Consider the following 57,671-nt stretch of genomic DNA (forward strand, 5'->3'; position numbering starts at 1 on the left):
GGCCCGGCCGTCCTTGAAGTACAGGGACAGCGGCACCAGGGTGTGCCCGGTCTCCTGGGACTTGCCGATCAGCTTGTCGATCTCCGCCCGGTGCAGCAGCAGCTTCCGCCGGCGGCGCGCCGCGTGGTTGGTCCACGTCCCCTGGCTGTACTCGGGGATGTGCACGTTGTGCAGCCATGCCTCGCCGCCGTCGAGCTGGGCGAAGCCGTCCACGAGCGAGGCGCGGCCCTGGCGCAGCGACTTCACCTCGGTCCCGGTCAGCACCAGACCGCACTCGTACGTGTCCAGGATGTGATAGTCGTGCCGCGCCTTCTTGTTCTGCGCGATCAGCTTGCGACCCGTCTCTTTAGCCATAGCCAGGCCATTGTCGCACTAGGACCCGCCCCCGAGGCCACTCAATACCGTGCGTGCCCGCGCCTCCGCCGACGGGCCGTCGTCGCCCTTGACCGCGAGGTCCGGGTCGATGCCCTCGCCGTCGACGTTGCGCCCGGCCGGGGTGCGGTAGTGGCCCACGGTGAGCTCGGCGACCGAGCCGTCGGGCAGTTCGCTCGGCATCTGCACCGAGCCCTTGCCGAAGGTCCGGGAGCCGACGACGACGGCGCGGCCGCGGTCCTGGAGGGCGCCGGTGAGCAGCTCGGCGGCGCTCATGGTGCCGCCGTCGACCAGCACCACCAGCGGGTTGTCGGTGTCGCCGCCGGGGCGCGCGTTGAGCACGCGCTGGTCACCCCGGACGTCATAGGTGGCGACCAGGCCGCCGTCGAGGAAGGAGGAGGCGGCGGTGACGGCCTCGGAGACCAGTCCGCCGGAGTTGCCCCGCAGATCGAGGAGGATGCCGTCACCCTGGGGGATGGCGCGCACCGCGCGCCCGATCCGCTCCCCGGTGCCCTTGGTGAACGAGTCGACCTTGATCCGGACGGCGCCGGCTCTGTCGCCGCCCTGATCGCTGAGCCGGTCGACGGTCACCGGGTCGGTGGTCAGCCGGGCCCGGCGGAGCGTCTGCGTCCACTCGTGGCCGCCGCGGGACAGCCCGAGCCGCACCCGGCTGCCCGGGGAGCCGTCGGCGGGGCCGCGCAGCAGGGCCACGACCTCGGTGACGGGCCGGCCGGTCACCCCGTCGCCATCGATCGTGCGCAGCCGGTCACCGGCCCGGACGCCGGCCCTCTGGGCGGGGCTGCCGGGCTCGACGCGCTCCACCGCGATCCGCCCGCGGGCGTCCCGGCGGGCGGAGATCCCGACGCCGACGTACACCCCGTCCAGGTTCTGGCGGAAGCCCTCGTACTCACGGGCGCTGTAGACCGCGCCCCACCGGTCTCCGCTGCGGCTCACCACCTCACGGGCGGCCTTCGAAGCGGACTTCCCGTCCTCCTGGGCCGCGGCCGCGGCCGCCTTGACCTGGTCGCTCTCGACCGCGCCGGCATAGGCACGGGCCGGTATCCGGCCGGCCCCGGAGGTCCGGCGCGGTCCGGGCTCGGCGCCCCAGGAACCGACGGCCGCCCCGGTGGCGAGCACGCTGACGAAGACCAATGTCAGGGCGGCCCCACGGCGAATGCGGCGGGGCTGGACGAACAAACACGGGCCCGACATGCCGGTGAGTGTAGGGCACCAACGGGCGCCGTACGGCGAGTTGTCCGGTACGGCGCCCTAGGTGAATGTCACACCTTGAGGTACTTGCGCAACGCGAAGAACGCCGCGAGCGCGGGCATCAGCAGCCCAATCGCCAGCACCAGGGGCAACTTGGCCAGCACCGCGTCCCAGCCGATGAAGTTGATCACATCGATCTTGTCCACCAGCCAGTTGTTGACCAGGAAGTACTGCACGCTCACCAGCAGCACACAGGCGAAACCCGCGCCCAGCAGCCCCGCGATGGCGGCCTCCATGATGAACGGCATCTGGATGTAGAAGCTGGACGCGCCGACCAACCGCATGATCCCGGTCTCCCGGCGGCGGCTGAACGCCGACACCCGCACCGTGTTGACGATCAGCATCAGCGCGACGACCAACATCAGCGTCATCACGCCGAGCGCCGCGAAGTTCATGCCGTTGAGCAGGTTGAACAGGTCGCCGACCAGTCTCTTCTGGTCCTGGACCTCCTGCACCCCGGGGCGGGCGGCGAAGGCGGTGGAGATGACGTCGAAGCGCTCGGGGTCCTTCAGCTTGATGCGGAAGGACTCCTGCATCTGGTCCGGGGTCAGCGAGGAGGCCAGCGGCGAGTCGCCGAACTGCTCCTTGTAGTGCTTGTACGCCTCCTCACTGGTCTCGAACTGCACCGACTCGACGATGTTCATCCGCTTGAGCTCGGAGCGGATATCCGCCTTCTGAGCCTCGGTGACCGCGCCCTTGGCGCAATTGGCCGCGGTCTCCTTGTCGTTCTTGTTGCACAGGAAGATCGAGACGTTGACCTTGTCGTACCAGTAGCCCTTCATCGTGCTCACCTGCTCGCGCATGAGCAGGGACCCGCCGAACAGGGCGAGCGAAAGGGCGACGGAGACGATCACCGCGAAGGTCATCGTGAGGTTGCGGCGGAGACCGACGCCGATCTCCGACAGGACGAACTGGGCGCGCATGGCGTCCTTTCAGTGCTGGTAGCCGTAGACGCCGCGGGACTGGTCGCGGACGAGTCGGCCCTTCTCAAGTTCGATCACGCGCTTGCGCATCTGGTCCACGATCTGCTGGTCGTGCGTGGCCATGACGACCGTGGTGCCGGTCCGGTTGATCCGGTCCAGCAGCTTCATGATGCCGACGGAGGTCTGCGGGTCCAGGTTTCCCGTCGGCTCGTCCGCGATCAGCAGCATCGGACGGTTGACGAACGCGCGGGCGATGGCCACCCGCTGCTGTTCACCACCGGAGAGCTCGCCGGGCATACGGTCGTCTTTACCGCCCAGTCCTACGAGATCGAGCACCTCGGGGACGGTTTTCCGAATGGCGGCGCGCGGTTTGCCGATCACCTCGAGCGCGAAGGCGACATTCTCCCCGACCGTCTTGTTGGGGAGCAGCCGGAAGTCCTGGAAGACGGTCCCCAATTGGCGGCGCATCTGCGGCACCTTCCAGTTGGACAGCCGCGCGAGATCCTTGCCGAGCACATGGACGGCGCCATGGCTGGCGCGCTCCTCGCGGAGGAGCAGCCGGAGGAAAGTGGACTTTCCCGACCCCGAGGAGCCCACCAGGAAGACGAACTCGCCCTTTTCGATCTCGAGCGAGACATCCCGGAGTGCGGGACGGTTCTGCTTGGGGTAGGTCTTGGATACGTTGTCGAATCGGATCACTGAAGCACCAAGGTCGACCTGGGTAGCGGTACGGGCTGCAGCCGAAGCGGCTCCCGTCGGTGAGCGTGACCATACGCGAACCGCACAGGGGCGCGCAGTCCGCCGTCCGGCGTTGGTGCGTTTCTTCACGCCACTATTGGGGTCAAACGGTTGACAATCCGCCCGTCGGGACGGCCGAAACGGCCACGGAACCGGTACGGATACGGCACGGAATCGTGCGGGGCGCGCCGAACCGGACGGAAGCTGGCACAGTGGAAGGGGAACCAACCCATTTCCCTGAGCGTTGGCCCCGTGTCTACTGCGGCACCGCCGCGCGGGAGGAGAAAGCGCATGACGTACGACAGGCTCGTCTGCGCCAACTGCGCGAGCCCCGTCAGCGAGGGCCGCTGCCCGGTCTGCCGGGCCAGCAGGGAGCGCCTGCAGCAGGACGGCCTCTTCGGCGGACTGACCCCGGCCGCGCTGATAGCGCTGCTGGTGGCGCTGATCGCGGTGGCCGTGCTCGCACATGAGATGGCGACGGCGTAACGCCGCGTTAAGGCGCGGTATACGCCACGTGTCCGCCCCGGACACACCCTGCACGCACTCTGAACACACAAGGGGCCCGGAGCTCTGCAGCGCTCCGGGCCCCTTACCGTGCGTAAGGCGCGTGATCAGGCCACGTTGTTGCGGTTCACCAGACGCGGCATGAGGCGGAAGCCGATACCACCGGCGATCATGGTCGCGGCGCCGACCAGCAGGAACGTGGTCTCGGAGGCACCGGTCTCGGCCAGCTGCTCCTTGGCCTTGCCCTGCTCCACCGGCTGGGAGCCGACGTTGTCGGTGCCGGTGTTGTCGTCGCAGTTGGTGCTGTCGAGGTCCACGGTGCAGGTGCTGTCACCGCCACCGCCGCCGCCACCCTGACCGGGCGTGCTCGGCTCACCGGAGGGCTCGCCGGTCGGCCCGTCCGTCGGCCCACCCGTGGGCGGGTCGGTCGGCTCGTCCGTCGGCGGATCGGTCGGGTCGTCGGTCGGCGGGTCGGTCGGGTCGTCCGTCGGCGGCTGGGTCGGGTCGTCCGTCGGCGGGTCGGTCGGGTCGTCCGTCGGCGGGTCGGTCGGCTCGTCGGTCGGAGTCGGGATCGAGGTCGGGTCGTCGGTCGGCGTCGGGAGCTCGGTCGGCTTGCCCTTGCCCTTGCCGATGCCGAGGCCGACGTCGAGACCGTTCTCGTCCGCGTTGACCGACGCCTCGACTCCACCGATACCGACATCAACGCCAACGGCCGATGCGGCGCCGGCGGCGGTGAGCGACGCGCCGGCGGCGATCACCGCGCCGGCCGCTATTCGCGCAACGCGCAGCCGCGTCTTCTTCGTCATCTGCCTGCTACCCCCAGTAGCTGTACTCGTCAATGGAGCAGCTATGCACGGGGCAACGGCTCGGGGTGTCTGATCTCGGCGGTCCCCATCCGTCTGAGGCGGTCCGCCGGCCCCCGTTCACACGCGCCCCAGTCATACGCATGCCGGGCGTCAGCCTTCCCAGTTTTCAGATCACCGTCAAGGCCATTGCATGCGAGATGTCCGCTATGGAAGTGCTTGACGGGTACATGGGTACAGGACTGTGACCAAAACCCCGGTGTGCGCGGCTTTTTGGGGCGGCGGGCGGGGTTACTTCCCCTGCTCCTGCTGCTTGCGCCAGCGGATCCCGGCCTCGAGGAAGCCGTCGAGCTCACCGTCGAGCACGGCCTGCGGGTTACCCACCTCGAACTCGGTGCGCAGGTCCTTGACCATCTGGTACGGGTGCAGGACGTACGAACGCATCTGGTTGCCCCAGGAGTTGCCGCCGTCGCCCTTGAGCGCGTCCATCTTGGCCTGCTCCTCCTGGCGGCGCCGCTCGAGCAGCTTGGCCTGGAGGACGTTCATCGCGGTCGCCTTGTTCTGGATCTGCGAGCGCTCGTTCTGACAGGAGACGACGATGCCGGTGGGGATGTGGGTGATCCGCACGGCGGAGTCGGTGGTGTTGACGCCCTGGCCGCCGGGGCCGGAGGAGCGGTAGACGTCGACACGCAGATCGGACTCGTCGATCTCCACATGGTCGGACTGCTCGACGACGGGGAGGACCTCCACACCCGCGAAGGAGGTCTGGCGGCGGCCCTGGTTGTCGAACGGCGAGATGCGGACGAGCCGGTGGGTGCCCTGCTCGACGGAGAGCGTCCCGTAGGCGTACGGCACCTGTACGGCGAAGGTGGTCGACTTGATGCCGGCCTCCTCCGCGTACGACGTCTCGTAGACCTCGGTCTTGTAGCCGTGGCGCTCGGCCCAGCGCAGATACATCCGCTGGAGCTGCTCGGCGAAGTCGGCGGCGTCCACCCCGCCCGCCTCGGCGCGGATGTTCACGACCGCCTCACGGGCGTCGTACTCGCCGGACAGGAGGGTGCGCACCTCCATCTCGTCGACCGCCTTGCGCACCGCCTCCAGCTCGGCCTCGGCCTCGGCGCGGGCGTCCTCGTCGCCCTCGGCGGCGGCGAGCTCGAACAGCACGTCGAGATCGTCGATCCGGCCGCGCAGCTCCTCGGCCCGGCGCAGCTGCCCCTGGAGGTAGGAGAGCCGGCTGGTGACCTTCTGCGCGTTCTCCGGGTCGTCCCACAGGGACGGGACCGCCGCCTGCTCCTCGAGCACGGCGATGTCGGCCCTCATCTTGTCGAGGTCCAGGACGGCCTCGATCGACCCCATGGTCGAGGAGAGGGACTTCAGCTCTTCGGATACATCGACGACTGCCACGGCACCAGCGTAACCGCTGCGGAAGACTGACCGTCCCCGGTCATGGCGTACCGGGGTCGTGGGAGGCCGAGTGCTCGCCGCCCTTGGGCGGATCGCCGCCGTCGTCGCCGCCCGTCGCGAGCCATCCGCCCAGCACCACCGCGACCAGGGCGGCCAGTGTGACGGCCGCCACCTTGAGCCGGCGGCGGCGCAGCGCGCCCGCGACGGCGGGGTGGCGGGCCGAGCCCGCCCGGCGCTGGCCGTGCACCCGGGGGGCGCGGGCGGTGCCGTGGGCGCCGCCCGCGAGCTCGTCCGGGCTGGGCACCCGCATGCTGGTGTGGGTCTCGCGGCTGGAGTCCGGCACCGCGCCGGGGACCAGCGGCACCGCGCCGCGCCGCCGCGGGGGCGTCTGGGCGGGCCCGGGGGCGGGGACGGCGACGCCGCGGTGCGGGGTCTCCGCGGCCCGGCTCTCCCGCTCGGCCTCCCGCTGCTCATCGGACTCGTCCGGCTCGTCGATGTCCAGCGGCGGATACCCGGCCAGACTGGGCAGCACCTCCCGCAGCCGGGCGGCCAGCTCGGAGGCGCGCAGCCGGGAGGCGGGCGCCTTGGCCAGGCACTGGAGGAGCGGCTGCCACAGCTCGTCGGGGATTCCGGGCAGCGGCGCCACGGTCTCGGTGACATGCCGGCGCAGGATCGCGCCCGGGTGGCCGCCGCCGAACGGCGTGAACCCGGCCAGCAGCTCGTAGAGGACCGTCGCGAGGGCGTACACATCCACGCTGGCCCGGGGCGGCAGCCCCTCGACGATCTCGGGGGCGAGATAGTCCGGGGTGCCGATCACACTGCGCGGGTTCGGCGAGCGGCCCGGGGACGAGGCCCGGTCGCGGGCCGGCTGGGCGCGGATCGGGGTCGGCTCGTCGACCAGGCGGGCGATGCCGAAGTCGGTGAGCAGGGCGGGGTGCGCACCGCCGGGGCCGAGCGGGCCCGCCATGTCCAGCAGCACGTTCTCCGGTTTGACGTCGTGGTGCACGACCCCGGCGGCGTGCGCGGCGGCCAGCGCGTCGGCGATGTCCGCCGCGATCGCGACGGCGGCCTCGGGGGCCAGCCGGCGCTCATGGTCCAGACGGGTGCGCAGATCCGTACCGCGGATCAGGTCCATGACCAGCGCGAGATCATTGCCGTCGACCACCAGGTCGCGCACCCCGACCACCCGCGGGTGGTCGAGGCCGAGCAGTGCCGTGCGCTCCTGGACGAAGCGCTCCACGAGCTCCTGGTCGGAGGAGAGGTCCTCACGCAGAAGCTTGATGGCGACGGGCCCCTCGGGGCCCTCGCCCAGCCACACCGTGCCGGCGCTGCCGCGCCCGAGGAGCTGGTGCGCGGCGTACCGACTGCCGATCTTCCGTGACAAGACTGCTCCGAATCCTCCGACAAGGGGGGCACGTTGGCGACAAAGCTACGCGGCTACTGGCGCGTTGGGTGCACCGGACGACGCCAACTGTCACTTCTGCGGCGGAAAAACCCTTCGGATGTCGACAAATCGCCCTGGTCGTGAGGGAGAAGCGGTCCGGCCCCGGCGCACTTTCGGTGCGCCGGGGCCGGTCAGCCGCCGGTTTTCCCGGAGCCGGTCGGGTCGGTCAGCCGCCAGTTGCCCGGGGGGTGGCCGGGTCGGTCAGCCGCCGGTTGCCCGGAACCGGTCCGGTCGGTCAGCTCGGGCCGCCGAGGTCGGAGATCCAGCCCTTGACGTCGTTGATCCAGCCGGTGACGGCGTCCCAGTAGCTCTGGCCCTCGGCGATCCAGTCCTTGAGCGGGGTCAGCTCCCAGACCAGCCAGGAGGCGACGACCAGGACCACGATCACGAACAGGCAGCCCTTGAGGCACCCCAGACCCGGGATCTTCATCCGGTTGGGGTTGGAGTCGCGCTGCCGGGGCTCCCGGCGCGGCTCCGGCTGCTGCGGCGGCGGGGCGTAGCGCTGGGGCTGGGGCTGCTGGGGGTGCTGCGGCGCCGGGGCGTACTGCTGCGGCTGCTGCTGGGCGTACGGCTGCGGCTGCTGGCGGCCCCGCGGGCGCTGGGGCGGCTGCTGGGGCTGCTGGTACTGCTGCGGTTGCTGCTGCTGGTACTGCTGCGGCGCGGGGCGGTGGGGGCGGCGGCGCAGCGGGTCCTGGCTCGGGTCGAGGTACTGGACCTGGGTCTGCTCATTGCGGTCGCGGGCCGCGCGGAGCTGGCTCTGCCAGGGGTGCGGATCGTCCTGGCCGGGCGGTACGGGCGGCATGGCGCGCGTCGGATCGGCGCCGCCGGCCGGTCCGGAACCGGCGGGCAGCACCTGGGTGGGATCGGCGTTCGCCCCGGTGGTGGGCATCACATTGGTGGGCGCCGCCGGGTCGTACGCGGGGGCGCCGCCCGACGCGTTCGTGGGCAGCACCTGGGTCGGGTCGGCCGAGCCCGCGGGCGCGGTGTCCGGGACCGGGGCGGGCGCCGGGTCCGGGGCGAGCAGCGCGGCGACACCGAGCGCCGCCTCGGCCTGCGCGGCTGAGGCGTGCACCCCGACACCGGCCGCGACCACGCGCAGCGCCTGGGCCAGGTTCTCGGCGCTGGGCCGCTCCTCGGGCCGCTTGCGCAGACAGCGCTCTATGACCGTCCACAGCGGCTCGGGCACGGTCGAGGGGCGGCGCGGCTCCTCGCTGAGGTGGCGGTGGAGCACCTCCAGGGAGGTGTTCCCGGCGAACGGCGGACGGCCGGTGACCAGCTCGTAGAGCATGATGCCCGCGCCGTAGATGTCCACCGCGGAGGTCTGCGGACGGCCCTCGGCGGACTCCGGCGCCACATAGGCGGGGGTGCCGACGAACTCCTGGGTGCGGGTGAGGCCGGGCGAGTCGGCGAGGCGCGCGATGCCGAAGTCCGTCAGCATCGGGTGCATCTCCTCGCCCTCGCCGGTGCCCGCGAGCAGCACGTTGGCGGGCTTGAGGTCGCGGTGCACGACGCCGTCGGCGTGGCTGGCGGCGAGCGCGTCGGCGATCTGGGCGGTGAGGAGTGAGGCGGCGACGGGGGTGAACGGGCCGTTGCTGCGCAGGTAGTTGTGCAGATCCGGGCCGTCGACCAAGTCCATGACCAGGGCCAGCAGATCGCCCTCGACCACCAGGTCACGGGTGCGGACGATATTGGGGTGGGTCAGCCGGAGCAGCACCGAGCGCTCGCGGAGAAAGCGCATCACGATCTCCGCGTCGTTCGCGAGCTCCTCCTTGAGGACCTTGATCGCGACGGTCTCGCCGGGCTGCCCGGCCACGGCGGCCTCGGCCCCCGCCGCCTCCCGCTGGCGGGCTCGCCAGACGGTGCCCGTGGCTCCGCGCCCGAGCGGCTCCTCGAGCAGGTACTTGCTGCCTACCGGCCGCACGTCATGCGCTCCCTGATCGTGGTCTTACATCGGTGGTCTGCGATGGTCTGCTGGGTGGATCAGCTGCGTGAGTCAGCTTGATGGTCTGTGTGTGGTGCTCGTTCCGCCCCACTGTAATGGGGACACCCGGCGAGCCCTATCCGATCACCATCCGATCACGACAGGCCGTCCGCGCGGGGGAAGACGTGGGAATCGGACGGATGGTTGCCGGTGGAACCCGGGGAGCGGGCGGGACAGCCAGCCGGGCAGGGGGCGGGACAGCCGGCCGGGCAGGGGTCCGAGCCGCTCGATCGAGCGCCGCCGGGCGCCTCACGGAGATCGCGCGGGCGTGCCTCACGGACATCTCGCAGGCGTGCCTCACGGGCATCTCGCAGGCGTCTCTCGAGACTCTCTCAGGGGTCTCTCGGGCGTCTCTCAGGCGCCTGACGAACATCTCGCGGGCGCTCTGACGAACATCTCGCGGGCGCATCGTGGCCGCGTTCCCTCGGGCGTCTCAAGAGCGGCCGTTCCGGTCGTAATCAGCCAGTTTCGGCCGACCAGCCGACCAATCAAGATCATGTAAGGCCGGGCGGCGGGCGAAGTGTCGGCGGCAGGTGCGAAGATGCAGGCGGCACGGAAGCGCCGAGCGCCGGGGGACTCACGCTCCGTGACCCGTACGACCCCGTACGGACCTGTACGTGCCGAAGGGCCTGGGGGCGGCGGTGGGGGTCGGCACCCTGCCCGGCCCCCCGGACAGAAGGGACCGTTGACGGCGATGCAGATTCGGCTGACCGTCCTCGGGCCGCGCAGCGCCCACCCGGGCCGTTCCGGCCACCATCCTGCGCCCGCGTCCGCCCCGCGCGCCGCCCCCTTGGGCGCGGTGGACGTCCTGGTCACCGCCCCCGTCGGCACGGCCCTCGCCTCGGTGGCCGGCGGGCTCGCCGACGCGGTCGCCGCGGCCGGGTACGAGGCGGGGGGCGGCAGCGGTGGGGGCGGCGGCGCGGTGGTGCTGTACGCGGGGGGCGAGCGGCTGGACCCGCAGCGCTGTGCGCTCGGCGAGCCGCCGCTGGTGGACGGCGCGGTGCTCTCCCTGCACGGCCCGGCCGACCCCGACACCGGCCACTACCCCGGCTACCCCGGCCTCCCTGAGGCCGCCGTCGCCGACGCCACGGTCCATCTGGACGTGGTCGCGGGGCCCGACGCGGGCGGCGTCCACCTGCTGCACGGCGGCCAGGTCCGCATCGGCCGCTCCGCCGACGCGGACGTCCCCCTGGACGACCCCGACGTCTCCCGGCTGCACTGCGCGGTGACGGTCGCCGAGGACGGCCGCGTGACCATCGCCGACCTCGGCTCGACCAACGGCACCGCCGCCGACGGCGTCTCCGTGGGCGCCCAGCCGGTGCCGCTGGAGCCGGGGGCGCTGCTGCGGATCGGCGAATCCGCCCTGCGGCTGCGCGTCCCCTCGGCGGCATCCGCGTTCCCGTCGGCCCCCACCCGCCTCCCCGTCCACGCGGATGGGGAGGGCCACCTCCGGGTCGCCCCCACGGAGGGCCCGGCCACGGCCCGCCCCGGTCACGGTCCGGCCGGGACTCGCCCCACCCACCGTCCGGCCGGGACTCGCCCCACCCACCCGGAAGACCCGGCCACGGGCCGCTCCACCCACGCGGAAGGCCCCTGGACGGGCGCCCCGCCGTCCTCCGCGCCCACCCACACCGCCCAGGGCACCTGGACGCCCCCCAACCGCAACCCCGACACCGGGTGGACCCGGGTCCCCCAGGCGGGGGACCCGCCCGGCCCCGGAACCGGCCCCGCCTCGGGGGCGTCCGGCCCCGAAGGCGCGTACGGCCGGCGGGACGACGGCGGCCGGGGACCCAGCGGCGGCTCGTCCGCCGGGCCCACCCACCCGACCGGCCACGGCGACCGGCCCACGGGCGACGGCCCGCGCCCCGCGCCGGGCACCCCGGGCGGTCACGGACCGGGCCGCGCCCAGGACGTACGGGACGACTGGAGGGCCAGCGCCCCGGCGGGCCCCGGCGGCGCGGGGGCCGACGGGCGGCGGAGCCACGGCACGCCCGAGGACCCGCGCCACGGCGGCCCCGCAGCGGACACCGGCCGCCGTGGTGCCCCGCCACGCGGCGGGGACGGTCCGCGGTACTCGGCCACCGACGACCCGCGGTACGACGACCCGTCCACCGCCCGCACCCGACGCAACACCGCCCCACAGGCCGGAGCGGCTGGGCGCGCCCCCGCGGGGCAGCCCGCGCGAGGCGGGGAGGAACCGTGGGCGCGCGGCGGACAGGGCGGCCGAGCGGCCGACGCCACCCCGGACCACCGGCACACTCCCCGTGAAGCCACCGGAGCCCCGGCCGGCCCCGGCGGCTCGCCTTACGGCGGCCCGGCCGCAGGCCACGGCGGACAGGGCGAGGGCGACGCGGACTCCGGTCGGCAGCCCCGCCCCGGGACGGGCTACGGCAACGCCGCGCGTGGCGGGCAGCCGCGTGGCCAAGGGCACGGCGAACCGGCCGAGCGCGCCCATCCCGGCGGTCAGCCGGGCGCCACGCCGCACGGCGGCCCGCAGACCGGAGGCGCGGGCTACGGCAACGCCTCGCGCGGCGGGGCTCCCGCCGGCCCCTCGTACGACAGCACGGCCGCAGGCCACGGCCGACCGGGCGAGGGCGGCGCGGGCCACGGCGGGAGCGCCGGGCAGGGCGGATCCGGACCGCGGCATGGGGGTGATCGCACGCATGTGGGGACCTATGCGCTGGACGCGCCGGGGGCGCAGGCGCGGCGGCGGGGGATAGGGGCCTGGGTGCGGCAGCTGGCCGGGGGGAAGGCGGCCGAGCGGGGCGAGCCGAGGGAGGACGGCGGCGCGCGGGACGCGGCGGTGCGGGCGGCCGCTGAGGCGGAGGCGTTGCAGCGGCGGTGGCCGGACCCGGCCACCGTGCTGATGACGGCGCTGGGGCCGGGTCCCCGGTTGTGGGAGCGCGCCCACGAGCACCCGGACGCGCTCGCCGTGCGGCTCGGCTCGGCCGACCGGCTGGCGGCCGGCGGCGGGCTGCTGCCCGCCGCGCCCGTCACCGTCGACCTGCGGCAGAGCGGATCGCTGGGGCTGGCCGGACCACGGGCGCGGGTGGCCGGACTCGTCCGGTCCGTCGTGGCGCAGCTGGCGGCCCTGCACTCACCGGCCGCCCTGGAGATCGTGCTGATCAGCCGCGAGGAGCGGCTGGCGGAGTGGTCGTGGCTCGGCTGGCTGCCGCACCTCAAGCCGTTGCGCGGGCAGGACTGCCGGCTGCTGCTCGCGTACGACGTCGAGCAGGCCACGGCCCGTACGGCCGAGCTGACCCGGCGGCTGGAGGACGGGCCGCTGGGCCCCGGCTGGGCGAGCGCCTCCCCGGCCGCCGCGGCGGCCGCGGCCGCGCGCCACTCCGGGCCGTACACCGTGGTGGTCGTGGACGGCGCCCCCGGTCCGGCCGCGCTGGACGACACGCTCGCCCGGCTGGCGGTGAGCGGCCCGGCGGCCGGAATCCATCTGCTCTGTCTGGCCGAGGCGCCCGCCGCGTCGCCCACCTCCCCGCTGCCCAGGAGCTATGTGGCCGCGTGCGCCGCCTCCGCGCCCTTCGCGGCGTGCGGAGTGGCGGCCGTGCTGAGCGGCGATGTGGCCACGGGGCTACAGATCGTCCACGGGGACGGGCCCGCGCCCGGCGGCATCGGGGTCACGGGAGTCACCGACGCGCCCGGCGCCACCGGGGTCATCGGCGCGACCGGCGCGACCGGCGCCACCACGACCGTGACCGTGGACGCGGTGTCGGCGGCGTGGGCCGAGCGGTTCGCGCGGGCGCTCGCGCCCCTGCGCCCGGCCACCGCCGGGCACGGCGGCGCGTCCGGCGGCTCCGGCGGCCCGCCGACCGTCCCGCTGCCGGACTCGGCGCGACTGCTGGACGAGTTGGGGCTCGCGCGGGCCACGCCCGCGTCGCTGATGGCCCGTTGGGCGGCCGCGGCGGACGAGGTTCCGGCGGGGGGCCGGGCGCTGGCGGTGCTCGGCGCCGGGCCGCGCGGCCCGCTCTCGGTGGATCTGGCCGCCGACGGGCCGCACGCACTGATCGACGGCGCGGCGGGCACCGGTAAGACGGAGCTGCTGCGCTCGTTCGCCGCGTCGCTCGCCGCCGCCGAACGGCCGGACCGGCTCGAACTCATCCTCGTAGACGGAGCCGGTGCCGGCGCCGGGACCGGCTCCGGGGCCGTAACCGGAACCGGCGCGGGCACCGGCACGGCCACCGGCACCGGCACCGGCGAGGGGCTGCGGGTGTGCACGGATCTGCCGCATGTCTCGACGCATCTGACGGCCACCGACCCGGTACGGATGCGGGAGTTCGCGCAGGCGCTCAGCTCGGAGCTCAAGCGCCGCGCCGAGCTGCTCGGCCCGCTGGACTTCACCGCGTGGCACGCCCGGCACCTCACCGGCGAGGGCCAGGGCGGTCACGGCGACCGCACCGCCGACGCGGGCGGGGTCGCGGGGGCGCCCGGCACCGGCGCGGCCCGCGTGGTCGCGCCCCGGCCGCCCGCCGACATCGACCCTCCGCCGGGCGACACCCTCCGCACGCTCAATCTGCGCGCCCAGCGCACCGCGAGCGCGGCACCCGCCGCCCGTCCCCGTCCCCTCCCCCGTCTCGTCGTCCTCGTCGACGACTTCGACGCGCTGGTGGCCCCGGCCCTCGGCAGTCCCGGCCGCCCGGCGGCCGGTTCGGTCGTCCGTGCCCTGGAGGCGATCGCCCGCGACGGCGCCCGCCTCGGGGTGCACCTGGTCGTGGCGTCCGGCCGTCCGGACCGTACGGCGGACACGGCGGCCGTCGAGCGAGCCGGTCTACGGATCGCCCTGGACCCACGCCCCCTGAACCCAGCACACCCCGCGCACACCCCAGGCACCGCACACCCCGCCCACCCCCGTGACCCCGAAAGGCCCCATACCGCCCCCGCCTCATCGACACGCTCGGTCACAACCGCCCCCGCCGCCGCAGCCGCCTCCGGTGGCGACCCGGCTCCGGGCCGTGGGCGGCTGTTCCGCCCGGGTGACGCCGCGGCGACCCCGTTTCAGGCGGGCCGGGTGACCGGACGGATACCGCGCACCGCGACACAGCGGCCCACCGTCGTACCGCTGGAATGGCGGCGGATGGGCGATCCGCCGACCCGCCGGCCGCTGCGTGAGCTGGGCAACGGTCCGACCGACCTGGCGCTTCTGGCCAGTGCGCTCCAGCGCGCCGCGCAGTCGGCGGACGCGCCCACCGCGCCCGCGCTGATCTGACCGCTCCTGACCGGTTCTCGACCGGCGTTCATCACGTTCATCACGGCACGGTCACGATCCGTGAGTGAACGCAGGAGACAGTATTGCCACGTTCGGTGACCGGGCGTAGGACTACTCGCACGGGACACGACCGCACGGGGGCGGTCGGCATCGGAGGGAACACGGGGATGCACGTATCGCTTCGTACGAAGCGTTCGACACGAGCCGCGGTGGCCCTGCTGGCGGCGGGAGCGCTCATGCTCACCGCCGCGGGCTGTGGGGGCGACGACGGGGACACGGTGAGCGGGGGCCCGCCGCCGAACACGGTGGAACTGCCGAACCTGAAGGGGCAGAAACTCCAGGTCACCGCGGTATGGACGGGCACCGAGCAGAAGAACTTCACCAAGGTGCTGGCGGAGTTCGAAAAGCGCACCGGGGCGAAGGTCTCCTTCGTGCCGAGCGGTGACGACATGGCGGGCTTCGTCGGCTCGAAGATCGCGGGCGGCGCGCCGCCGGATGTCGCGATGGTCGGACAGGTCGGTGTCATGCGCGAGTTCGCCGAGAAGGGCTGGGCCAAGCCGCTCGGCGCCGCCGCGCGGACCCAGTTGGCCAAGAACTACGCCAAGGGCTGGCAGGACCTCGGCTCGTACGAGGGCAAGCCGTACGGGGTGTACTTCAAGGCCAGCAACAAATCCCTGCTCTGGTACAACACCTCCGCGTTCGACTACGCGGGCGCCAAGGTGCCCAAGACCTGGCGGGAGTTCCTGGCACAGGCCCAGCTGATCTCCGATTCCGGCACCGACGCGGTGGCGATCGGCGGCCAGGACGGCTGGACGCTCACCGACTGGTTCGAGAACGTCTACCTCTCCCAGGCGGGCCCGGAGAAGTACGACCAGCTCGCCCAGCACAAGATCAAGTGGACCGATCCGTCCGTGAAGAAGGCGCTGGAGACGCTCGCCGAGCTGTGGGGCGCCAAGGGCCTGGTCGCCGGCGGCCGCGGCGGTGCGCTGCAGACCGCGTTCCCGGACTCGGTCACCAAGGCGTTCGGCAACAAGGCGGAGCCGGACGCGGGCATGGTCTTCGAGGCCGACTTCGTCGCCGCCAACGTCGCGGACGCGGGCGCGGAGCTGGACCAGGACGCGAAGGTGTTCCCGTTCCCGGCGGTGGGTGACAAGGCGCCGGTGGTGACCGGTGGCGATGTCGGTGTGGCGCTGAAGGACAGCAAGGCGGCGCAGGCTCTGCTCACCTTCCTCGCCTCGCCCGACGCCGCGACCGTCTGGGCCCAGTCCGGCGGGTTCATCTCGGCGAACAAAAACGTCAAGTTCAGTGCCTATCCCAATGCTTCGATGCGCAAGATCGCACAGGCGCTGATCGCGGCGGGCAATGACTTCCGGTTCGACATGTCCGACCAGGCTCCCGCGTCCTTCGGCGGCAAGCCGGCCCAGGGCGAATGGAAAGCGCTCCAGGACTTCCTCAAGAACCCGAGGAACGTCGAAGGCATCCAGCGCCAGCTGGAAGCGGATGCCGCCAAGGCGTACCAGAACTGACGACTCGACCGGGAGAACCACATCATGTCGACCGCGACAGCGGACGGCGCGGCCACACCTGGCCGGGCGTCGTCCGCCCCACCGGCAAAGCGACCGAGCGCGAAGAGCAAGAAGGGCGTCCTGGGCACCCGGCCCTGGCTGGCGGCGGTGTTCCTGCTGCCCGCCCTGGTGCTGCTGGGGGCGCTCGTCGTCTATCCGATCGGCTACTCCGTCTACCGGAGCTTCTTCGACGCCTCCGGCAACGGCTTCGTCGGCCTGGACAACTACCAGGAGATGTTCTCCGACGACGCCACCAAGACGGCGATCAAGAACAACATCATCTGGCTGATCCTGGCCCCGACGGTCTCCACCGCCCTGGGCCTGATCTTCGCCGTGCTCACCGAACGGGTGCGCTGGGCCACCGCCTTCAAGCTGGTCGTCTTCATGCCGATGGCGATCTCGATGCTGGCGGCGGGCATCATCTTCCGGCTGGTCTACGAACAGGACCCGGACAAGGGCGTGGCCAACGCCATGTGGGTGAGCGTGCACGACTCCTTCAGCGAGTCGCCGCCGTTCCCCGGCGCCCATCCGCGTCCCACCGCCGGACTGACCGAGTCGTCCAACGGCTCGTTCACCACCCGGGACACCGTCCGGGCCGGCAGCCCGGCCGCGCTGCCGCTGGTCGCGGCCAAGCGCGATGACATCAGCGGGGCGCAGGACGCCAAGGCCGCCAAGGCCGAGCCGGGGAAGGTGACCGGCACCGTCTGGTTCGACTTCACCCGGGGCGGCGGTGGCGAACAGGGCGTCATCGACAAGGGCGAGAAGGCGATGGCCGACCTCAAGATCGAGGCGGTCAAGGACGGCAAGGTCGTCGCGAAGACGACGACGTCGGCGGACGGTACGTACACCCTTCCCGCCGAGGCCGAGGGCGCCCGGCTGCGGCTGCCCGCCTGGAACTTCTCCGAGCCGTACAACGGGGTGGACTGGCTCGGCCCGTCCATCGTCACCCCGGCCATCATCGGGGCGTACGTCTGGATCTGGGCCGGTTTCGCGATGGTGCTGATCGCGGCGGGGCTCGCCGGGGTGCCGCGTGAGCTGATGGAGGCCGCGCGGATGGACGGCGCCAATGAGTGGCAGGTCTTCCGGCGGATCACCGTGCCGCTGCTGGCGCCGGTGCTCTCGGTCGTCGTCGTCACGCTGATGATCAACGTGATGAAGATCTTCGACCTGGTCTACATCATCGCGCCGGGCCCGTCGCAGGACGACGCCAACGTACTGGCCCTCCAGCTCTTCCAGTCGTCCTTCGGCACCGACGTCAACCAGGGCCTCGGCAGCGCGATCGCCGTGCTGCTGCTGTTGCTCGTCCTGCCCATCATGTTCATCAACATCCGCCGCATCCGAAGGGAGAGCCGCCGATGACCAGCGCGGACACGGTCGTACAGGCGAAGCAGCCCCTGATCGCGCGGATCGCCGCCCGCGCCGGCGGCGGGGCGCTGCGGGTCGTCCTCATCCTGATCGGCCTGCTGTGGCTGATGCCGACCGCCGGACTGCTGCTGTCCTCCCTGCGCGACCCGGCGCAGGTGGACCTCTCGGGGTGGTGGAAGGTCTTCACCGACCCCGGACAGCTCACCTTCAGCGGCTACGACAACCTGCTGGGCAACCAGCAGATCACCGATTCGCTGTGGACCACGCTCGCGATCACCGTCCCGGCCACACTGCTGGTCGTGGTGATCGGCGCCCTGGCCGGCTACGCCTTCGCCTGGATGGACTTCCCCGGCCGCGACTGGTGGTTCCTCATCGTGGTCGGCCTGCTGGTGGTCCCCGTCCAGGTCGCGCTGATCCCGGTCGCCAAGCTCTTCGGCGAGATCGGCATCTTCCAGACCACCACCGGCGTGGTGCTCTTCCACACCGCCTTCGGCCTGCCCTTCGCCATCTTCCTGCTGCGGAACTTCTTCGCGGAGATCCCCCGGGAGCTGCTGGAGGCGGCCCGCCTGGACGGCGCGGGCGAACTGCGGCTCTTCGTCCGCGTGGTCCTGCCGCTGGGCGGCCCGGCCATCGCCTCACTCGGCATCTTCCAGTTCCTGTGGGTCTGGAACGACATGCTGGTCGCCCTGATCTTCGCGGACAGCGGCAACCCGCCGATCACGGTCGCGCTGCAACAGCAGGTCCGGCAGTTCGGCAACAACATCGACATCCTGGGCCCCGGCGCCTTCGTCTCGATGCTCATCCCGCTGGCCGTCTTCTTCGCCTTCCAGCGGCAGTTCGTGGCGGGTGTGATGGCGGGCGCGGTGAAGTAACCGCCCGCACTCTTTCCGGCTACCGGCCCGGCGCCCCTTCGCAAGGAGCGCCGGGCCGTCCCCTTCCCCCGGGTCATGGCGCACCGCACTCCGCCCACACCGTCTTGCCCACGGGGACACGAGGGGCCGTGCCCCAGCGGGTGGCCAACAGGTCCACCAGGAGCAGACCACGGCCCGATTCGTCATCGGTCGTCAGGGGCGTCGGCGGAATGGCCGGGAGCCGGTCCTCACGGGCGTCCGAGACCTCGATACGGATCGTCCGCGTCGCGGTCGCGCAGGCGAGGCGGAGACGGAAATCCCTTCCGGGTACGCGGCCATGCCGTACCGCGTTGGAGGCCAGCTCCGCCACCAGCAGAGCCACCGTGCAGGAGGCGTCCGACGCGGGCGGATAGCCCCACTCCTCCATGCGCCGCACGGCGAGCCGCCGGGCGAGGCGCGCGCCGCGCGGCGTGGCGGGCAACTGCTGGGTGAGTTCCCGGAGTTCGGGTTCCGGGTCCGGCGCCGTGGTCGTCTTCAGCACGGTGTTGTCCATTTCCGTCCGATCGATTGTCCGTACGATTCGCAGCGTGTGCGCATCGTGACGTTCCGTGCCCAAGGATCGTGTCGCGGGTCTACGCTCGAAAGGCCACGACGCCTTACCTTTCAGGCCGTAAGGAACGGAAGTGATGTTTTGGCCAAAGAACTTGATCCTCGCTCATCGATGGCTGCCCTTTTCGGGTCGCGGGTCCGCAGACTCCGCACGGCGGCCGGTCTGACCCAGGCCGAGCTGGGCGAGAGGACGCATGTGGTCAGCACCCGGATCACCCAGATCGAGCGGGCGTCCGGAGCGAAACCGACGTTCGAGCTGGCACGGACGCTCGACACGGTGCTCGGGGCGGACAGCCTGCTCATCGACATGTGGCCGTACGTCTACCGGGAGGCGTTCCCGGACTGGTCGCGGGCGTTCATGGCGTACTCGGAGCGGGCGGTGTCCATTCGTGAGTACGCCGCGCAAGTAGTACCCGGCCTGTTGCAGACGGAGGACTACGCACGGGCCGTGCTGAGCCTCGACCCTCTACTCAGCGGCGAGCGGCAGTTGGAGGAGCGCGTCACCGCTCGTCTCGGACGGCAGGAGCGGCTCCGTTCCCCGGACCGTCCGGAATTATGGGTGGTCCTGGACGAGGCCGTGTTACGTCGCCCGATCGGTAGCCACGCAGTAATGCGATCCCAGTTTGGTCGGTTGCTGGAGGCGGCAGCCGAACCAGACATCACCGTGCAGGTGCTGCCGTTCGACCAGGGCGGTCATGAGGCAATGGGCGGATCCCTAACAGTGCTGACCCTGCCGGACGACGTCGAGGTCTCCTACAAGGAGGGGGCTGACTTCGGTCAACTCGTCGAGGAACCAGCGGATGTGAAGCGCTACGCGGTGACCTACGATCGGCTGCGGGCAGCATCCCTGCCCCCACTCATGTCGCTCGACATGATCCGATCCGTGATGGAGGGCAACGACCGTGGAGCGAGTGTCCCGTCCCGATCTGAACGGCGCCGTGTGGCGCAGGAGCAGCTACAGCAATCAGGCGGGTGGCAACTGCGTGGAGGTGGCCGACGGCATACCCGGCGTCGTCCCCGTCCGTGACAGCAAGCGGCCCGACGGTCCCGCGCTGGTCTTCCCGGCGGCCTCCTGGACCGCCTTCGTTGATGCACTGACGACCGGCCGCAGCCTCTGACCCGCCGTGGCTGGCCTCGACTCGAACGTCGTTTACTGGCGCAAGAGCAGCTATAGCAACCAGGAAGGCGGTAACTGTGTCGAGGTAGCGGGCCTCGACCTGAACAGCGTCGCCTGGCGCACGAGCAGCTACAGCAATCAGGAGGGCGGCGACTGCGTCGAGGTAGGCGACATGACCAGGGTCGTTCCCGTCCGTGACAGCAAGCACCCCGACGGACCGGTGCTGGTCTTCCCGGCGGCCTCCTGGGCCGCCTTCGTTGATGCACTGACGACCGGCCGCAGCCTCTGATCCCCGCTTTGCCTGGCGCCGTTGCGGTGTCCGCCCCACGACGCCGCAACGGCCCGCACCACACACGTTTTCGCGCACAGAGGACAGTTGGGGCATGTTTGGCGGAAATAGGCTCTCCGGCATACGGAACGTCCCCCGGGCACCGCACATCTTCCGGTGCGCAGGCGCGCACGACATCGCGCGCCGATTCACAAGCGAGGGGACTCGAATCATCATGAAGAGCAAACTGACCGCTGTGGCCATTGCGGCCGTCGTCGTCGCGGGCACCGCCGCTACCGCCATCCCGGCCTCGGCCGCCACCGCCAAGGCCGCGCCGACCCGCTGCCACACCGCCGACCTGGAGGCCGGCTTCGCCACGGGGGATGACGCGAAGCCGGAGATGGATCAGACCGAGCAGACCCAGGCGTACATCTGGTTCACCAACCAGAGCAACCGCACCTGCACCCTGTCCGGCTTCGCGGGTGTCGACATGGTTGGCGCTCAGACGACCGACGGCACCTGGTCGCTGGCGCGCTCCTCCAAGACGTCCGAGAAGATCGCCCTGGAGCCGGGAGATACGACGGGCTTCACCATCAACCTGCTCCCGGTGGCCGATTCCACTCCGCAGGAGGAGAAGTTCGTTCCGGCGAAGTTCCTGGTCACCCCGCCGGACGAGACGGAGCACTTCACCCTGGAGTGGCCGTTCGGCGGCCAGATCCTCAAGCAGGACGGCGCCACCCACCCGGGCACGTACCTCAACCCGGTCGGGCTGTAACCACTGAACGGTTCCGAGCCCGCCGGGTCCTCGTACACGGGGGTCCGGCGGGCCGCGAACTCCCCCCAAAGAACCGGGTGAAGAACTACCACGTTCGCCGCAACACAACCGCAAACAGACGACGGCCCCCGCCGGGAGGACACGAACTCGTCCCGGGAGGCCGACCGGCGGTGACAAAATGGCGCCATGGTGCTTCACGTAGGCGTAAAAGCTCTTCGACGGAGACGAGATGAGCTTCGAGGCTCGGCGGAATCGATAGAAGCGCATGGGGAGCTCGGCGATTTAGCCACGGTGGGTCTCCTGCTGTTCTACTCAGCCGAGTGCGGGCTGAAGGAACGGCTCCTTTTCCGCCAGAAGCTGCGCGGCACCGAAGCTTTGGAACCCACCCACGACCTTCGCAAGCTGGCCAAGGACCTCAACCTGCCCCGAACGTTAGGCGCACGTCTCGACAGGCTCCAGAGCTGTCGACTGCATGCGTCGGGAAGCAAGGCCATTCCTTTGGCCGATTTACATCAGGCATGGCGCTACGGTGCGAAGCTTGACGCGGCCGATGAGAAGGAAGCTCAGGAAGCCCTCCGCGCTCTGATCAAATGGTGCGAGCGGGACTAAGGCTAGGAGACGACGAAACCGTGGCCGGTTTGAATGGACTGGAAGGGCTGACGCCCCCAGAACACCTGTTCACCTGGGTAGACGTCGATGAACACCTGACGGCTTTGGCCTCTGCGGGACAGTGGCCCTCATGGCTGCGCGCGGCGGATGGCTGGTGGGATGGCTTAGAGCTCGTGGTGTCCAGCGGCACAGAAGCCGAAGAGGCGAAACGGTGGCTGGACGAGGCATTCGGAGCAGGTTCGACCGAATGGCGTGACAGCATCCTGATGCTGCGGCTCGACGACCCGCGAACGGCCGATTTCACGGGCATGCCCGTCATTCTCAGCCCGGAGCCGGAGAACGCGAACCCACCGCGTCGTATCCCACTGTTGCGCGAGAAGCACATCACCTCGCAGCTGGCCCATCCGCTGGAGCGCCCCGCCGACGATCGGCTTCCCGCCGATGTACAACTGGTGGCGTTCCACTCGTTCAAAGGGGGAGTCGGGCGCACAGTGCACGCCGTCGCAATGGCCGACGCCATTGCCCGTCGAGGCGGAAGCGTCCTGCTGATCGACGCGGACCTTGAAGCGCCGGGAATCACGTGGATGCACAAGGCTCAGGGAGGCCAGCTCGACTTCTGTTACGAGGATCTGCTCGCCCTGCTTCAGGGGTCCGAGGATGGAAGCTGGTCCGCTGCCGTGGACATCGCCGCCGAGTACCTGCCGAACCAACAAGTCGGACGGTTCGCAAGCGGTGGCCGTGTGACCGTGCTCCCCACGAGCAGAAGGCCACAGTTGGGGCCGCCGCGCATCGAACCGGCGGATTTACTGGCGCCTGGACGCCCAGCGTATTTCCTGACGGAGGCGCTGGCGGCGCTCGCCGCACGTGCGGGTGCGGACACCGTGGTGGTGGATCTGCGAGCTGGAGCATCCGAACTGTCGGCACCCATCCTGCTCGACCCACGCGTCCAACGTGTCTTCGTCACCACTCTGAGCCACCAGTCCCTCGCGGGTACCGAGACGTTACTGAAGCAACTAGGACGACGAGCGCCGGCGCTCCAGGGTACCGACCCAGCAAGCTCGGTGATCATTACCCAGTTCCGGCAGGATGTGCACGAAAGCCAAGCGCAAGAGGCACGGAACCAGTTGAGAACTGCGGTGCTCTCCTCGCTGAGGCAGCCCGATGGCACAGCGGACATGGATGCCGGCTCCGGTGAAACCGGTGAAGTTGACTCGGGTGTTCTGTCACAACCCCTGCTCAGTCCATTCCGGGAAGAGCTGCTCGCCCTCCCGTCCAGCTGGGACGCCGTACTGCGCGTGCTGGAAAGCTGCAATGTGACAGACGCTTTGGAATCGATCGTGCCCACTCCGGTCACCCGGACGGAGCCTAAGGCGGACGGGCCACAGGCTGATGTCGATTACACGATGCTTCGCCAGCGCCTCGCGGACACCGCGCAGCCACTCATCTATGCCGAGCGAGCGGGCATGTCCTCGGCCAGCGGCTTCCTTGTGACCGATCCACTCCGCAGACTGCTGGGGGACCATCGCACAGAGCCCCCACTGGCCCTTGTCGTAGGTGCTAAAGGGGCCGGCAAGACCTTTATGTACGCGAAGGCGTGCGCAGCTCGGACGTGGAGCGAGTTCGCCGAGCAGTCGGACATCAAGGGTGTCCGACTGTCCCTGCCGGTCGTCCCCGTGCTGGAGTCCGACAACCTCGACTATGACGACCTGACGACTCAGGATCTCAGAGAATCCTTCGCCGCCATCCACAGCGAAGCAGCGGACACAGCCGGAACGTCTCAAGAGATCAAGGACCGTCTGAGGAAGGGTTTTGCCACACTTGATGCCCGCGACGAGTTGAGTTGGCGGAAATTGTGGCTCGAGTGTCTGGCCATCGCGGCAGGCGTTCCGATGTCGGCCCGGGACGACGCGGAAGCGGCACTCACAGACCTGGGTAAGCGGGCGCGAGCGGTGTTCGTCATCGACGGGCTCGAGGACCTGTTGCAGACCCTGGACAGCGAGGTCAAGCACACAGCACTGCGCGTCCTTCTGATCGACGTGCTTGCCTGGTTGCGTTCGCTGCGCGGGCGCCCTCTCGGCTTGGTCGTCTTCGTACGCCGAGATCTGGTGAAGCGGGCGGTCCGGCAGAACAGCGAGCAACTCCTCGCCCGATACGAACCGTATGCGCTGCGCTGGGACAAAGAGGAAGCGCTGCGCCTCGCGCTGTGGGTCACCGCGCATGCCGACGCCCTGCCCGAGCCCATGCCAGAGTCTGAGATCGCGGAGCTGCCCTACGACGCTCTGGTGGAAGCCCTCATCCCGGTGTGGGGGTGGAAAATGGGTACGGAGAAATCCAAGGAAGCACGCTCCCACCTATGGGTGCCCGCCGCTCTCGGGGACTTCAGGGACCAGGTGCAGGCCAGGGACGTCGTGGTATTCCTGGCCGAAGCAGCTCGTCAGTCGATTCCCCAGGCACAGTGGGAAGACCGCGTGCTCGTACCAAGCGCCATGCGCAAAGCACTGCTCGCATGCAGCAGAATCAAAATCAGCGCGATCCAAGACGAAAGCCAGGAGATCGGTAATCTGTTGAGCCGACTCCAGCAGGTCCGCGAGCCCGTCACGGTGCCTTTCTGGCTGGAGGAGGTAGGGCTGGAGGTACAGGAAGCGGACTTTCTCGTGGACTCCGGCGTCTTCGCACGAGGCAACGATGGCCGCTACTGGGTAGCCGAGATCTACCGGCACGGGCTGGGATACGGCAGTGAGCGAAGGGCCAAGGTGCTGTGGCGGAAGTAAGCGCCCGAGCATCACGCTGACCTTCGCGACGGTCTCCTGGGACGCATTCATACGCGAGCTGAAGACCGGCCGCCGTCCCTGAGTCGGCCAGGGGCCGGTCCCCATCGTCATTCCGGGCCCGCCGGACCCTCGTACGCGGGGGTCCGGCGGGCCGCGGACTCCCTCAAAGAACCGGGATAGAGAACTCCCGCCCACCCACCCTTCTCGCTGGTCACCCGTACGAGTGACCAGCTTGCGGGCGAAGCACGCCGGTCGTTACGTTCACCGCAACACAACCGCAAACAGACGACGGCCCCCGCCGGGACGGCAATCCCGATCGAGGGCCTGACCGATTCAGGAAGAGATGAGCTTCCCGATGGCTGAGCCGCAGTCTAACGCGCCCAAGCGCGCCGACGCCGGAGCTCCGACCTCCGGCGTGATCCACGTCCGTACCCGCCTCACCGCCGACTTCACCGTCATCGCCAACGCCCTCGCGCAGCGGCGCGGAAGCGCGGTCACGATCGGCGTGGCGGCCTACATCTCCTCGCTCCCCGACGGCACCCCCGTGAGCATCGCCGCGCTGTGCGAGCACTTCACCGAGGGCGAGATCCTGATCTCGCGGGCGTTACGGGAGCTGGAGGCCGCCGGCTACCTGGAGCGGCGGCGGGAGCGCGGGCCCGGGGGCGTCATCCGTACCCGGACCTACTTCTACGACGTCCCAGACGGTTGCCCTCCGCCCACCCCACCGCGTCCCCGAAGGTCCCGGCCAAGCCCGGCGCAGGACGTCCCCGCCCCGCGTACGGCACCGCAGGCGCCCGAGCCGTCGGCCCCCTCACTCTCCGAGGCCGAACTCTCCGAGGCCGACGAGCAGGCCGTCACCATCCTGGCCTCGCTGCGCGTCCTCGACCCCCGGCTGATCCTCTCCCGTCGGGACGTCGCCGAACTCGCGCCCGCCGTCGCCCGATGGCTCTCCGCCGGTGTCGGGCCCGCGCAGATCACCCGGGCGCTCACCGCACGGCTTCCCGATCGCCTCCTGACCCGTCCCGCCCGCATCCTCGCCTTCCGGCTCAACGAGGCTCCGCTCCCCGTACCCACCCCGGCCGCCTCACCCAGCCCGCCGCCCGTCCTCCCCTGGCGGACCTGCCACGGCTGCGACCGCGCCTTCCGTTCCGCGACCGGCGGCCGCTGCCGCGACTGCCGAGCCGCCGCCTCCGGCGAGGACCTGCGGGCGGCCTGCTGAGCGACCCCGGTGGGGAGCTGGGCCGAAAGGGGGCTTTTATGGGGCGTTCCGGCACGCTGCCGCGCCATCCGGTGGGCATTCGGATGATCGTGTGAGAAACCATCCGTGCCGCGTCGACCGATGGGATGCGCCGTGCCCCGGTTCACGATGCCCCTCACCGCACCGCCCGCCGCTCCCCGTCCCTGGCTCGCCGAGCCGCCGCCGTTGGTGCGCGGGTACCGGCGTACGGTGCCGCTGCCGTTGCGTCGCGCGGTTGTCGCCGTGACCGGTCCCGGGCTGCGCCGGGCGGCCCTGCGGGGCCTCGGTGGGCTGTCGGCCGTCTCCGGTGCGCTGTGGCTGCGCCGGGTGCGGTGGCGGATGCGCCGGGCGGGGCTGCTGGCGGGGGCCGGACGGATGGTGGTCGCCGACCGGTCGGTGACGGCCGGCCGGCGAGGTGTCGCCCATGTGGCGACCCTGGTCCCCTGCCCCACCCCGCTGTTCGGGCGCGCCGAGAATCTGCGGCTGGTGTGCGCGGCCCTGGACCGGGCGTGCCTGGACCACTTCGTGGTCCGCTGCTACGACGATGCCGGCTCGGCCGTGGGCGTCCGGGCCGATCAGCGGGCGGAGGTGGTCGAGGCGCTGACCGCGCTGTGTGCCGAGGAGGCCGGCTATGTCTCACTGCCCCCGCGGCCCGGCCCGGCGGCGGCCCCGCCCCGGTTCGGCGGTACGCGACGGGCCTGGCGGCGGCTGGCCGCCGCCCCCGTGGTCCGTTTCACCCGTTTCCACGCCGACCCCGGCGGACGGCTGGTCCTCGGCCCGGCGCACGGCTGCGACGTCGAGTTCTGGGAGCCCGGCGGGCAGGGCGAGGAGCGGGTGCTGACCGCGCCGCGCTGCAACCGCGCCACCGCGTCGGTGCCGCTGGTGGGCGAGCCGGTCCGCGCCTGCGGCCAGCTGTTCACCCGGCTCGCCCCGGCCATCGGCTGGCAGCCGGGGCCGCTGGTGCGCACCCGCCCGGAGTTCCTCACCCGGCTGCCGGACGAGGTTCGCTTCCCCATCGACGTCGTCTACACCTGGGTCGACGGCTCGGACCCGCAGTGGCAGCGGCGACGGGCCGCCCTCGCGGACGGGGGCTATCACGCGGAGGCCGCCAACGCCGCCCGCTACGCCAACCGCGACGAGCTGCGCTACTCGCTGCGCTCGCTGTACCTGTACGCCCCCTGGGTGCGCCACATCTATCTGGTGACCGACCGTCAGGTACCCGACTGGCTCGCCACCTCGCACCCGGGGGTCACCGTCGTCGACCACCACGACATCTTCGACGACCCCGGTGTGCTGCCCACCTTCAACTCCCATGCCATCGAGACCCGGCTGCACCACATCGACGGACTCGCCGAACACTTCCTCTACTTCAACGACGACGTCTTCCTCGGCTCACCGGTCACCCCGCAGGACTTCTTCCTCGCCAACGGCGTCTCGAAGTTCTTCCCCTCCCGCGCGCTGATCCCGCTGACCCCCGTGGGCCCCGGCGACGTCCCCGGATCGGCGGCGGGCAAGAACAACCGGGCCCTGCTGGAGGAGCGGTTCGGCACGGCCGTCACCCAGAAGATGAAGCACACCCCGCACGCCCTGCGCACCAGCGTCCTCGCCGAGATCGAGCGGGAGTTCCCGGAGGCGGTCCGCGCCACCACGGCCAGCCGGGTGCGGTCGGCCTCGGACATCTCCGTACCGTCCTCGCTCCACCACTATTACGCCTTCCTGACCGGACGCGCGGTCCCCGCCCAGCTGCGCCACGACTACGTCGACCTGGCCCAGCCGACCGTCCGCGCCCGGCTGGCCGGACTGCTGCGGACCCGCCACTGCCAGGCGTTCTGCCTCAACGACACGGTCTCCTCCGAACACGACCTCGAGGACCAGCCGGCCCTGGTCCGCGCCTTCCTCGACGCCTACTTCCCCCTCCCCAGCCCGTTGGAGCGGGCCGTCACCCGGCAGGAGACCCGGTACGGCCTCCGGGCGGGCGGACGGGGCGTATCGGCGGGCGCGGGCGCCGCCCGTACGTAGTGCTACGCGGGCCCCACCCGTACGTAGTGCTCCAGCCGGACGCCGGGCAGGCACAGCGAGTAGGCCAGCCGGAAGGGGCCGGTCAGCGTGGCCGCCTTCGCCGGGTGTGCCTCGGGCTCATCGGCTGCGATCAGCCATGCCGATCGCGTCCCGTCCAGCCGCCGCAGCAGCTCGGCGGGGCCGACGTCGATCCCGTAGAGCGTTCCGGAGGCGGGACCGGGGGTCTTGAGCGCGATGTCCCGCAGACCGGCGAGGGGGCGCGGATAGGCGATCGCGATCCGCCGCTCCTTGGGCGGGTCGTACAGCACGGGGTCGCCCGGCCGGGTGAGCCGGCCCAGCGTGGCGGCCAGTGCCGCCAGGTCGTCCTGGCGGCTGAACGGCTGCCGTTCCCACTGGTGCAGCGGGAGCTGCCAGACGAAGGCGCCGCCGACCGCGAGGACCCCGGCCGCGGCGACCCCGGCCCCGGTGACCCCGGCCCTGGCTACCTTGGTCACGGCCAGCCCGGTGGCCGCCCGGGAAACGCGCGGCCGGTCCGCCACCGCCCCCGCCAGCCGGTCCGCCCCCGCCGCGGCCAGCAGGGGGACGCCCGCGAGAGCGAAGAGCAGATAGCGCTCGTGGAAGCAGGGGCGGTAGAGGGCGAGCGCGAAGAGCAGAACGGGCGGAACGCAGACGAGGGGAAGGGCCACGGCGGTCAGCGACCCCCGCCGGGGGCGGACCAGGGCGACGGCGATCAGCAGGAGGTTGCCGGCCAGGACGAGCGCGCTGGGTCCCGCGAACTCCTCGGCCATCGCCCACAGGCGGCCCAGCGTCGGAGGGCGCATCCAGGCGAGTTGCGCGCTCTGCCGCCGGGCCAGCACCGCCAGCGGCACCACCGCCACCACCGCCCCGGCCGCCGCGGTGCCCCAGCCCCACCACACGCGGCGCGGGGCGCGCGAGAGAAGCAGCGTCAGGGCGTGCGCGGTGAGCAGGAGCACCGCGAAGACGTGCAGCAGCGCGGTCACGGCCACCACACCCCCGTACGCCGCCCACCGCCACCCCGCCGCGCGGGCCCTCGTAGCGGACCCACCTGGTCCGGCGACCGGACCCGGTCCGGAGGCCGGACCCGGCGCCAGCGCCGGCGCGGCCCGCGCCAGGCGAGGCACGTCGCCGCGGACCGGTGACACGTCGATGGAGGCAGGTGGCACATCGGCGGAAGCAGGTGGCACGTCGCCGCAGGCCGATGGCAGGTCAGTGGGGGCCGATGGCACGTCGCCGCAGGCCGGTGACACGTCGGCGGGAGCAGGTGGCACATCACCGCGAACCGGTGACACATCACCGCAGGCCGATGGCACGTCGCCGCAGGCCGGTGACACGTCGCCGCAGGCCGGTGACACGTCGCCGCAGGCCGGTGACACGTCGCCGCAGGCCGGTGGCACGTCGCCGCAGGCCGGTGGCACCTCGGCGGGAGCAGGTGACACGTCGCCGCAGGCCGGTACTGCCGAACGGCTCGGTGTGCCCGGTGGCGTCCCGCCCGTGGCCCCGGCCGGGCCGGACGCCACCCCGGAACCGGGTGCGGACGCCGCAGGCGGTGCCGTCCTGCCCACGGGCCCGGCCGGGCCGGACGCCGCCTCGGGGCCTGGTGTGGGCGCCGGACCCGGCGCGGCCCGGCCCAGCGGCGCGGCCCGGCCCGGCGGCGCGGGCCGCGGGGCGAGCCCGGCCGCGCCCATCAGCAGATACGTCGCCCAGGCCGCGCCCGCCGCGACCAGCGCGTAGGAGCGGCCCTCCTGGGCGTAGTGGGTGACCACGGGCGTGGCCGCGTAGAGCAGTCCGGCCCACAGGCCCACCCGGGGCCGGGCGAGGCGGCAGCCCAGGGCGGCGACGAGGCCGGTGGCGGCCACGGCGGCCAGCACCGACGGCAGACGCATGGTCACCTCGGTGGGCCAGGCCGCCAGCACCGGGTGCATCAGCAGGTAGTAGAGCCCGTGGACGGCGTCCACGGTGCTGAGCGTGTCGCGGATCTGAGGGAGGGTCCGCCGCGCCATCTGGTACGTCGCGGACTCGTCACGCCACATCGTGCCCCGGTCCAGGCCCCACAGCCCCAGCCAGAGCATGACGGCCATCGGTACCACGACCGCCGTCGGCACGGAGACCGCCGTCGGCACGGGAATCGCACGCTTGCGCCCGTTCACGCTCACCTCACCGGTCCCGGCCAAGAGCAGCCGGGAGCAGAAACAACAAAAGGCATAAATACGACTATTCGCCTACAGTGTGCAGTCAGGACGACTCATCCGCCGCGAAGGGCACGCGCCATGAACCGCCTCGGTATCGAAAGTCCCCGCGGTCTCGTGGCCTTCGCCGCGCTGACCGGGTGTCTGGTGACCATGGCGGTGGCGGCGCTCACCGACGCCGGAGGGCTCTTCGTCGCCGCCGGGCTGGCCGGCTGCGGCTGTGAGCTGCTGCTGCACCGCACCGAGCCGGGGCTGATGAGCCGTCTGGGGCGGCTGCACATGGGCGCCACCTCACGCTTCGAGTTCCGCTGCGTCCTGCTGCTCCTGCTGCTCGGCCGACTCCATGTCACCGGCCCCGTCGGACTGGCCGCGGCCATGACGCTGGTGCTGTGCCTGCTGGCCGGCCAGGCCCTGCACGCCGCGCTCACCACGCTGATCCGGCGGCGCCGCCGCCTCGCGGTCGCGGCCCGCAACATCGACCTGCGCCGACTGGACATCAGCGACCGGCCGCCGCGCAGACTCACCGAATGGCCCGGTCAGCGGATGCTGGTCTACGAGCTGTCCGCCCTGCTCGGGCTGACCGCGTCGCTGGCCACCGGCGACGCCCGCTGGGTGGTGGCGGCGCTCGCCCTCGCCGCCGGCTCCTGCCTGATCACGGTGGTGGCGCTGGTTCCGTACCTCGTCCGGACCGTCCGCCGGCTGCCCGGCACCGCACAGGTGCTGGCCGAGGTCAACGCCTGGCTGGTCCGTCGCCGCCCCCGCACGGTGCTGTACTTCTCCGGCCCGCGCGACCGCGCCCACCAGGTCACCCGGTGGCTGGGGGCGGTGGCTGCGCTGCCCACCCCGTCCCTGGTCATCCTGCGCGAACGGGAGCTGCTGGCGGCGCTGGAGCCCACCCCGCTGCCGGTGCTGTGCGTGCCGAGCGCCGCGCATCTGGCGCAGCTGGACCTGAGCGGAGTGCGGGTCGCGCTCTACCCCGCCAACACCGGCTGGAACATCCACCTGCTGCGTGTCCCCACCATGCAGCACGTCTTCCTGGCTCCCGGCGACGACGACCGGGCCGCGGCCGTCGATCCGTACAGCAAGGTCTACGACCAGGTGTGGGTCGCGGGCGAGGCGGGACGCCGGCGCCATGTCCAGGCGGCGGTCGGCGTCGAGGACGCCGACATCGTGGAGATCGGCCGCCCCCAGCTGGACGGTCTGCGCGTCGCCGGGACCGGCGGCCACGCCCCCGCGCCGAAGATCCCCACCGTGCTGTACGCGCCCGCCGGGGACGAGCCCGGCGCGCCGGGTGAGCCGATCGTACGGGCGCTGCTGGACAGCGAACGCCCGGTCCGGGTGGTCTACCGGCCGCATCCCCCCACCGGCCGCCGCTCCCCCGAGGCCCGCGCCGCCCACCGCCGTATCGTCGCCCTGATCCACGCCGCGAACGAGCGGCGCGCCGCGGACCTGATCGGCGACGTCGGCACCGTCGGTGAGGCCGGCAACGTCGGTGAGAACGGCAACGTCGGCGAGGACTCCGAGAACGCCGAGGACGCCGAGGCGCTGCGCACCGAGGCCGCCCGCCGCCGCGCCGAACTGGCCAAACGCATCGCCGCGCTGGACGCCCGGCTGCGCCGGGCGGACGCCGACGAGGCCATGCTCACCCGGGACCACGCCGCACCCGACGCGGCCCTGCTGACCGAGGCCGAGGCGCTGCGCCGGCAGTGGCACCAGGCCCACTGGGCGGCCTCACCGCCCTGGCTGCACCAGGTGATCGAGGGGGACGCCCCCACCCTCCACTCCTGCTTCGACCAGGCCGATCTGCTGATCGGCGACCTCTGCGGCGTGGTCGGCGACTTCCTCGCCACCCTCAAGCCGTACGCGCTCACCACCCCGGTGGGGCTCACCGAGGAGGAGTTCCGGCGGCAGAACCCGCTGGCGAGGGCGGCCTATCTGCTCGGTCCCGGGGCATCCGGTATGGACGACGTCCTGCGCCCGCTCTTCGACCCCTCCCTCGACGAGCTGCGCACCGCCCGCCACGAGGTGAAGGAGTTTCTGCTCGGCCCCGCCACCCCACCGTCCACCCAGCGCTTCACCGACGCGGTCGACGCGCTCGCCGAGAAGGGCGAGACGATCGTCCGGCTGCGCGACCTCCACCCGGCCCCGCCGCCCGGCGCCGGACACTGGTCCGTCACCCGGTAGCAGCGCATCCCCGCATCTGTCCCCCGGTAGCAGCGCATTCCCACACTCGTCATCACCCGGTAGCCGCACATCCCGCACCCGTCACCCAGCAGCAAGCAGCACATCCCCGCACCGCTCACCCAGCAGCAGCACATCCCCACATCCGTCACCCGGTAGCAGCGCATCCCACACCCGGACCTCACCCCAGGCCCGCACCATGAGCTCCCACCCCGGCCCCGCCCCCCAGGAGCCCCCTCCCGACGCCTCCTGAGCCCCCCCGCATCCCCTCCGGAGCCAGCATGCCGCGCAACTCCCGCCCCGGCCCGCCTCCCCGTGTCAGCGTGATCGTCCCCGCCCGTGACGCCATGCCCGGGATCACCCGGGCCGTCACCTCCGTCATGGAGCAGACCATCGGGCTCAGCCGCCTCGACATCGTCGCCGTCGACGGCGGATCGGCCGACGGCACCGCGGCGGAGCTGGACCGGCTCGCCGCCGGCTGCCCCTCGCTCCGCGTCGTCCACCAGGAGAGCCCCCGCGTCCCCGGCGGACCCGGCAGCCCCGGCGGCCTCGGCGGCCTCCGCAACACCGGGCTGGGCCTCGCCCGCGGCGACTTCGTCTTCTTCCTCGACGCCGACGCCCATCTGGCGCCCGACGCGCTGCGCCGCATGGTCGCGATGGCCGACCAGAACGGTACCGACGTGGTCCTGGGGAAGATGGTCTCGCCGGACGGGCGCGGCGTGCCCAAGGCGGTGTTCCGCCACAACCAGCTGCGCACCGATGTCCACAGCTCCCACGCCTACGCCACGCTGGAGCCCTGCAAGCTCTTCCGCCGCGCCCTGGTCGAACGGCTCCGGCTGCGCTTCCCCGCCCACCTCCGCCACGGCGAGGGCAAGCCCTTCACCGCGGCCTCCTACCTCAACGCCTCGGGGATCTCCGTCGTCGCCGACTACGACTGCTACCACCTGGGCCGGTCCCCCGGTCCCGGCCGCACCGCCCTCGGTGTGGCCGACCGTGTCGACGCCATGCGGCCACTGTTCGAGACCGCCGCCCGCCACACCCGGCCCGGCCCCCGCCGGGACGCGGTGATGCGCCACCACATCCGGCGGGAGCTGTGCCCGGCCCTGCGCGCGCTGCCGCGCGAGGACGAGACCGAGGCCCGGGAGCGGTTCTTCCCCGAGCTGCGCCGGTGGGCGCGGGCCCACTGCTCCGACGCGCTCTTCGCCACCCTCCCCGCATCCGAGCGGCTGATGGTCCATCTGCTGCGCACCGGCCGCTTCGACGATCTGCTGTCCGTCGTGCGCGACGCCGAGCGGGACGCCCGCCGCGGTCATCTCGTCGAGAAGGGCAGCGTCTACTGGCTGCACCCCTTCTTCCGCGACCCCGACGCCGACGTCCCCGACGCCTGCTTCGACGTGACCGACCGGCTGCCGGTCCGCCACCACCTCGCGGGCGCCGGCTGGCACGGCGGCAGCACCCTGCGGGTACGCGGCCGGGCGGCCATCGAGGGGCTGCCGGCCGACCCCGAGGAGGACCGCGCCGAGCTGGTGCTGCGCCGCCGCGAGGCACGGGACGAGTTGCGCATCCCGGTGGTGGCCACGGCGGAGCACGACCCGTCCGAGTTCGAGGCGGACATCGACATCGCCACCGCCGACGGCGGCGCACCGCTGCGCCCCGGCGTCTGGGACGTCTTCCTCGACGTCCGCGCCCAGGGCATCAGCCGCACCGTACGGTTCGGCAACCGCCATGACGACGGCCTCGACATCGGCACCGCACGCCGGGTGGTGGCCGCCGGGCCCGGTCTGCGCGCCCGGGTCACGCCCTACTTCACCAGCCCGTACCGCAATCTCTCCCTCGACATCGGCCCGGCCCCGCGCGGCGCGCCCTGCGAGGTGACCGAGGCCGTGTGGCATCCGTCGGACAAGGGCACCCTGGTCGTCGCCGGACGGCTGCTGCCGCCCGGCACCCCGGCGCGCGGCCGGCTGCTGCGGCTGCGCGCCGAGCACACCGACGGCCGGGTCCACGACCAGCCGGTGCGGTTCGCCGCGGGGCACCCGGCGGGCGCCTTCACCGCCCGGCTGCCGGTGCGGGATCTCAGCCGCGGCCGGTGGACGGTGACGCTGGCCGTCATCGCGCCCGACGACCCCGGCCCGGGGCGCGCCGCGCCCGCCGCGCCCGTACCGCCGCCCGCCCGGCTGCCCGGCGCCCGCTGGGTGCGCCGGGGCCGCCCGTACTACGCCAAACCCCTCACGGGGCGCGGCGAGGTGACCCTGGAGCTGCGGGTGGCCCCGGTCCGGCTGCTCGCCGCCGTACGCAACCGGCTGCGCAGCTGGTGAGCCCGTACGCACCCGGCCGCGCCGGTGTACCGTACGCGACCGGCTGACGGTGAACCGGCCGCCCACCGGCGCGCCGGGCTGACCAGCGGGCGCCGCACCGGACAGCCAACCGCGAGTCACCGCGGCGGCCGGCGGTCACCGCCGGTACGCGGCAGCCGGCGGTCACCACCGGTACGCGGCAGCCGGCGGTCACCACCGGTACGCGGCAGCCGGCGGTCACCACCGGTACGCGGCGGCCGGCGGTCACCACCGGTGCGGCCACCGGCCGGCGCCATCGCAGCCGCTGCTCCCAGGACTCACCGCCGCAGCCGCCGCCGCACCCCCGTGACGACCTTGATCGGGGCCACCTCCAGGGCCAGGGCCCGAGCCGGGCCCAGGGCCACCGGTTTGGCGTAGTAGGGACGGCAGCCGAAGCGGAGCCAGCGGGTCGCGGCCAGCCGGTCGAAGTGCGGCACGACCGCGGTGCGGCACGGCCCCTCCTCCCCGGGGCCGTCCATGATCAGCGTCAGCGTCCAGCAGCCGGTGCCCAGCCTGCCGACCGGCAGCCGGGCGGTGAAGACGGCGGCGGAGCCGCCCGGTTCACAGTGCGCCGGCACCTCGTGCACCGTGCCCGTCCCGCCCTCGGCGCGCAGCCGCAGCGTGCCGCCCTCCCGCGCGGCCTCCTCCGTCAGCCGTCCGCCGACCAGCAGGGTGCTCCTGGTGCGCCACAGGGCCCGGAGCACCTGGCAGGGCGGGTCGAGCGGGTGGGCGACCTCGCCGACGTCGAGCGAGAGATTGCCGTACGGGGTGAAGTACGGCACCACCGCCACGGGCCCCTGGGGCGTGCTGACGCGGCGCCGGGACGGATGGGTGGCCTCGCCGCCCTCGCGGCGGTTGCCGAACCGCACGGTACGGCTGACGCCCTGGGCGCGGACGTCCAGGTAGATGTTCCACAGCCCCCGTTCGAGCGGGGCCCCGCCGTCGGCGGTGGCCGGGTCGATCTCGGCGGTGAAGCCCGCCATCTCGTAGCGCCGCCCCTCCCCGGGCAGCGGATGGGCCGAGAGGCACGGTGTGGTGGGCAGCCGGACCTCGGGACGGTCGGCCCGGTACTTGCGCAGCACGATCTCGGTGGCCGGGTCGAGGGCGTCGACGTCCTCGATATAGGCGTGGCCGGCCAGCCGCAGCACCCCGCCGTGCCATCCGGCCGCCTCCAGATGGTGGTGGACCGGCAGCCGGTCGGTCACGTCGAAGCACATGTCCGGGACGGCGGCGGCGTGGTCCCGGAAGAACGGGTGCAGCCAGTAGACGCGGCCCTTGTCGACGAGATGGCCGCGCCGCTCGTCGCGTCTGGCGTTCCGGGCCACGGTCAGCACCTCGTCGAAGCGGTCGGCGCGCAGCAGATGGATCAGCAGCCGGTCGGGGGCGTCGAGCCGCTGGAAGAGGGCGTCGGTCACCCAGGTCCTCGCCCAGTGCCGGAACTGCGGGAAGAACCGCTCCCGCGCGTCCTCTTCGCTCTCGCGGGGCAGCAGGGCGCGCAGCGGTCCGCACAGCTCCCACTCCACATGGCGGCGCATGATCTGGTCCCGGCGCGGGCCCGGCTCCAGATAGCGTGCCACGGTCTCGAAGCACAGCCGGGTGCCGTCCATGCGGTGGGCGAGGTCGGCGGCGGTGAGGGTGAGGTTGGAGCGGTTCTCGCGGTAGCGGACGTAGTAGCAGTCGTAGTCGGCGACCACGGATATCCCGGAGGCGTTGAGGTAGGCGGCCGCGGTGAACGGCTTGTCCTCGCAGTTGCGGTAGGGCGGAAAGCGCAGGTGCAGCCGCTCGATGAGGGAGCGCCGGAACAGCTTCCAGGGGCCCAGCGTGAGGTAGGCGTGGGAGGAGAAGACGTCGGTGCGCGGCTGGTTGTGCTGGAAGACGGCGCGGGGCACGGCGCGTCCTCCCACGGAGGCTATTCGCCCGAGGACGACGTCGGTGCCGTTGGCGTCGGCCATGGCCACCATGCGGCGCAGCGCGTCCGGTCCCAGATAGTCGTCGGAGTCGAGGAAGAAGACGAAGTCGCCCCGGGCGTGGTCCAGCCCGGTGTTGCGGGGGACGCCCGCGCAGCCGGAGTTCTCCTGGTGGAAGACGCGGAGCGCGGGGCAGGTGCGGGCGAGCCGCTCCAACTGCTCGCCGGTGCCGTCGGTCGAGCCGTCGTCCACGGCGATGATCTCGACCCGGTCCTGGCCGAGGGTCTGGTCCATCGCGGAGGTGACGGCACGGGTCAGCTCCGGCAGGGCGTTGTAGGCGGGGATGATCACGCTGACACGAGGTCGGGACACAGCGGGCATGAGACGGCCTCCTGACTCCGGGCTCGGACACGGACGTGGCGGACCGGGATCGACCGATCGGGCTCGACGGACCGGGGCCCAACGGACCGGGCCTGACGGACTGGGGCTGGGCGGACCGCGATCGACGGACCGGGGCCCGGCGGACCGGGCCCGACGGACCGCGATCACTCGGCGGTGAGGACGCCGCCGCGCGGTCCCGCCGTATCGCTCTGGCCGCCGGCCGGTCCCGCCGTAGCGCTGTCGCCGCCCACCGGCCCCGCCGATGCGCTGTCGCCGCCGACCGGCAGCAGCCGCGCCCGTGGCGCGGACGTGGACGGGACCGGGAGCTCCGTGTCGTCCTGGCCCAGCATCAGGGTCCGCACCACCCGCTCGGCCGCGTGGCCGTCGTCGAACCGGCAGAAGCGGGCCCGGAAGGCGGTGCGCAGCGCGGTCGCGTCCGCGTCGCACCAGCGGCCCTCGCGGAAGACCTCGACCAGCTCCCGCTCGGTGCGGGCGACGGCCCCGGGGGTCTCGCCGGGGGACCCGGAGAGCAGGTCGAAGTAGACGCCGCGGGAGGACCGGTAGATGTCCCAGTCGTCGGCGTAGATCACGATGGGGCGGTCCAGGAGGGCGTAGTCGAACATCATCGACGAGTAGTCGGTGATCAGCGCGTCGGCCGCCAGGCACAGCTCCTCCACCGACCGGTGGCGCGAGACGTCGATCACCAGCCCGGCCTCCTGGAGCCGGGCCAGCTGGTCCTGCGGCCGGTAGGAGTAGTGGGCGCGCACCAGCAGCGTCGTCCGCGGGCCGAGCTCGCGGCTGAGCCGCTCCAGGTCCAGCCGGGGGGTGAAGCCCTTCTGGTAGTCGCGGAGGGTGGGCGCGTAGAGGAGGGCGGTGTGTCCGGCCGGGATGCCCAGCTGTTCGCGGATGCGCCGGATGTCGTCCTCGGACGCGGTGAAGAAGACGTCATTGCGCGGATATCCGTATTCCAGCAGCCGGTACGAGGCGGGGTAGACGCGTTCCCAGATCTGGCTGGAGTGCGGATTGGAGGAGAGGGCGAAGTCCCAGCGGTCGATGCGCTTGAGCAGATTGCCGAAGCTCATCCCGCCCGCGGCGGCCGGATAGCGCTGCTGGTCCAGTCCCATGCATTTGAGCGGGGTGCCGTGGAAGGTCTGCACATGGACCGTGCCCGGCCGTTTCACCACCTCATTGGCGAAGTTGACGTTGTTGATGAGGTATTTCGCGCGGGCCACGGCGCGGTAGTAGTCGCGGGTGCCCGGGATGACGTGGTCGACGCCGTCCGGGAGGGACGCGATCTCCGACTTCCTGACCACCCACACCCCGTGGATCTCCGGCGCCAGCTCCCGTGCCTTGTGGTAGATGGCCGCCGGGTTGCACAGCACCCCGCGGCCCCAGTACGCGGAGTACACGGCCAGCCGGTCGTCCACCGGCCGCCGCCGGTGCAGCCCGTACAGGGTCCGCTTGGCCTGTGCGGCCAGGGGCGGCCGGACGGTCCGGCGCAGCTTGCGGGCCGCGGCGACCGCCCGTACCGACAGTTCGTGCTCCCGGTAGCGGATAAAGGAGCCGGCCGCCAGCGCCTCGAAACGCCACCGGCCCTCCACCGGCGGGGTGAATCCCACGGGGAGGTGGTCGCGGTACCACTCGGCGGCCCGGCGGAAGAAGCGCGGCCGGTCCGCCGTCGCCACCCGGGAGGTGCGGTCCAGGCAGAACAGGAAATGCGAGACGGCCCGTTCGAAGAGCAGCGGGCGCAGGGGCTCCAGCTGCGGCCGGTCGTCGAGGAAGTCGAAAAGCCGGGCGTATTGCTGGAAGATGACGAAATGCTTCTCCCCGGGGCTTCCCGTACTGGCCCCGACCCGCCGCTGCCGGTATTCCAGGCCCACCAGATCCACACAGGCTATGCGCCGCGCGGTGAGCATCGTCTTGTACGAGAGCAGGGCGTCCTCGTAGATGCCCTCGCTGAACGCGAAGCCATGGCGGGTGTAGAAACCGCGGTGGTAGACGCGGTTGGACGACATCGCGAAGAGCCGCAGGAATTCCGGGCGTTCGACGACGGAGAAGACATCGGTGCCCGCCGAGGCCAGCAGGTCCCCGAAGATGCTCGGGGCCCGGCGCTCCGACCAGTAGGTGCGGACGTGGTTGAAGTAGAGGATGTCCGGGTCGTGGGTCAGGGCGAGCCGGTCGGCGAGGCCCTGGAGGGTGCCGGGGGCGAGGGTGTCATCACCGTCCAGGAAGAGCAGATAGTCCCCGCCGGCCCGCTCGACCCCGGCGTTACGGGCCTGGCCCGGCCCGGAGTTGACCCGCTGGTGCACGGGCACGACCCGGCTGTCGCGCGCCGCGTACGCGTCGATGATCGCGCCGCAGTGGTCCGGTGAGCAGTCGTCGACGGCGACCACCTCGAGGTCGTCGAACGACTGCGTCAGTACGGAGTCCAGGCAGGCGCCCAGATAACCCTGGACGCGATAGGCGGCGATGACGATGGTGAAGCGGGGCATAAGGCTCCTCGGGACACGGCGGCGGTTCGAGGCGCGAAGCACTCACTGTCCCCCACGCTAGGTGGATTCACCCCGATATGCCCGTTAAGTCGCCGACAGAGGCGCCCACGCGGGTGACGATGTTCCCCTGATGCCGCCGGCGCCCGGTCGCGGGTCGGCCCGGTCGCGGGTCGGCCCGGTCGCGGGTCGGCCCGGTGCCGGTTCCGCTCGCCGGCGGCCGCCAGAACGGCAAGGCCCCGCGAGAACAGGGCCGTGATACGACGGACCGCGCCGCCCGGAGCGCGGGGCCCCGGGCGGCGCGGTCGGTTTCGATCGGGCGCTCAGCTGTGGGTGCGCAGCAGCGTCCGCATGGTCCGCATCGCGACCGACAGATTGGCCAGGTCGAAGGTCTCCGACGACTGGATCTCATCGAGCGTGGTGCGCGCCCGCTGGAGGATCGCGGAGTTCTTCCCCTCCCACGCCTTGAAGCGCTGCTCGGGCGTCGAGCCGCCGTTGCCCACCGACAGCACATCGGCGGTCAGGGCGGCCTGCGCCGCGTACAGGTCCTCGCGGATGGAGACCCGGGCCATGGACTGCCACCGGTCGGCGCGCGGCAGCTCGATGATCCGGTCCATCAGCTGGCTGATCCGCAGCCGGTCGGACAGGTCGTAGTAGACCTCGGCGACCGCCAGCGGCTCCTTGCCGGTGCGGTCCGCGATGGCGACGATGTCCAGCGTCGGGAAGGCCGAGGAGAAGCCCGCCACCCGGGTGGCCAGCTCCTCCGGGACGCCCGCCCCGGTCAGCTCGTCGCAGATCCGCTGGTACCACTCGATGTCGGAGCCGCGCAGCAGCTTGGGCAGCTGGGCCCGGACCGCGCCGACCCGCTCCGCGAAGAAGTCGATGGTCTCGGCGAGCTGGAGCGGCTGCGGCCGGTTGTTGAGCAGCCAGCGGGTGCCGCGCTCGACCAGCCGGCGCGAGTGCAGCCGCATCCTGGTCTGGATGTCGGCGGTGACGGACGTGTCCAGCGCCTCGACCTCGTCCCACACCCGGTTCAGCTCGAAGATCGCGCGGGCCGCGGTCTGGGCGCGCACGATCTCCTCGGTGGAGGCCCCGGTCTCCTCCCGCATCCGGTGCAGGAAGGTGGTACCTGCGGTGTTGACGGTGTCGTTGACCAGCACCGTGGTGATGATCTCGCGCCGCAGCGCATGGCCGTCGATGTGCTCGGGGAACCGCTGCCGCAGGGCCTGCGGGAAGTAGGCGTGCAGCAGCCGCTGGAGGTACGGATCGTCGGGCAGCCCGGTGGCGATCAGCTCCTCGGCCACCGTGATCTTGACGTAGGCGAGCAGCACGGCCAGTTCGGGCTGGGTCAGACCGCGCCCGGCGGACAGCCGCTCGCGGATCTGGCGGTCGGTGGGCAGGAACTCCAGCGCCCGGTCCAGCCGCCCCTCCCGCCCCAGGCGGCGCATCAGCCGCTGATGGGCGTGGAGCAGGCTGGGCGCCTGGGCGACGGAGTTGGCCAGGGCCACGTTCTGCGCGTAGTTGTTGCGCAGCACCAGCGCGCCGACCTCGTCGGTCATCTCGGCGAGCACCTTGTTGCGCTGCTTGAGGGTGAGGTCTCCCTCGGTGACCAGGGCGTTGAGCAGGATCTTGATGTTCACCTCGTGGTCGGAGGTGTCCACACCGGCGCTGTTGTCGATCGCGTCGGTGTTGATCCGGCCGCCGTTGGCGGCGAACTCGATCCGGCCCAGCTGGGTCAGGCCCAGGTTGCCGCCCTCGCCGACCACCTTGGCCCGCAGGTCCTGGCCGTCCACCCGGATCGCGTCATTGGCCTTGTCGCCGACATCGCCGTGCGATTCGGAGGACGCCTTGACATAGGTGCCGATACCGCCGTTCCACAGCAGGTCGACCGGCGCCTTGAGGATCGTCTTCATCAGATCGGCCGGGGTCATCTTGGCGACCCGCTTCTCGATGCCCAGCGCGGCCCGCACCTGCGGGGTGAGCGGGATGGCCTTGGCCGAACGGGGGTGGATGCCGCCGCCCGCCGACAGCAGCTCGGCGTTGTAGTCCGCCCACGAGGAGCGCGGCAGCTCGAACAGGCGGCGGCGCTCGGCGTAGGAGGTGGCCGCGTCCGGGTTGGGGTCCAGGAAGATGTGCCGGTGGTCGAAGGCGGCGACCAGCCGGATGTGCTCGCTCAGCAGCATGCCGTTGCCGAACACGTCGCCGGACATGTCGCCGACGCCCACGACCGTGAAGTCCTCGGTCTGGGTGTCATGGCCCAGCTCACGGAAGTGGCGCTTGACCGACTCCCAGGCGCCGCGGGCGGTGATGCCCATGCCCTTGTGGTCGTAACCGGCGGAGCCGCCGGAGGCGAAGGCGTCGCCGAGCCAGAAGCCGTACGCCTGGGCGACGTCGTTGGCGATGTCGGAGAAGGTCGCGGTGCCCTTGTCGGCGGCGACGACCAGATAGGTGTCGTCCCCGTCGTGGCGGACCACGTCCTTGGGCGGCTCGACCTGCCCGGCGACCATGTTGTCGGTGATGTCGAGCAGCCCGGAGATGAAGGTCTTGTAGCAGGCGATGCCCTCGGCCAGCCAGGCGTCGCGGTCCACGGACGGATCCGGCAGCCGCTTGCCGACGAAGCCGCCCTTCGCGCCCACCGGCACGATGACCGTGTTCTTCACCATCTGCGCCTTGACCAGGCCCAGGATCTCGGTACGGAAGTCCTCACGCCGGTCGGACCAGCGCAAGCCCCCGCGCGCCACCTTGCCGAACCGCAGGTGCACACCCTCGACCCGCGGGGAGTAGACCCAGATCTCGTACGCCGGGCGGGGCGCCGGCAGGTCCGGCACGGCCTGCGGGTCCAGCTTCACCGACAGATAGTCGTGCGGCTTGCCGTCCCCGTTCTTCTGGAAGTGATTCGTCCGCAGGGTGGCCTTGATCAGGGTGAGGAAGGAGCGCAGGATGCGGTCCTCGTCCAGCGAGGCCACCTGGTCCAGCGCCGCGTCCAGCTCCTCCAGCAGCGCGTCGGTCAGCTCCAGCCCCGCCCGCTGCCGCTCGGGCGACATCCGGGCCTCGAAGAGGGAGACCAGCAGCCGGGTGGTGTGCACATTGTTCCGGAGGGTGTCCTCCATGTACGACTGGCTGAAGGTGGACCCGGCCTGCCGCAGATACTTGGCGTAGGCCCGCAGCACCATCGCCTGCCGCCAGTCCAGCCCGGCGCCCAGCACCAGCTGGTTGAAGTTGTCGCTCTCCGCCTGGCCGGTCCACACCGCGGCGAACGCGTTCTGGAAGCGCTCACGGGCGTCGTCGGCGAGCGTCTCGCCCTCGCGCAGCGGCAGCCGCAGCCCGAAGTCGTAGATCCAGGCCGTGGTCTTGTCCGAGCAGCGCAGCTCGTACGGGCGCTCGTCCACCACCTCGACGCCGAGGGTGTTGAGCACCGGCAGCACCGCGGACAGCGAGACCTGGGCCCCGGCCCGGTAGATCTTGAAGCGGCGCTCGGCGTGGGCCGCGCCCACCGGTTCGTAGAGGCTGAGCGCGAAGTCCTGCCCACCGCTCTTCAGCCGCTCCATGTGCTGGAGGTCGGCGACGGCGCCGCGCGGGGTGTGGTCCGCCTTGTACCCCTCGGGGAAGGCGTGCTGATAGCGGCGGAGCAGCTCGGCCCCGCGCTCCTCGCCGACCTCGGAGACCAGGGCCTCGGCGAAACCGTCGGCCCAGGACCGGGCGGCCTCGATCAGCCGGCTCTCGATCCGCTCCACATCGGCGTCGGTGAGGTCGGGCAGCTCGGTGCCGGGCTGCACCCGGATCACGAAGTGCAGCCGGGACAGCACCGATTCGGTGTGCAGGGCGGTGAAGTCGACCGGCGGGCGGCCGCTCAGCTCCTCCAGCAGGATGTCGGTCAGCCGCAGCCGCACATCGGTGGTGAAGCGGTCGCGCGGCAGGTAGACCAGCGCGGAGTAGTAGCGCCCGTACTCGTCCTGGCGCAGGTACAGCCGCAGCCGGCGACGCTCCTGGAGGTAGAGCACGCTGGTCACGATCGAACGGAGCTGCTCGACCGGGGTCTGGAACAGCTCGTCGCGCGGGTAGGTCTCCAGGATCTGGAGCAGGTCCCGGCCGTCGTGGCTGTTGACCCCGAAGCCCGCGCCCGCGAGCACCTCGTCCACCTTGCGGCGGATGACCGGGACCCGGCGCACCGACTCGGTGTACGCGGCCGAGGAGAACAGCCCCAGGAAGCGGCGCTCGCCGATCACATTGCCCTCGGCGTCGAACTTCTTCACCCCGATGTAGTCGAGGTACGAGGGGCGGTGCACGGTGGCGCGGCTGTTGGCCTTGGTGAGCACCAGCAGCTTGCGCTCGCGCGCCTTGGCGCGGGCGTCGGCCGGAAGCCGGTTGAAGGACGGCGACACCGGGGCCGCGGGGCCCGCGTGGGCGCTCTGGTCGGCGTCCTTGTGCTGCGGGTCGGAGCGGAGGATGCCCAGCCCCGTGCCGGGCACCGCGGTCAGCACGTCCTCCTCGCCACCGGCCTCGGTGGGGACCTGCGTCAGCTCGTACTCGCGGAAGCCGATGAAGGTGAAGTGGTCGTCCGCGAGCCAGCGCAGCAGCTCCCGGGCCTCCTCGACCTCCTCCTGGCGGACCTCGGCGGCCTTGGGCTCGTCCGTCAGGCCCTCGGCGATGCGCAGCGCGGACTGGCGCATCTTGTCCCAGTCCTCGACGGCCTCCCGGACATCGGACAGGACACGCAGAAGATCGGCGGTGATCTGCTTCAGATCGCCGCGGTCGGTCTCGCGATCGGTTTCGACATGGATCCAGGACTCGATGACCGCGTCATGCGGAAGCTTCTTACGGGTCGGGCCCTCCGAGGAGATATCGAGCAGCTCGATCAGCTTGCCGGTGATGTCACGGCGCACGACCACCTGCGGATGGATCACCACATGGATGCCGCGCCCCTGCCGGCTGAGCTCGTTGGTGACCGAGTCCACCAGGAACGGCATGTCGTCGGTGACCACCTCGACCACGGAGTGGCTGCACGTCCAGCCGTGCTCCTCGACCGTCGGGGTGTGCACCCGGACGTTCGCCGTGCCCTGCGGACGCACCTCGGCGAGCCGGTAGTGGGAGAGCGCCGCCCCGAAGACGTCGACCGGGTCACGATCGGCCAAGTCCTCGGGAGGCGTGTGCAGGTAGTAGTGCTGGAGGTATGCGGTCAGGGTCTCCGGTCCTGGGCCCTGCACCGGTTGCCCCCCGGCAGGGCTGTTCTCAGCGACCCGGGCGGCCCGTTCGAGCAACTCGGCCTTGGCTTCGTCCAGCTTGGTCTGCATGTCCTCTGGCTCCTGTCGCGCGCCGTTGCGTGACATAGATGGCGGTGGTGGCATGACGCCGCGACGCGGAAATCCCGGTCGTGGACGACGGTATGCCGAAACAGGGAATGGCCGGGGCGTACTCGGCCGTAAGTGACCAAGACCCCACGCGCCACAGGTCAGCGGCGGCTCGGGCCCGGGGCCGGTGGGGCTCCGGGCGCGGAGCGAGGGCCTCGTTGCCCTCACGGACTATCGCGCTGATCACGCAGCAAGGCTATCGCTCCACCCCAGGGGGTCGTCATGAGCCGTTCGTGTACAAAACCGGGCCCAGATGTTTGACGAAATGGACAGCGACCGGGGAGGCGCCCGGAGTCATGGGGATGCCCTCTTGGCAAAGCGCCGGCGCGGATGCACCGTGATCTGGACGGTGGTAAGCGTGGACGTGGAGGTGGACGGCATGGCTGCGAAGATCCTGCTGGTGACCGGCGACGCGGCCGAATCGCTGGAGGTGCTCTACCCGTACCAGCGACTGCGCGAAGAAGGATACGACGTCCATATCGCGGCCCCGAGCCGCAAGACGCTGCGCTTCGTGGTCCACGACTTCGAAGAGGGCTTCGACACCTACACCGAGAAACCGGGCTACACCTTCCCCGCCGACCTCGCCTTCTCCGAGGTCGACCCGGGACAGTACGCCGCCCTGGTGATCCCGGGCGGTCGCGCCCCGGAATACCTGCGCAACGACCCCGAGCTGCGCAAGATCTGCAAGGCGTTCTTCGACGCGGACAAGCCGGTGGCGCAGCTCTGCCACGGCCCGCTGCTCACGGCGGCCGTGGGCGGCCTGAGCGGGCGCCGGGTCACCGCCTATCCGGCCCTGGAGCCGGATATGCAGGCGGCGGGGGCGGAGTACCAGGACGCCGAGGTCGTGGTCGACGGCACGCTGGTCTCCTCACGGGCCTGGCCGGACCATCCGGCATGGATGCGGGAGTTCCTGACAGTGCTGCGGGCGAAGGCACCGGTGGTGTGAGGAGAACGCCACCGGTCAGGTGAGGAGAGGCAGGCACCCGCGGAGGGGAACGTGCACCCGCCGGGGAGAACGAGCACCCGCTGGGGAGAACGGGGGCACCCGCCGAGGAGAACGGACACCCGCCGAGGAGAACGGACACCCGCCGAGGGGAACGGACACCCGCCGAGGGGAACGGGGGCACCCAGGGTCCGGTAAGGCACTGGCCCGGACGGGGTCGGCCGCCCCCCGCCCGCGGCAGCCGAGAAGAACGGGCACCCGCTCACTCATCGGCCATGCGTTCGGCCTCTCGTACGGCCTCCTCCAACGTGTCCACGACCGGCACCCCGGCCGCCTCCAGACTGGCCCGGCTGTGCGAACCGCCCGTGTACAGCACGGCCCGCGCCCCCACATGCCGCGCCGCCACCGCGTCGTCCACGGCGTCCCCGATCACCACCATCCGCCGCGTCGGCACCCCTTCGAGTGCGGCGATATGGCGCATCATCTGCTCGGCCTTGCCGGTGTTGCTCTGCCCGACGCGGCCGTCCACCCGGACGAAGAAGCGCTCGATGCCATGCGTCCGCACCAGGGGCAGCAGATACTCATGCGGGGCCAGTGAGCACAGCGACTGGGTGAGACCCGCCTCCTGCCACTCCACGAGCAGCTGCCGGGCGCCGATCGCCAGCCCGGCGGACTCGGCCAGCGCCCAGTAGTGCCGGTGGAACGTCTCGTCCATGACCGCCCACTCATCGTCGGTGGGCAGCCGCCCCAGCAGCCGCTCATAGAACCGCGGCACCGGGACGCAGTACAGGTCGCGGTAGCGCTCGAGGGTGATCGGCGGCAGGCCGATCTCCTGGAACGAGGCGTTCGTCGCCGAGATCACGGCGTCGATGTCGTGGAGCAGCGTGCCGTTCCAGTCCCAGACGAGGTGCGTCACGTGGTTCTTCCCCATCCCACGACGGTACCGGGCGGGTCCGACGCCGGTACATCAGTCGATGAGGTTGGGGATCTCCTGGGTGGCGTACCAGAGCAGCTCGTGGTCCTCGGCGCCGTCCACGGTGAACTGGGCGTCGTCGTCACCGAGGTCCGCCGCGCCCAGCGCGTCGGCGGCCGCCGCGATGTCCCGCTCGGCGTCATCGGCGTCCAGATGCACGGCGGCGGCCTTCGCCAGCGGTACGGCGGCGTTGATCCGCACCTCGCCCAGCGCGGACTGGTCCAGCCCCCGGTCCGGATCGGCGACGGCCTGCCCATCGGGCACGTCCACGGCCACCACGACCCGCCGGCGCACCGCCTGCGGATCGACGGCGAGCAGCCGCAGCGACGCCTGCGCGGCCCGGCTCAGCGCCGCGTACTCCAGCTCCTCGATGTCATCGGACAGATACCACTCGCGAAGTGCCGGGGTGACCGCATAGGCGGTCACCGGCGCCGGCCCCAGTTGGCCCTCCTTGTGTGCCTCGGCGAGACCGGAGAGGGTCAGGGGGACGTAGACGCGCATGACTGCCGCTTTCATCAGAGACCAATAGGCCCCCAGCATACGATCGTCCGTCCCCTCTCCCGAGCCTTCTTGACAGGGCCGGTGGTCCCCTTTCGGGGGACAGCGGACGCCGAGGCCCCGCGAAGCCCGAAGTGCGCCCCGCACAAGCCCGTGGCCAGGGGCGATGAGCCGCCGTATGCCACGGATAGGTGAACCGCGACGGCGCCGGGAGGGCGGCCCGACGCTCATTGCGGGGCCCGAAAAGGCGCCGGTAGAAGACTCTCCGACAAAAGCTACCGCCCGGTATCGGGCCGGGCCGGAGAGAACGGGGCGAGCGGCATGCGCGAGGGCGTCCGAACGACGGATCGGGCCACGGACAGGACCACACATCGGACCACGACCCGCCCCCCGGCAGCCGGGGAGGCCGTACGACGGCGGGGCGCCGGCGGACCACGCAGAAGCGGCCCCCCAGCCCGCCGAGACCCCCGCCGCCCCCGCACCACCAACACGAACACCCCCACCCCCGACACCACCCCACCCACCCCGCCACCACCAACCCTCCCGGCTACGACCGCACCGGGCCCCGCCACCACGACACCGCCAACCCCCGCCACTACGACCACACCGACTCCCGCAGCCACGACCGCACCGGGCCCCGCCACCGCGACACCGCCAACCCCCGTGGCCACGACCGCACCAAACCCCACAGCCACCCACACTCCCGCGCCACCCACCACAACCGCACTGAACATCACGGCGGCCACCACCGGCACCCCCAAACCGCACAGCACAGCCACACCGCGCACCACCGCGACGACCACACCACCCACCACGACCGCCGCCACCGGCACCCCCGAACCCCACAGCACGACCACACCGAACACCACGGCCGCCGCTCCTGGCGCCCCCGGACCGCGCTCCACAGCCGCACCGCGCACCACCGCACCACCCACGCCCACGCTCACGCCCACGGCCTCTGCGTCGCACACCACAACCGCACCGCGCAGCACGAGCCTCATCACCCAGATCTCCGCGCCACCGAGCGGTACGGCCCCCACCACCGCCACCCCCGTACCGCACGGCACAGCAGCCCCGTCGCCCACCACCGCACCGCGCGCGACAGCCGCGTACCGCACCGCCGCGACCGCCTCACGCGCCGCCGCCGTGTCCCGGAGCGCGGCCGCCGCCGCGGCGTTTCGGGAGCGGGACCGGCTGCCGCGCTACTGGTTCGCCAACCGGCTGCTGCTCACTCTCAGCGGCCAGCGCCCCGTCCACACCCTCCTCGGGCATGCCCTCCCGGCCGCCTACGACCGGCTGATCGAGCTCGCCCCGCGCGCCCCGCTGCGCCCCGCCGGAGGGCGCGCCCCGGCGCCCGTCGTACGGCGCTGCGGTGAGTACCAGCCCCGGCACGGGGTCATCGAGGCTTTCGCCCGGATCGCCTCCGGAGACCGGCTCAGCGCGCTCGCCTTCCGGCTGGAGCTGGGCGCCGACGCCCGCTGGCGCTGCGCCGCCATCGACCTCGGCCCACTCGCGTGACCCGTCCGACGGCGGACGTCACGGGCCCGAAAGCCGGGCGGGCCCCAGTCTCGCGGAGAGAACGAGCCCGCTCCGAACGAACGTGAACCGCGCCCGCCCCATACGACCGACACCACCGGCACCAGGCACCCGCACCCGCACCCGCACCCGCACCCGCACAACGCGACGGGCCGGGGTGCCGCGCCCCGCGCGGCACCCCGGCCCGTACCACCTGCACGCGCACAACCCCGTGCGCGCCGCATTACTTCTTGCGGCGGCGCCCCTTCTGCGCCTTGCGCCGCTCCGCCCGGGTCAGCCCGTCGGCCTCCGACCGGGGCGCCGGCGGCGTCTCACCGTTGGTGAAGTCGCCCTCGACGACACCGCCCTCGCCGTCCACCGTCGGGGCGGAGAAGTGCAGCCGGTCCGGACGCTGCGGGGCCTCCAGGCCCTTGGCGCGGATCTCGGGACGACCCGGCGAACCCGATCCCGACGTGCCCGACCCGCCCGACGGCACCGCGTCCTGCACATCCTCGGCGAGGGCCGCCTGCTCCTCCGACTCCTCGACCGGGACCTCCTCGACCTGCTGCTCGACCTGGACCTCCAGGTTGAACAGATAGCCGACGGACTCCTCCTTGATCCCGTCCATCATGGCCTGGAACATGTCGAAGCCCTCGCGCTGGTACTCCACCAGCGGGTCCTTCTGGGCCATCGCGCGCAGCCCGATGCCCTCCTGGAGGTAGTCCATCTCGTAGAGGTGCTCGCGCCACTTGCGGTCCAGGACGGAGAGCACGACCCGCCGCTCCAGCTCACGCATGATCTCGGAGCCCAGCTGCTCCTCACGCGCGTCGTACTGCTGGTGGATGTCTTCCTTGATGGCCTCTTCGATGAACTCGGCGGTGATGGCGGCGCGGTCGCCGGCTTCCTCCTCCAGCTCCTCGATCGTCACCTTGACCGGGTAGAGCTGCTTGAAGGCGTTCCACAGCCGGTCCAGGTCCCACTCCTCCGCGAAGCCCTCGACCGTCTCCGCCTGGACGTAGTCCTTGATGGTGTCGTCCATGAAGTGGCCGATCTGGTCCTGTAGGTCCTCGCCCTCCAGGACGCGGCGGCGCTCGGCGTAGATGACCTCGCGCTGGCGGTTCAGGACCTCGTCGTACTTCAGGACGTTCTTACGGGTCTCGAAGTTCTGCTGCTCGACCTGGGACTGGGCGGAGGCGATGGCCCGGGTGACCATCTTGTTCTCGATCGGGACGTCGTCCGGGACGTTGGCCATCGCCATGACGCGCTCGACCATCTGGGCCTTGAACAGCCGCATCAGATCGTCGCCGAGCGAGAGGTAGAAGCGGGACTCGCCGGGGTCGCCCTGACGGCCGGAGCGGCCGCGCAGCTGGTTGTCGATCCGGCGCGACTCATGGCGCTCGGTGCCCAGCACATAGAGCCCGCCGAGCTCCTTGACCTCCTCGAACTCGGCCTTGACCGCGGCCTCGGCCTTCTCCAGGGCGGTGGGCAGCGCGGCGGCCCACTCCTCGGCGTGCTCCACCGGGTCCAGACCGCGCTGGCGCAGCTCGGCCTCGGCGAGGTCGTCGGGGTTGCCGCCGAGCTTGATGTCGGTACCGCGGCCCGCCATGTTGGTCGCGACGGTGACGGCGCCCTTACGGCCGGCCTGGGCGACGATCGTCGCCTCCCGGTCGTGCTGCTTGGCGTTGAGCACCTCGTGCGGCACCCCGCGCTTGGCGAGCTGCTGGGAGAGGTACTCGGACTTCTCCACGGAGGTGGTGCCGACCAGGATCGGCTGGCCCTTCTCGTGCTTCTCGACGATGTCCTCGACCACCGCGTCGAACTTCGCGACCTCGGTGCGGTAGATCAGGTCGGACTGGTCGATCCGGGCGACGGGGCGGTGGGTCGGGATCGGGACCACGCCGAGCTTGTAGATCTGGTGGAACTCGGCGGCCTCGGTCATCGCCGTACCGGTCATGCCGGAGAGCTTGGTGTAGAGGCGGAAGAAGTTCTGCAGGGTGATCGTGGCGAGGGTCTGGTTCTCGTCCTTGATCTCCACCCCTTCCTTCGCCTCGATCGCCTGGTGCATGCCCTCGTTGTAGCGGCGGCCCGCGAGGATACGGCCGGTGTGCTCGTCGACGATCATGACTTCGCCGTCCATGACGACGTAGTCCTTGTCCTTCTTGAAGAGCTCCTTGGCCTTGATCGCGTTGTTGAGGTAGCCGACCAGCGGGGTGTTGACCGACTCGTAGAGGTTGTCGATCCCCAGCCAGTCCTCGACCTTGGTGACACCGGACTCATGGATGGCGACGGTGCGCTTCTTCTCGTCGACCTCGTAGTCCCCGGTCTCCTCCTGGCCCTTCTGGGGATCGGCGGCCTGGCCCTTGCTGAGCCGGGTGACCAGCTTGGCGAAGTCGCCGTACCACTTGGTGGCCTGGTCGGCCGGGCCGGAGATGATCAGCGGCGTACGGGCCTCGTCCACCAGGATCGAGTCGACCTCGTCGACGATCGCGAAGTTGTGGCCGCGCTGCACCAGCTCGTCCTTCGACCACGCCATGTTGTCGCGCAGATAGTCGAAGCCGAATTCGTTGTTGGTGCCGTAGGTGATGTCGCACGCGTACTGCTCGCGGCGCTGCGCCGGGGTCATGTTGGCGAGGATGCAGCCGACCTCCAGGCCGAGGAACCGGTGCACCCGGCCCATCCACTCGGAGTCGCGCTCGGCCAGGTAGTCGTTGACCGTGATGAGGTGGACGCCCTTGCCCGACAGCGCGTTCAGATACGCCGGGAGGGTGCCGACCAGGGTCTTGCCCTCGCCGGTCTTCATCTCGGCGACATAGCCCAGGTGCAGCGCCGCGCCGCCCATCAGCTGGACGTCGTAGTGACGCTGCCCGAGCACCCGCTTGGCCGCCTCGCGCACCGTGGCGAACGCTTCGGGCATCAGGTCGTCGAGGCTCTCACCGTCGGTGTACCGCTGCTTGTACTCGTCGGTGAGGGCGCGCAGCTCGGCGTCGGAGAGGGACAGGAAGTCCTCTTCGATGGAATTGACCTGGTCCGCGATGCGGTGCAGCTTGCGCAGGATCTTTCCTTCGCCTGCACGCATGAGCTTGTTGAAGACGGACACGTAGGCTGGCTCCTTGCCGGTCGGGCCTGGCACGGTCGGGGTGCGCTGGCGCGGCATTGTCAAGGGGCGCAGGCCCCGCCGCAACGGCCATCGTAAGACAGACCCCGGCACGCCGGGAGGTCCGTCACCACGAGGACCGGGTGTCACCTCACCGTGTCAACGGATGAGAAGCCCCCCAGGTGCCCTCTGGAAGCCCCCCAGGTGCCCTCCAATTCGCCGAAACCGGTCGCGGTGAGTGACGACGGCGGCGCAGACTCGGGACGCATGGAGCCTGTCACCCTCACCACTGACCGCCTGGTCCTGCGGCCCTTCCGGTCCTCCGACACGGACGCGGTCTTCGCAGCTTGTCAGGACCCGGACATCCAGCGCTGGACCACCGTGCCCTCCCCGTACGAACGTGCCCACGCGGAGGACTTCACCGGCCGGATCTGCCCGGAGAACTGGCGTGACGACGTGGCCTACGACTTCGCGGTGGTCACCCATGGTGACGGCGTGCTCGTCGGCGCCATGGGCCTGGTGCGTCTCGCCCAGCTGCGCACCCCGGAGCGCCAGGCCGAGCTGGGCTACTGGACGGCGCGGGAGCACCGGCGGCGCGGCTATACGGGCGAGGCGGCGCGGGCCGTGATCGAGTGGGCGTTCACCCGGCTCGGGGTGGAGCGGCTGGAGTGGTGCTGCGAGGCCGGGAACGAGGGCTCGCGGGCGGTCGCCCTCGGGGTGGGCTTCCGGATGGAGGGAACGGACCGCGCCCGGATCGTCCACCACGGGACCCGCCGGGACGCCTGGCGGGGCGCGCTGCTGCCGTCCGACTGGGGTCTGCCGTCGACGACGCCGTATCTGCCGTCCGAGGCGTCCGGGGCGTCTGGGACATCTGGGACATCCGGGACGTCCGGCCGGGCCCCCACCACGCCGTCGGCGGTCTGAGGTCCTGCATGGGTGGTGCTGTCAGCGGCACTGTCAGTGGTCACCACTACGGTGACGCGCATGACGAATGCCGCTGCCGGGTCCGCCGTGGACCGCCGCACCCCCGAGGTCACCCTCTCCGCCGACGAGGCCCGCCGGATCGCGCTGCGCGCCCAAGGGCTGCTGGGCGCCCCCGACCGGCGTGGCGGGGTGCGGGGCGTGCTACGCCATCTGGGCGCGGTGCAGCTGGACACGATCTCGGTGCTGGCCCGCTCGCACGAGCTGATCCCGTACGCGCGGCTGGGCGCCGTCGGCCGTAAGGCGGTCGAGTCGGCGTACTGGAACGGCACCCATGCCTTCGAGTACTGGTCGCATGCCGCCTGTGTGCTGCCGATCGAGGAGTGGCCGCACTTCGCCTTCCGGCGCCGCGCCTACCGCACCCGTCCGCACTGGCACCACGAGCTGCCGGACGGGATGTACGAGACGGTGGTGAAGCAGCTGCGCGCCGAGGGCCCGCTGACCGCCACGGAGCTGGGCGGGGCCAAGAACGGCGGGCCGTGGTGGGACTGGTCGGCGGCGAAGATCGCGGTCGAGCGGGCGCTGATGTTCGGCGAGGTGGTGTGCGTCGAGCGGCGCGGCTGGAAGCGGGTGTACGACCTGGCGGAGCGCGCCGTGCCGGACGCCCTGCTCCATGACGACCTGGATGACCTGGAGTGCCTGCGCCGGCTGGTCCGGCTGGCCGGGCAGTCCCTGGGCGTGGGCACGCGGGCGGACATCGCCGACTACCACCGGCTCAAGGGCGAGCAGGTGGACGCGGTGATCGCGGACTCGGGGCTGGTGCCGGTGGCGGTCGAGGGCTGGGACAAACCGGCCTGGGCGCACCCCGAGGCCCTGGCCGACCCGCCGCGCGGTCGGCACCGCACGACCCTGCTGTCGCCCTTCGACTCGCTGATATGGGACCGGGCACGCACCGAGCGGATCTTCGGCTTCACCCATCGGCTGGAGGCGTATGTGCCCAAGCCCAAGCGGATCCACGGCTACTTCGCCATGCCGCTGCTGTCGGGTGGGCGGTTGCTGGGCCGGGTCGATCCGGCCCGGGAGGGAAAGACCCTGGTCGCACGGCAGGTGTCCCTGGAGTCGCCGAAGGCCGTGGCCCCCATGGCGCAGGCGCTGCGGGAGGCGGCCGAATGGGTGGGCTGTGACTCCGTACGGATCGAGCGCGTCGACCACCCGGAGCTCGCCGCACCCCTCACGGCGGCGGTCGCCTGACCGCAACGGTCACGATCTCCTGACCGACAGCGGTCACCTGACCGGCAGCGGTCGCTTGATCGGCCCCGGCTGAGGATCTGCCGGGGCCCGGCTCCTCCGGGGCTCCGGCTCCCGGCGCCGGGCTGCCGGGCTGCCGGGCTTCATCCTCACCTGATCTCGAGGATCTTCTCCCGCATCGCGTAGACCACGGCCTCCATCCTGGAGTGCAGCTGCAATTTCTCCAGGATGTTGCGCACGTGGTTCTTCACGGTGTTCTCGCTGATGAACAGCTCCTTGGCGATATCCCGGTTGTTCATCCCGGTCGCCACGAGCTTGAGCACCTCCAGCTCACGGTCGGTGAGCCGGGGCGCGGGCACCAGCCGCCGCTCGTCGGTGCGCTGGATCATCGACTTGAACTCGGTCAGGAGCTTGGCCGCCATCGACGGGCTGATCTGGGACTGGCCGTCCGCCACCGCCCGGATGGCGGTCGAGACCTCGTCGGTCGAGATCTCCTTCAGCAGATAACCCGTGGCCCCCGCCTTGATCGCGTCGTAGAGATCGGCTTCCTCATCGCTGATCGTCAGCATGATGATCTTGGCGCTGGGTGCCACTTCCTTGATGGCGGTGCACGCCTCGATCCCCCCGCGCTTGGGCATGCGCACATCCATCAGGACGATGTCCGGCAGCAGATCCGCCGCCTTGTCCACGGCCTCGGCCCCGTCCCCCGCCTCGCCGACGACCTGGATGTCCTCCTCCTGGGCCAGGACGATCTCCAATCCGCGCCGGAAGAGCGCGTGGTCGTCCACCACGAGGACCCGAATCGGCTCCTTGCGCGTATCGCCGCGCGGCTCGCCCCTGTCCGGACCGACGCCGTGGTCACCGGCGTCGGACACGGGCCCGAAGCTGTCCGCCATCGTTCCTCCCCCTGAAGGCCATGGCCCTTGCGGTCCGCACCCTCTGGTGCACTCGGTCTGGCATCAACCGGTGCTTTCGGTACGCCGGTTGACCGTTTGGGCCATGATTCCATGCCCGGACGGCGTCATGGTCCCGCCGTGGTCGCACGGAGGTGCCCCGGGGGGCGCACAGGCGCTCCGGGGCACCTCTCACTTGTCAGGACTGGTCAGGCTGGATTCGGCTGAATTCCTCGGTCAGCCGCCGAGTGCGCCGCCGGCGCCACCGGGCGCCTCTCCGACGAACGCCTCCGGCTGAAGATGAATCACCCCGTAGTCATAGCCATGCCGCCGGTAGACGACGCTGGGCTGGTTGGTGTCGGAGTCGACGAACAGATAGAAGTCGTGCCCGACCAGCTCCATCTCGTAGAGAGCCTGGTCGAGCGTCATCGGGGCCGCGGCGTGGGTCTTCTCCCGGACCACCAGGGGGCCCTCACCCTGCACCTCCAGAGAGCCCATCCGGGTGGTGGGGACGGTCTCCGTCGCGCGCTGGGGCGCGATCTCGCCATGCCCGTTGATGCGCGCCGCGTTGGGCACGGTGACAGCCACGTCGCTGGCCGGAATGCGACCGTTACCACGGCGCGCGTGGCGCTTGTCATTCTGCTTCCGCATCCGTGCCTCCAGCTTGCTGGCCGCCATGTCCAGCGCTGCGTACGGATCGGCCGCGGCGGCCTCCGCCCGGATCACCGGGCCGCGTGAGCGGAGCGTGATCTCCACTCGGTCCGCGCGGTCGGACTGCCGCGGATTGTGCTCCTTGGACACCTCGACGTCGAGGCTGATGACCTTGCCGTCGAGCTTCTGGATCTTGTCCAGCTTCAGCTTCTCGGCCACGTGCTTCCGGAACCGCTCGGGCACCTCAGTTTTACGGCCCTTGACGACGATGTCCACGCAGAACTCCGTTCCCGGGTAGCTCCAGTCAGTATCGGAGCGTCATCCCTTGTGCACTTGGCTCCGGCGTCTTCCGGAGCCACCGGCTTGGCGCTTTCAGCTCCTCCTTCCCACGGGGAGGATCTCAACCCCATGTCTTCCAAGGTTCACCAGAAAGCAGGCAAAAACACGCCAAGCGGATGAGTGAGTCATAGCACCCGCCACTCCTCACAACCGAACATAGCTCGACCGGTCGGAAGTCGGCACCCCCTACCGGCACGTACCTCCGATCAGGTGCTTTGCCGCTCTTGCCACCTGCAACGATGGGGCTTCGTATTCAGTTCCGGTCGATGCGCGTCAGGGGTGCGGCCACCACGGCCGCGCCGATGACCAGGCCACCGGCCACCGTCACCGCCCGCGCCGCCTCCGCGAGCGAGGCACCCGTGGTCATCAGATCGTCCACCAGCACCACCGGGCCCTCCACGAGCAGCCGGCCGCTGCCGGGGACCGCCCCCAGCGCCCCCGTGACATTCGCCCGCCGCTGCCGCGCGTCCAGCCCCGACTGGTCGGTCACCCGGCGCCGCTGGCGCAGCACCGCCGGGACCCTCGCCGGACGCCCGCCGTCGCGCAGCACACCCGCCGCGGCGAGCGCGATCCGCCGGGCCGGGTCATGCCCCCGGGCCCCCACCGCACGCCGGGCCGACGGCACCGGCACCAGCAGCAGCGGGCCCGTGCCGGGTCTCGCCCCCGCCCCGGCACCCCGTCTCCTACCCGGTCTCGCCCCGCGTATCGCGTCCGGCCCCGCGCCGCACGCCCGGGTGCGTGCCCTGGGGCCGTAGCCCGCACGGGGCGCTGCGCCGGCGCCGGCGCAGACCGCCCGCACCGCCCCCGCCAGCGCCTCGCCCAGCGGCCGCGCCAGCCGGAGCGCTCCCCGCTCCTTGTGCGCGAGCAGCACCGCCCGCGCCTCGTCCACGTAATCCACCGCCGCATGGACCACCGGCAGCCCCGGCGGCACCGGGCTCGGCTCCACCCGGCGCGCCCCGGATCCGCGCAGTGCCCCACGACAGCGGCCACACAGCGTGCCGCCCGGCCGACCGCATCCGGCGCAGTCGGCCGGCAGCACCAGATCGGCGATCTCCTGCCACCAGGCCCGCATGGACACCACTGTCCCGGCGTCCGGGCCCTCGCGCCACCCCCTGTGGACAACCGCGCACATGTGGACAACCGACCACCCCCGACCGGCTAGCCCTGGCTCAGGACCACAGCGCGACCGTCCACGCCGGGTCCAGGACCACGGTCACCTCGTCCCCCGGGCGAGCACCGAGGTGCGCGTCGGCGTGCGCGCGGAGCACGACGTCACCCACGGTGACGACGACCTCCTGCCGGTCGCCGAGGTACTCGGTGGTCGTGATGCGCGCCGTGAACCGGTTCGGGCCCGTGGTCTGTGGTGTCCCGGTGGCGACGTGGATGTGCTCGGGCCGGACGCACACGGAAAGCTCCTGGCCGGCGGTGGGCGGTGCGGGCGGGGTGGCGAACCGCTCGCACCGCACGACGCCGATGGCCGTCTTGGCGTCGACCACACGGTCACTGGGGCGCGCCGCCCCCTCGACCAATCCGGGGATGAGGTTGGCGCTGCCGACGAAGTCGGCCACGAACCGTGACGCCGGCGAGTCGTATATCTCGCTGGGCGATCCGATCTGCTCGATCCGGCCACGGTTCATGACCATGATCGTGTCGGACATGGCGAGGGCCTCGCCCTGGTCGTGCGTCACATAGATGGTGGTGACGCCGAACTTCTGCTGGAACGACCGCAGCTCGGCGCGCAGCTGTGAGCGCAGCTTGGCGTCCAGGTTGGACAGTGGCTCGTCCAGCAGCAGGACCTCCGGCTCGCACAGCAGGGCGCGGGCCAGCGCCAGCCGCTGCTGCTGGCCGCCGCTGAGCTGGGTCGACCACCGGTCGGCGTACTCCGACAGGCCCACCTGATCGAGCATC

General features: G+C 71.7%; 39 protein-coding genes (2 of these 39 cut by a window edge). 19 read left to right on the top strand and 20 right to left on the bottom strand.

Features of this window, described 5'->3' with window-relative positions; translation table 11 throughout:
• The 4 genes from smpB to ftsE form a co-directional block, all read right to left on the bottom strand.
• Positions 1 to 354, bottom strand: the 5' portion of a protein-coding gene (gene smpB, locus PS467_RS17095; protein ID WP_268972410.1) for an SsrA-binding protein SmpB. 126 nt of this gene lie to the left of the window's left edge; the window shows 354 of its 480 coding nt (coding positions 1–354); its start codon is at positions 352 to 354; its stop codon lies beyond the left edge, outside the window.
• An 18-nt stretch (positions 355 to 372) separates the two neighbouring features.
• Complete coding sequence (locus PS467_RS17100) at positions 373 to 1,584, bottom strand: S41 family peptidase (protein WP_311036022.1); 1,212 nt, start codon at positions 1,582 to 1,584, stop codon at positions 373 to 375.
• 68 nt (positions 1,585 to 1,652) lie between these two features.
• A complete protein-coding gene (gene ftsX / locus PS467_RS17105; protein WP_268972412.1) occupies positions 1,653 to 2,564 on the bottom strand; it encodes a permease-like cell division protein FtsX in 912 nt (303 codons plus the stop codon).
• A gap of 9 nt (positions 2,565 to 2,573) precedes the next feature.
• Positions 2,574 to 3,263 (bottom strand): cell division ATP-binding protein FtsE, encoded by a 690-nt coding sequence (gene ftsE / locus PS467_RS17110; protein ID WP_030835764.1) that lies wholly within the window; start codon positions 3,261 to 3,263, stop codon positions 2,574 to 2,576.
• A gap of 330 nt (positions 3,264 to 3,593) precedes the next feature.
• Between ftsE and PS467_RS17115 the strand changes: the two genes are divergently transcribed.
• Entirely contained in the window at positions 3,594 to 3,788 is a 195-nt protein-coding gene (locus tag PS467_RS17115; RefSeq protein WP_268972413.1) for a hypothetical protein, read from the top strand.
• Between the two features lie 125 nt (positions 3,789 to 3,913).
• Here PS467_RS17115 and PS467_RS17120 read toward each other — a convergent pair whose 3' ends face one another.
• The 4 genes from PS467_RS17120 to PS467_RS17135 all read right to left on the bottom strand — a co-directional run bounded on the left by PS467_RS17120 (position 3,914) and on the right by PS467_RS17135 (position 9,378).
• The gene (locus PS467_RS17120) at positions 3,914 to 4,612 is read right to left on the bottom strand and encodes an LPXTG cell wall anchor domain-containing protein (RefSeq protein WP_311036023.1); all 699 of its coding nucleotides are present in this window, start codon (positions 4,610 to 4,612) and stop codon (positions 3,914 to 3,916) included.
• A gap of 288 nt (positions 4,613 to 4,900) precedes the next feature.
• Entirely contained in the window at positions 4,901 to 6,013 is a 1,113-nt protein-coding gene (prfB, locus tag PS467_RS17125) for a peptide chain release factor 2 (RefSeq protein WP_268972415.1), read from the bottom strand.
• 40 nt (positions 6,014 to 6,053) lie between these two features.
• Positions 6,054 to 7,397: a serine/threonine-protein kinase gene (locus PS467_RS17130; RefSeq protein ID WP_311036024.1), complete on the bottom strand. Its 1,344-nt coding sequence runs from the start codon at positions 7,395 to 7,397 to the stop codon at positions 6,054 to 6,056.
• Positions 7,398 to 7,692: 295 nt separating this feature from the next.
• Complete coding sequence (locus PS467_RS17135; protein ID WP_311036025.1) at positions 7,693 to 9,378, bottom strand: serine/threonine-protein kinase; 1,686 nt, start codon at positions 9,376 to 9,378, stop codon at positions 7,693 to 7,695.
• Positions 9,379 to 10,132: 754 nt separating this feature from the next.
• Here PS467_RS17135 and PS467_RS17140 point away from each other — a divergent pair.
• The 4 genes from PS467_RS17140 to PS467_RS17155 all read left to right on the top strand — a co-directional run bounded on the left by PS467_RS17140 (position 10,133) and on the right by PS467_RS17155 (position 18,458).
• A complete protein-coding gene (locus tag PS467_RS17140; protein WP_311036026.1) occupies positions 10,133 to 14,656 on the top strand; it encodes an FHA domain-containing protein in 4,524 nt (1,507 codons plus the stop codon).
• Positions 14,657 to 14,823: 167 nt separating this feature from the next.
• The gene (locus tag PS467_RS17145; protein ID WP_311036027.1) at positions 14,824 to 16,182 is read left to right on the top strand and encodes an ABC transporter substrate-binding protein; all 1,359 of its coding nucleotides are present in this window, start codon (positions 14,824 to 14,826) and stop codon (positions 16,180 to 16,182) included.
• A gap of 24 nt (positions 16,183 to 16,206) precedes the next feature.
• Complete coding sequence (locus PS467_RS17150; RefSeq protein ID WP_311036028.1) at positions 16,207 to 17,580, top strand: carbohydrate ABC transporter permease; 1,374 nt, start codon at positions 16,207 to 16,209, stop codon at positions 17,578 to 17,580.
• Positions 17,577 to 18,458, top strand: a complete 882-nt coding sequence (locus PS467_RS17155; protein WP_311036029.1) for a carbohydrate ABC transporter permease — start codon at positions 17,577 to 17,579, stop codon at positions 18,456 to 18,458. The genes PS467_RS17150 and PS467_RS17155 overlap by 4 nt, the downstream gene beginning before the upstream one ends.
• A gap of 73 nt (positions 18,459 to 18,531) precedes the next feature.
• Here PS467_RS17155 and PS467_RS17160 read toward each other — a convergent pair whose 3' ends face one another.
• The gene (locus PS467_RS17160; protein WP_311036030.1) at positions 18,532 to 18,990 is read right to left on the bottom strand and encodes an ATP-binding protein; all 459 of its coding nucleotides are present in this window, start codon (positions 18,988 to 18,990) and stop codon (positions 18,532 to 18,534) included.
• A gap of 168 nt (positions 18,991 to 19,158) precedes the next feature.
• Between PS467_RS17160 and PS467_RS17165 the strand changes: the two genes are divergently transcribed.
• From PS467_RS17165 to PS467_RS17200, 8 genes are all read left to right on the top strand, one after another.
• Entirely contained in the window at positions 19,159 to 20,073 is a 915-nt protein-coding gene (locus tag PS467_RS17165) for a helix-turn-helix domain-containing protein (protein WP_311036031.1), read from the top strand.
• Positions 20,036 to 20,164 (top strand): DUF397 domain-containing protein, encoded by a 129-nt coding sequence (locus tag PS467_RS17170; RefSeq protein ID WP_311036032.1) that lies wholly within the window; start codon positions 20,036 to 20,038, stop codon positions 20,162 to 20,164. Before PS467_RS17165 ends, PS467_RS17170 begins: the two co-directional genes overlap by 38 nt.
• Positions 20,165 to 20,170: 6 nt before the next feature.
• Positions 20,171 to 20,452 (top strand): DUF397 domain-containing protein, encoded by a 282-nt coding sequence (locus PS467_RS17175; RefSeq protein ID WP_311036033.1) that lies wholly within the window; start codon positions 20,171 to 20,173, stop codon positions 20,450 to 20,452.
• Positions 20,453 to 20,666: 214 nt separating this feature from the next.
• Positions 20,667 to 21,206: a DUF4232 domain-containing protein gene (locus tag PS467_RS17180; protein ID WP_311036034.1), complete on the top strand. Its 540-nt coding sequence runs from the start codon at positions 20,667 to 20,669 to the stop codon at positions 21,204 to 21,206.
• 186 nt (positions 21,207 to 21,392) lie between these two features.
• Positions 21,393 to 21,815 carry a hypothetical protein gene (locus tag PS467_RS17185; RefSeq protein WP_311036035.1) on the top strand — a complete coding sequence of 141 codons (423 nt, stop codon included), beginning with the start codon at positions 21,393 to 21,395 and terminating at the stop codon, positions 21,813 to 21,815.
• A gap of 20 nt (positions 21,816 to 21,835) precedes the next feature.
• Entirely contained in the window at positions 21,836 to 24,586 is a 2,751-nt protein-coding gene (locus PS467_RS17190; protein ID WP_311036036.1) for a KGGVGR-motif variant AAA ATPase, read from the top strand.
• A 355-nt stretch (positions 24,587 to 24,941) separates the two neighbouring features.
• A complete protein-coding gene (locus PS467_RS17195; RefSeq protein ID WP_311036037.1) occupies positions 24,942 to 25,805 on the top strand; it encodes a hypothetical protein in 864 nt (287 codons plus the stop codon).
• A 105-nt stretch (positions 25,806 to 25,910) separates the two neighbouring features.
• Positions 25,911 to 27,842, top strand: coding sequence for a stealth family protein (locus tag PS467_RS17200; RefSeq protein WP_432280594.1), 1,932 nt, complete (start codon positions 25,911 to 25,913; stop codon positions 27,840 to 27,842).
• Between the two features lie 2 nt (positions 27,843 to 27,844).
• On the opposite strand, the gene PS467_RS17205 is transcribed toward PS467_RS17200, so the two are convergent.
• Positions 27,845 to 29,941, bottom strand: a complete 2,097-nt coding sequence (locus PS467_RS17205) for a hypothetical protein (protein ID WP_311039886.1) — start codon at positions 29,939 to 29,941, stop codon at positions 27,845 to 27,847.
• 189 nt (positions 29,942 to 30,130) lie between these two features.
• Between PS467_RS17205 and PS467_RS17210 the strand changes: the two genes are divergently transcribed.
• Complete coding sequence (locus PS467_RS17210) at positions 30,131 to 32,233, top strand: hypothetical protein (RefSeq protein WP_311036038.1); 2,103 nt, start codon at positions 30,131 to 30,133, stop codon at positions 32,231 to 32,233.
• Positions 32,234 to 32,511: 278 nt separating this feature from the next.
• The gene (locus tag PS467_RS17215; protein WP_311036039.1) at positions 32,512 to 34,545 is read left to right on the top strand and encodes a glycosyltransferase; all 2,034 of its coding nucleotides are present in this window, start codon (positions 32,512 to 32,514) and stop codon (positions 34,543 to 34,545) included.
• A 296-nt stretch (positions 34,546 to 34,841) separates the two neighbouring features.
• Here the strand turns inward: PS467_RS17215 and PS467_RS17220 are convergent, their stop codons facing one another.
• From PS467_RS17220 to PS467_RS17230, 3 genes are all read right to left on the bottom strand, one after another.
• A complete protein-coding gene (locus PS467_RS17220; protein WP_311036040.1) occupies positions 34,842 to 36,851 on the bottom strand; it encodes a glycosyltransferase family 2 protein in 2,010 nt (669 codons plus the stop codon).
• A gap of 164 nt (positions 36,852 to 37,015) precedes the next feature.
• Positions 37,016 to 39,343: a bifunctional glycosyltransferase/CDP-glycerol:glycerophosphate glycerophosphotransferase gene (locus PS467_RS17225; RefSeq protein WP_311036041.1), complete on the bottom strand. Its 2,328-nt coding sequence runs from the start codon at positions 39,341 to 39,343 to the stop codon at positions 37,016 to 37,018.
• 320 nt (positions 39,344 to 39,663) lie between these two features.
• On the bottom strand, positions 39,664 to 44,631 hold the full coding sequence (locus tag PS467_RS17230; RefSeq protein ID WP_311036042.1) for an NAD-glutamate dehydrogenase: 4,968 nt from the start codon (positions 44,629 to 44,631) through the stop codon (positions 39,664 to 39,666).
• A gap of 436 nt (positions 44,632 to 45,067) precedes the next feature.
• Between PS467_RS17230 and PS467_RS17235 the strand changes: the two genes are divergently transcribed.
• The gene (locus PS467_RS17235; RefSeq protein WP_268972439.1) at positions 45,068 to 45,634 is read left to right on the top strand and encodes a DJ-1/PfpI family protein; all 567 of its coding nucleotides are present in this window, start codon (positions 45,068 to 45,070) and stop codon (positions 45,632 to 45,634) included.
• A gap of 259 nt (positions 45,635 to 45,893) precedes the next feature.
• Here the strand turns inward: PS467_RS17235 and PS467_RS17240 are convergent, their stop codons facing one another.
• The gene (locus tag PS467_RS17240; RefSeq protein WP_311036043.1) at positions 45,894 to 46,562 is read right to left on the bottom strand and encodes an HAD family hydrolase; all 669 of its coding nucleotides are present in this window, start codon (positions 46,560 to 46,562) and stop codon (positions 45,894 to 45,896) included.
• A gap of 36 nt (positions 46,563 to 46,598) precedes the next feature.
• Positions 46,599 to 47,105, bottom strand: coding sequence for a DUF6912 family protein (locus tag PS467_RS17245; protein ID WP_311039887.1), 507 nt, complete (start codon positions 47,103 to 47,105; stop codon positions 46,599 to 46,601).
• Positions 47,106 to 47,765: 660 nt separating this feature from the next.
• On the opposite strand from PS467_RS17245, the gene PS467_RS17250 reads away from it, so the two are divergent.
• On the top strand, positions 47,766 to 48,620 hold the full coding sequence (locus PS467_RS17250) for an Rv3235 family protein (protein ID WP_311036044.1): 855 nt from the start codon (positions 47,766 to 47,768) through the stop codon (positions 48,618 to 48,620).
• 241 nt (positions 48,621 to 48,861) lie between these two features.
• Here the strand turns inward: PS467_RS17250 and secA are convergent, their stop codons facing one another.
• Positions 48,862 to 51,714 (bottom strand): preprotein translocase subunit SecA, encoded by a 2,853-nt coding sequence (secA, locus tag PS467_RS17255; RefSeq protein ID WP_311036045.1) that lies wholly within the window; start codon positions 51,712 to 51,714, stop codon positions 48,862 to 48,864.
• A 264-nt stretch (positions 51,715 to 51,978) separates the two neighbouring features.
• On the opposite strand from secA, the gene PS467_RS17260 reads away from it, so the two are divergent.
• Together PS467_RS17260 and PS467_RS17265 are read left to right on the top strand one after the other, a co-directional pair.
• A complete protein-coding gene (locus PS467_RS17260; RefSeq protein ID WP_311036046.1) occupies positions 51,979 to 52,635 on the top strand; it encodes a GNAT family N-acetyltransferase in 657 nt (218 codons plus the stop codon).
• A 60-nt stretch (positions 52,636 to 52,695) separates the two neighbouring features.
• Entirely contained in the window at positions 52,696 to 53,883 is a 1,188-nt protein-coding gene (locus PS467_RS17265; RefSeq protein WP_311036047.1) for a winged helix-turn-helix domain-containing protein, read from the top strand.
• A gap of 146 nt (positions 53,884 to 54,029) precedes the next feature.
• On the opposite strand, the gene PS467_RS17270 is transcribed toward PS467_RS17265, so the two are convergent.
• The 4 genes from PS467_RS17270 to PS467_RS17285 form a co-directional block, all read right to left on the bottom strand.
• Complete coding sequence (locus PS467_RS17270) at positions 54,030 to 54,776, bottom strand: response regulator (RefSeq protein WP_268972446.1); 747 nt, start codon at positions 54,774 to 54,776, stop codon at positions 54,030 to 54,032.
• Positions 54,777 to 55,010: 234 nt separating this feature from the next.
• Complete coding sequence (gene hpf / locus PS467_RS17275; protein ID WP_268972447.1) at positions 55,011 to 55,700, bottom strand: ribosome hibernation-promoting factor, HPF/YfiA family; 690 nt, start codon at positions 55,698 to 55,700, stop codon at positions 55,011 to 55,013.
• 316 nt (positions 55,701 to 56,016) lie between these two features.
• Positions 56,017 to 56,835, bottom strand: coding sequence for a ComF family protein (locus PS467_RS17280; RefSeq protein ID WP_311036048.1), 819 nt, complete (start codon positions 56,833 to 56,835; stop codon positions 56,017 to 56,019).
• Between the two features lie 97 nt (positions 56,836 to 56,932).
• Positions 56,933 to 57,671 carry the 3' portion of an ABC transporter ATP-binding protein gene (locus tag PS467_RS17285; protein ID WP_311036049.1) on the bottom strand. 416 nt of this gene lie beyond the right edge of the window, so only the last 739 of its 1,155 coding nucleotides appear in the window; its start codon lies beyond the right edge, outside the window — the gene reads right to left on this strand; its stop codon occupies positions 56,933 to 56,935.

Source organism: Streptomyces luomodiensis (genome assembly GCF_031679605.1).
In the GTDB taxonomy this organism is placed as follows: domain Bacteria; phylum Actinomycetota; class Actinomycetes; order Streptomycetales; family Streptomycetaceae; genus Streptomyces; species Streptomyces luomodiensis.

Bases quoted from the DNA above. Each gene is read 5' to 3' on its own strand.
- PS467_RS17235 (WP_268972439.1), top strand. From the start codon at position 45,068: ATGGCTGCGAAGATCCTGCTGGTGACCGGCGACGCGGCCGAATCGCTG.
- PS467_RS17265 (WP_311036047.1), top strand. From the start codon at position 52,696: ATGACGAATGCCGCTGCCGGGTCCGCCGTGGACCGCCGCACCCCCGAG.
- PS467_RS17280 (WP_311036048.1), bottom strand. From the start codon at position 56,835: ATGCGGGCCTGGTGGCAGGAGATCGCCGATCTGGTGCTGCCGGCCGAC.
- PS467_RS17165 (WP_311036031.1), top strand. From the start codon at position 19,159: ATGGCTGCCCTTTTCGGGTCGCGGGTCCGCAGACTCCGCACGGCGGCC.
- ftsX (WP_268972412.1), bottom strand. From the start codon at position 2,564: ATGCGCGCCCAGTTCGTCCTGTCGGAGATCGGCGTCGGTCTCCGCCGC.
- PS467_RS17195 (WP_311036037.1), top strand. From the start codon at position 24,942: ATGGCTGAGCCGCAGTCTAACGCGCCCAAGCGCGCCGACGCCGGAGCT.
- PS467_RS17260 (WP_311036046.1), top strand. From the start codon at position 51,979: ATGGAGCCTGTCACCCTCACCACTGACCGCCTGGTCCTGCGGCCCTTC.
- PS467_RS17240 (WP_311036043.1), bottom strand. From the start codon at position 46,562: ATGGGGAAGAACCACGTGACGCACCTCGTCTGGGACTGGAACGGCACG.
- PS467_RS17115 (WP_268972413.1), top strand. From the start codon at position 3,594: ATGACGTACGACAGGCTCGTCTGCGCCAACTGCGCGAGCCCCGTCAGC.
- PS467_RS17140 (WP_311036026.1), top strand. From the start codon at position 10,133: ATGCAGATTCGGCTGACCGTCCTCGGGCCGCGCAGCGCCCACCCGGGC.
- PS467_RS17185 (WP_311036035.1), top strand. From the start codon at position 21,393: ATGGTGCTTCACGTAGGCGTAAAAGCTCTTCGACGGAGACGAGATGAG.
- PS467_RS17225 (WP_311036041.1), bottom strand. From the start codon at position 39,343: ATGCCCCGCTTCACCATCGTCATCGCCGCCTATCGCGTCCAGGGTTAT.
- PS467_RS17155 (WP_311036029.1), top strand. From the start codon at position 17,577: ATGACCAGCGCGGACACGGTCGTACAGGCGAAGCAGCCCCTGATCGCG.
- PS467_RS17210 (WP_311036038.1), top strand. From the start codon at position 30,131: ATGAACCGCCTCGGTATCGAAAGTCCCCGCGGTCTCGTGGCCTTCGCC.
- PS467_RS17160 (WP_311036030.1), bottom strand. From the start codon at position 18,990: ATGGACAACACCGTGCTGAAGACGACCACGGCGCCGGACCCGGAACCC.
- PS467_RS17150 (WP_311036028.1), top strand. From the start codon at position 16,207: ATGTCGACCGCGACAGCGGACGGCGCGGCCACACCTGGCCGGGCGTCG.
- PS467_RS17100 (WP_311036022.1), bottom strand. From the start codon at position 1,584: ATGTCGGGCCCGTGTTTGTTCGTCCAGCCCCGCCGCATTCGCCGTGGG.
- PS467_RS17120 (WP_311036023.1), bottom strand. From the start codon at position 4,612: ATGACGAAGAAGACGCGGCTGCGCGTTGCGCGAATAGCGGCCGGCGCG.
- PS467_RS17270 (WP_268972446.1), bottom strand. From the start codon at position 54,776: ATGGCGGACAGCTTCGGGCCCGTGTCCGACGCCGGTGACCACGGCGTC.
- PS467_RS17215 (WP_311036039.1), top strand. From the start codon at position 32,512: ATGCCGCGCAACTCCCGCCCCGGCCCGCCTCCCCGTGTCAGCGTGATC.
- PS467_RS17205 (WP_311039886.1), bottom strand. From the start codon at position 29,941: ATGGCCGTCATGCTCTGGCTGGGGCTGTGGGGCCTGGACCGGGGCACG.
- PS467_RS17220 (WP_311036040.1), bottom strand. From the start codon at position 36,851: ATGCCCGCTGTGTCCCGACCTCGTGTCAGCGTGATCATCCCCGCCTAC.
- PS467_RS17245 (WP_311039887.1), bottom strand. From the start codon at position 47,105: ATGCGCGTCTACGTCCCCCTGACCCTCTCCGGTCTCGCCGAGGCACAC.
- PS467_RS17230 (WP_311036042.1), bottom strand. From the start codon at position 44,631: ATGCAGACCAAGCTGGACGAAGCCAAGGCCGAGTTGCTCGAACGGGCC.
- PS467_RS17180 (WP_311036034.1), top strand. From the start codon at position 20,667: ATGAAGAGCAAACTGACCGCTGTGGCCATTGCGGCCGTCGTCGTCGCG.
- PS467_RS17145 (WP_311036027.1), top strand. From the start codon at position 14,824: ATGCACGTATCGCTTCGTACGAAGCGTTCGACACGAGCCGCGGTGGCC.